We start from the raw sequence: 56523 nt of genomic DNA, 5'->3' as shown, positions 1-56523 counted from the left end.
AGAATGCCCGAGTAAGTCGACCCACGATACCTTCACCCCAAGTTGTCAATATGCAGATTGCTTTCCGGCGCCACCCATACAGAAGCAAGGCCGTGCTTGTCGACCTTGCCCTGCGTCACATTTGCGGCATTCCTTCGGCGAAACCCGCATAATCTGCCCGGTGCTACAGGATATAGCGCGACAGATCCGCATCGGCGGCGATCTCGCCGACATGCTCGGCGACATAGGCCCGGTCGATCATCACCTTCGAACCGCCCCGGTCGGGCGCGTTGAACGAGATGTCGTCCAGCACGCGTTCCATCACGGTCTGCAGACGTCGTGCGCCGATGTTCTCGACCGACGTGTTGAGCTTGACCGCAACATCGGCCAGCGCATCGATCGCGTCTTCGGTGAAATCGAGATCGAGTTCCTCGGTCGCCATCAGTGCCTTGTACTGGCGGATGAGGCTCGCCTCGGTCTCGGTCAGGATGCGGCGGAAGTCCTCCTTGGTGAGCGGCTTCAATTCGACGCGGATCGGCAGGCGTCCCTGCAGTTCCGGCAGCAGGTCCGAAGGCTTGGATACGTGGAAGGCGCCGGACGCGATGAAGAGGATATGGTCCGTCTTCACCGGTCCGTACTTGGTCGACACGGTGGTGCCTTCGACCAGCGGCAAGAGGTCGCGCTGCACGCCTTCGCGCGAAACGCCTGCCCCCATGCCGCCTTCACGCGCGGCGATCTTGTCGATCTCGTCGAGGAAGACGATGCCGTCGTTCTCGGCCGAGCGGACCGCCTCGCGCTGGATCACTTCATTGTCGATCAGCTTGTCGGACTCGTCACGGATCAGGTCGGCATAGGAGGCCTTGACCGTAGTACGCACCTTCTTGGTGCGGTTGCCCATGGCCTTGCCGAACATCTCCGACAGGTTGAGAATGCCGACATTCGCGCCCGGCATTCCGGGAACCTCGAAGCCGGGCATGCCGCTGCCGCTGTCGGCGATCTCGATGTCGATCTCCTTGTCGTCCATCTCGCCGGCCCGAAGCTTCTTGCGGAAGCTGTCGCGGGTGGCCGGGGACGCCGTCGAGCCGACCAGCGCGTCGAGGACGCGTTCCTCGGCGCCGGCATGGGCCTTGGCCTGAACTTCGGCGCGCTTCTTTTCACGTACCAGGCCGATGCCGACCTCGACGAGATCGCGGATGATCTGTTCCACGTCGCGGCCGACATAGCCGACTTCGGTGAACTTCGTCGCCTCGACCTTGATGAAGGGCGCGCCTGCAAGCTTGGCGAGGCGCCGCGAGATTTCCGTCTTGCCGACGCCGGTCGGGCCGATCATCAGGATGTTCTTCGGCATCACCTCGTCGCGCAGGTCCTCGTCGAGCTGCTGGCGGCGCCAGCGGTTGCGCAGCGCGATCGCCACGGCACGTTTCGCCTCGTGCTGTCCGATGATGAAGCGGTCGAGTTCGGATACGATCTCGCGGGGAGAAAAAGTCGTCATATCGCTTGTTCCAATGGTCGGAAGGAAAGAGGATCAGTTGTCGCTGTCGAGCGACTCGACCACGATATTGTCGTTGGTATAGACGCAGATCTCGGCGGCGATCGCCATGGCCCGGCGAGCGATCTCTTCTGCCGACTTTTCGCTGTCCATCAGGGCGCGGGCAGCCGCCAGGGCATAATTCCCACCGGAGCCGATCGCCATCGCGCCATGCTCGGGCTCGAGCACGTCGCCATTGCCGGTGATGGCAAGAGTGATGGTCTTGTCGGCGACCAGCATCATGGCCTCGAGGTTGCGCAGATACTTGTCGGTCCGCCAGTCCTTGGCGAGCTCGACGGCGGCGCGCATCAGCTGGCCTGGATATTGCTCGAGCTTCTTCTCCAGCCGCTCCAGCAACGTAAAGGCATCGGCGGTCGCGCCGGCGAAACCGGAGATCACGTCGCCCTTGCCGATCCGGCGCACCTTGCGGGCATTGCCCTTCATTACGGTCTGGCCGAGGCTCACCTGGCCGTCGCCCGCCATGATGACCTTTCCGCCCTTCCGCACAGTAATAATCGTTGTCATCTACGCACCTGTTGGCCCGTCTGCCGGGCGTTCGATTGGGAACGTGAAATCGTTCGGTTGATACCTATGTAAGTCGACCTCGCGCGAATGCAATCTTGTGACGCATCGCGGAAAAGCACGGCCTGCTTTTGCTGGATATTTAACCGACCGCCTGATAAGGAACCCCTGACCAAGGCATGGAGCGGACCCTGATGGGCGAAACAATGATCCGTCGCACGGGAAGCATTTCCCGCAAGACCAACGAAACTTCCGTTTCGGTTTCCGTCGATCTCGACGGCACCGGCGCGGCGAAGATTTCCACGGGCGTCGGCTTCTTCGACCATATGCTGGACCAGCTGTCGCGACATTCGCTCATCGACATGGAGATCGATGTGAAGGGCGACCTGCATATCGACGACCACCACACCGTCGAGGACACGGGCATCGCCATCGGCCAGGCCATCTCCAAGGCGCTCGGCGACCGGCGCGGCATCACCCGCTATGCGTCGATCGACCTTGCCATGGACGAGACGATGACCAAGGCGGCGATCGACGTGTCGGGCCGGCCCTTCCTGGTCTGGAATGTCGCCTTCACCGCGCCGAAGGTCGGCACGTTCGACACCGAGCTGGTGCGCGAGTTCTTCCAGGCACTGGCCCAAAATGCCGGGATCACCCTGCATATCCTCAACCACTACGGCGCCAACAACCACCATATCGCCGAGACCTGCTTCAAGGCCGTGGCTAGGGTCCTGCGGACAGCCGTCGAAATTGATCCGCGCCAGGCCAGCCGCGTTCCCTCGACCAAGGGCACCCTCGTCTGAGGCCTGCCCGTCCGAAAACGGTGGAAAGCAGCTTGATCATCGCTTTGCGGCGTGCCGGGGCCTTGGCTCCACGGCGTCGCGTTTAGGAAAAGGACGTTCGACGATGCGCGTGGCGATCATCGATTATGGATCCGGAAATCTCCGTTCGGCAACGAAAGCCTTCGAACGGGCGGCGCGCGAAAGCGGCGTCGACGCGGTCATCGAGCTGACCGACAAGGCCGACCGCGTGGCGACCGCCGACCGCATCGTGCTGCCGGGCGTCGGCGCCTATGCCGACTGCCGCCGGGGGCTCGACGCCGTTCCTGGCATGCACGAGGCGATCGTCGACGTCGTCGAGAAGAAGGGCCGACCCTTCTTCGGCATCTGCGTCGGCATGCAGCTGATGTCGAGCCGCGGGCTGGAAAAGACGATCACCCCAGGCTTCGGCTGGATCAAGGGCGACGTGGTAGAGATGACGCCGAGCGATCCGACCCTGAAGATCCCGCAGATCGGCTGGAACACACTCGACCTGCACCAGCCGCATCCACTGTTCGATGGAATAAAGACGGGGCCGGACGGCTTGCATGCTTATTTCGTCCACTCCTACCACCTCGCCGCGGAAAATCCGGATGACGTGATCGCCACCACCGACTATGGCGGGCCGATGACCGCCTTCGTCGGTCGGGCCAACATGGTTGGCGCGCAGTTCCATCCGGAAAAGAGCCAGACGCTCGGCCTCAGGCTGATCGCCAATTTCCTTTCCTGGCAACCGTAAGTCTCCTCCAGTATCGGACATTCCGCATGATCCTTTTTCCCGCCATCGACCTCAAGGACGGCCAGTGCGTGCGGCTCAAGCTGGGCGACATGGAACAGGCCACCGTCTACAACACCGATCCCGGCGCCCAGGCGAAGGCCTTCGAGGACCAGGGTTTCGAATGGCTGCACGTGGTGGACCTGAACGGCGCCTTTGCCGGGACGAGCGTCAACGGGGCAGCGGTCGACGCGATCCTGAAGGCGACCAAGAATCCGGTGCAGCTCGGCGGCGGCATCCGCAGCCTCGAGCACATCGAGAACTGGCTCGAGCGCGGGCTTTCGCGCGTCATCCTCGGCACTGTCGCCGTGCGCGATCCGGCGCTGGTGATCGAGGCCTGCAGGCGTTTCCCCGGCAAGATCGCCGTCGGCATCGATGCCAAGGGCGGCAAGGTGGCGGTCGAGGGCTGGGCTGAAGCCTCGGAGCTCGGCGTGATCGAGCTTGCGAAAAAATTCGAAGGGGCGGGTGTATCGGCGATCATCTATACCGATATTGATCGTGACGGCATCCTGACCGGTATCAATTGGGACTCGACGCTTTCGCTGGCCGATGCGGTCTCGATTCCGGTGATCGCCTCGGGCGGGCTTGCCTCGATGGAAGACATCCGCCGGATGCTCGAGCCGGATGCGGCCAAGCTCGAGGGCGCCATCACCGGCCGCGCGCTCTATGACGGCCGCATCGACCCGGTCGAAGCCCTGGCGCTGATCCGCGCCGCCCGCGCCTGAACGAGGATAGACCATGACGCTGAAAGCCCGTGTCATTCCCTGCCTGGACGTCAAGGACGGCCGTGTCGTCAAGGGCGTCAACTTCGTCGACCTGATCGACGCGGGCGATCCCGTCGAGGCGGCCAAAGCCTATGACGCCGCCGGTGCCGACGAACTCTGTTTCCTCGACATCACCGCAACGTCCGACAATCGCGACACGATCTTCGAGGTCGTCGCCCAGACGGCGGACCAGTGTTTCATGCCGCTCACCGTCGGCGGCGGCGTGCGCACGATCGCCGACATCCGCAAGCTCCTGCTGTGCGGCGCCGACAAGGTGGCGATCAATTCGGCGGCTGTGAACAATCCGGATTTCATTGCCGAGGCGGCCGACAAGTTCGGTGACCAGTGCATCGTCGTGTCGATCGACGCCAAGCAGCGGCGCAAGCAGGAAGCCGGCGGCGACAATGTCAGCGCCTGGGAGATCTACACCCATGGCGGCCGGACCCCGACCGGCATCGATGCGGTCGAGTTCGCCAAGAAAATGGTCGAACGCGGTGCCGGCGAATTGCTGGTCACATCCATGGATCGCGACGGCACGAAGAGCGGCTACGACCTGGAACTGACACGGACCATCGCCGATGCCGTTCGGGTTCCGGTGATCGCGTCTGGCGGCGTCGGCACCCTCGACGATCTCGTCGCCGGCATCAAGGACGGACACGCGACGGCCGTGCTCGCCGCCTCGATCTTCCACTTCGGCACCTATTCGATCGCCGAAGCCAAACACTACATGGCGCAGCACGGCATCGCCATGCGGCTCGATTGAACCGAGCGAAAGGCGTGACAATGAGCGAATTCTCTCTTCTCGACCTCGAACGGATCGTCGCCGACCGGGCCCAGGCCCGGCCTGACGAATCGTGGACGGCAAAGCTTGTCGCGGCCGGACAGTCGAAAGCGGCCAAGAAGCTTGGCGAAGAAGCCGTTGAAATGGTAATTGCCGCGATCAAGGACGACCGCGACAACCTCGTCTACGAGAGTGCCGACCTCCTCTATCACCTGATGGTCGTATTGAAAATCGCCGACATCCCACTTAAAGCCGTGCTCGACGAGCTTCAACGGCGCACGGCCCAGACGGGCTTGAGCGAGAAAGCCAGCCGGCAGGATCCATGACCATAGCGACGCGGGACGCCGAGACGCCAGAGATGCTCGACCACTTCCAGGAGAATGGCTATTCGCCCTATCTGTTCTTCACCTCGGAAGAGTGGTCCCATTTCCGCGCCGATACCCCGCTGACGCTGACCGCGGACGAACTGAAACGCCTGCGTTCGATCGACGACCCGATCGATCTCGACGAGGTCCGCCGCATCTATCTGTCTCTGTCGCGCCTGCTTTCCGCCCATGTCGAATCCTCGCAGCTGCTGTTCCAGCAGCGCAGCCGATTCCTCAGCACGGCGGGGGTTTCCAAGACGCCCTTCGTCATCGGCATTGCGGGTTCGGTCGCCGTCGGCAAATCGACCACGGCGCGTATCCTGAAAGAACTGCTCGCCCGCTGGCCATCGAGCCCGAAGGTTGATCTCGTGACCACCGACGGCTTTCTCTATCCGAACGCCCACCTGGTTCGTCACAACATCCTCAACCGCAAGGGTTTTCCCGAGAGCTACGACATCGGCGCGCTGCTGCGCTTCCTCTCCGCGATCAAGGCGGGCCTGCCCAACGTCAAGGCCCCGGGCTATTCGCACCTGACCTATGACGTCCTACCCAATGAGTATAAGGTCATCGACCGGCCCGACATCCTGATCTTCGAGGGCATCAACGTGCTGCAGTCGCGCGATCTGCCGGCCGATGGCAAGATCGTGCCGATCGTCTCGGACTTCTTCGACTTCTCGATCTATATCGATGCGGACGAGAAACTCATTCACCGCTGGTATGTCGATCGCTTCATGAAGCTCCGACAAACGGCCTTCCGCGACCCGAATTCCTACTTCCATCGCTATGCCACGATCAGCGAGGAAGAAGCGCTGGAGATTGCCGAAGGTCTGTGGAAGAACACCAATCTGAAGAACCTCAGGGAAAATATCCTGCCGACCCGCCCGCGTGCCGACCTCATCCTGCGCAAAGGCGACAACCATCTGGTCGAGCAGGTCGCGCTGAGAAAACTGTAGGCGATGCATAGCCGGCAGTTTGCTCAATAGCCCGCTATCTTTGCTGGATTCACTATCGAGATCAGGGATTGACCCGCCTCAGCGTCAGGTTGATGCGGCCGCCGTTCTTGAGCAGCGTCGAGGTCGACGGATAGATGCGATCGACGCCATGGAAGCAGAGCCGCCCGGCTCCACCGATCACGAAGACATCTCCGCTCCTGAGCTTCAGGGACATGGTCGGGTCCTTGCGATCGGTACCGCCGACACGAAAGAGGCAGGTATTGCCGAGAGAGACGGACAAGACCGGCGCCTCGAGATCCTTCTCGTCGCGATCCTGATGCAGGCCCATTCGGGCGCTGTCGTCGTAAAAATTGACCAAGCACGCCTCGGGCGGCTTGTCTGAGCCGGCAACCCGGTTCCAGATGTCGAGCAGTATGGGGGGTATGGCCGGCCATGGCTTGCCCGTGACCGGATGGGTCGGCTGGTAGCGGTAGCCACGTTCCTTGTCCGTGACCCAGCCGAGTGGACCGCAATTGGTCATACGGACCGACATTTCCTTGCCGGTACGGGGCATGGCAGGCACAAAGAGTGGCGCCTCGGCAACGATCTCGCGGATGCACGCGACCAGTTGCTCCTGGGCGGCGCGATCGAGGAAATCGGGGTGGTAGCTCAGCCCTTCGGGCAGACTGCGCTTTTCTTTCTCAGGCATGGACGAACGGCGGCCCTTCGACCGCCGCCTTCAATGAATATCATGCGGCCAATTCGGGGATACGCAGGACCTGGCCCGGATAGATCTTGTCGGGATCGGTCAGCATGGGCTTGTTCGCCTCGAAAATGACCGTGTGCTTGGCGCCCTTGCCCTTGCCATACTGGGCCTCTGCAATCTTCCACAGATTGTCGCCCTTTTTGACGGTGTAGAAAACAGGCGCCTTGGCCGCGACCGGTGCCGAAGACGGCGAATCGGCGATCTGCAGTTCATCGGCCTCGACCTTGGAAATGCCAAGGGTATTGCCAACCGCGATGACCGCTTTTTCGAAGGCGGACTGGTCCTTGACTGTTCCCTTCAGCACCACCTTGTCGTCGACGACGGCCACTTCCACCTTTTCGGTTCCCAGATTGTGGGAGGCGAGTTCCTTCTTCACAGCCTCGACATCCGGGGCTTCGTCCTCGTCACCGATGCCAAGCTTCTTGCCTGCATTCTTGATAAAATCGAAAAAACCCATGATTTCTCCCTCCGGTCGACGTTGCTCGCCACGAGAAACGGTCATTGAGAGACTAGGTTCCCTTCGTCGAATGGCAAGCTAATTTAGTCTCCGGCCGGCCTGCCGCGCATTTTCTTGACCTCGGAGCGGCCCGACTTTTCCTTCAGCCGGCGCTCGACCGAACCCTTGGTCGGTTTGGTTTTCTTGCGCGGCGGCGGGGGCGGCGCGGCGGCGGCGAGGATCAGCTCTTTCAGGCGCTCCCGGGCATCCTCGCGGTTGCGCTCCTGGCTGCGGAAACGATTCGCCTCGATCATCAGCACGCCTTCCTTCGAGGCGCGCCGTCCGGCAAGCTTGATCGCGTTCTCTTTCACTCTCTCCGACAGGGAGGGCGATCCGGAAATGTTGAAGAACAACTGAACCGCGGTCGAGACCTTGTTGACATTCTGTCCGCCCGGCCCTCCGGCCAGCACGAATTGCTCGGTCAGCTCCCAGCCGGCGAGGGTGATGCGGTTATTGATGAAAAGCGCTTCGCTGGCCATGCTCGGTCTCCGCCTGCTCTATTTCACATTCGAGCGCCGCAGAAAACAGGAAAACCCGGCGGGTGGTTCCGCCGGGTTCAATAAAGCCATGGCTGCCGGTTTATTCGGCCGCGATGTTGACGCTCGGGGCAGCGGCGCGGACCGTGTGGTCGACGTGATCCTCGAACTTGGCGAAGTTGGTGATGAACATCGCCACCAGCTTCTTCGCCTGCGCGTCATAGGCCTCGCCGTCCGACCAGGTCGAACGCGGATCGAGGATCTTGGCATCGACGCCGTCGACGGCGACCGGGACGGCAAAGCCGAAGCTCGGGTCGATGCGCGTCTCGGCCTTCTTCAACTCGCCGCTCAGTGCACCGGCCAGCAAGGCGCGCGTCGCCTTGATCGGCATGCGATGGCCGACGCCATAGGCCCCACCGGTCCAGCCGGTATTGACCAGCCAGCAATCGACATTGTGCTCGGCGATCAGGGCGCGCAGCAGATTGCCGTACTCGGCCGGATGACGCGGCATGAAGGGGGCGCCGAAGCAGGTCGAGAAGGTGGCTTCCGGCTCGGTCACGCCCTTTTCTGTGCCGGCCACCTTGGCGGTGTAACCGGACAGGAAGTGGTACATGGCCTGTTCCGGGGTCAGGCGGGCGATCGGCGGCAGAACACCGAAGGCGTCGGCGGTCAGCATGATGATCGTCTTCGGATGGCCGGCGCGGCCGGTGTCCGATGCGTTCGGGATGAAGTGCAGCGGATAGGCGCAACGGGTGTTTTCGGTGCGCGAGGCGTCGTTGAAGTCGGGCACGCCGGCTTCATCAAGCACGACGTTCTCGAGCACGGTGCCGAAGCGCTTGGTGGTCGCGTAGATTTCCGGCTCGGCTTCGGCCGAGAGGCGGATGGTCTTGGCGTAGCAACCGCCTTCGAAGTTGAAGATGCCGTGTTCGCCCCAACCATGCTCGTCGTCGCCGATCAGCGTGCGCTTCGGGTCGGCCGAAAGCGTGGTCTTGCCGGTACCGGAAAGGCCGAAGAAGACGGCCGCGTCACCCTTCGGGCCGACATTGGCCGAGCAGTGCATCGGCATGACCCCCTTCGGCGGCAGCATGTAGTTGAGCGCGGTGAAGACCGACTTCTTCATCTCGCCGGCATAGGACGTGCCGCCGATCAGAACGATGCCGTTGGTGAAGTCGCAGGCGATGACCGTTTCAGTGCGGCAGCCGTGGCGGGCCGGATCGGCGCGGAAGCTCGGCAGGTTGATGATGGTGAGCTTCGGCTGGAAGTCGTGAAGCGCCGAACGCTCCGGACGGATCAGCAGGTTACGGATGAACAGCGAATGCCAGGCAAGCTCGGTGACGACACGGGTCGGCAGTTCGTTCTCGGCATCGGCGCCACCGATCAGGTCCTGGACGAACAGGTCCCGGCCGGCCGCATGGGCCAGCATATCCTTGTGCAGGATGCCGAAATGCTCGGGCGACATGGGCTTGTTGTTGTCCCACCAGATTTCGCCGTCGGTATGAACGTCGCGGACAATGAACTTGTCCTTGGCCGAACGGCCGGTGTGCTGTCCGGTCACGGCGCACAGCGCACCATCGGCGGTCAGCACGGCTTCGTTGCGGCGAATCGCCTCTTCATAAAGGTCACGCTCACGGAAATTGTAGTAGACGCGGGCCGCATCCCCCAAACCGATCGCCGCGACCCCAACGAGGGGATTATTTACACCAAGCTCCTCCATGAGCGCGCATCCTTTACAATGGGAAGTGAGGTTGAATTTCCGGGAAACTAGTGTCCGAGATTTCAAAACGCAATAAGCAAATCTAAAAACATTCAATAATTTCAAATATTTAATCGATTTAAATAGAAATATGGATTTTTAAATCGGTTTGCACGGGTGGCTTTTGGTTGTCGTGGAGGAGCAAATGCAGCTCATTTGCGCGACGTGAGTGTCGCACCCCTTTATCTTTGCCACAATTTGTTCCACCTTTATCCCCATTAAGCGCATCCTAACGTCGCAAAACCCTGGGCTGGGACATTACCAGGAGCCGCGCTTCATGATGACGGAGACCAATACCATGCAGACGATCGCGCTCGTTGACGACGACCGCAATATTCTCACTTCCGTATCGATCGCGCTCGAAGCCGAGGGATACAAGGTCGAGACCTATACCGACGGTGCCTCGGCGCTCGATGGTTTGCTCGCACGTCCGCCCCAACTCGCGATCTTCGACATCAAGATGCCGCGCATGGACGGAATGGAGCTGTTGCGCCGGCTTCGCCAGAAATCCGACATACCCGTGATCTTCCTGACCTCCAAGGACGAGGAAATCGACGAGCTGTTCGGTCTGAAGATGGGCGCCGACGACTTCATCACCAAGCCGTTTTCCCAACGCCTGCTGGTCGAGCGGGTGAAGGCGATCCTGCGCCGCGCAGCAAGCCGGGAGAACCTGGCAGCCGGCGGCAACGCCAAGACCAGCGCCGAGCAGCAGGCCCGCACTCTGGAGCGCGGCCAGCTGGTCATGGACCAGGAACGCCACACCTGCACCTGGAAGGGTGATCCGGTGACGCTCACCGTCACCGAGTTTCTCATCCTGCAGTCTCTGGCGCAGCGGCCGGGCGTGGTGAAGAGCCGCGACGCCCTGATGGATGCCGCCTATGACGAGCAGGTCTATGTAGACGACCGCACCATCGATAGCCACATCAAGCGTCTGCGCAAGAAGTTCAAGATGGTCGATACCGACTTCGACATGATTGAAACGCTCTACGGAGTGGGCTACCGCTTCCGCGAAGCGGCGTAAGCGCCGAAGCCATCGAGAACGGGCCGGTCGGGCAAAAGGGTAGAGATTGGTCAAGCACGTTTCCGAAGGGGCGATCGACGAACTGGACAGCCTGACCGAACAGCGCCGTTTCCCGGTTCATCCCTTCACGCTCGTGCGCCGGATCTTCGGCCATGCGCTGTTCTCCAGCCTGACCCGACGCATCGTCTTCTTCAACCTCGCCGCCCTGATCGTGCTGGTCGGCGGCATCATGTATCTCAACCAGTTTCGCGAGGGCCTGATCGACGCGCGCGTCGAGAGCCTGCTGACCCAGGGCGAGATCATCGCCGGCGCGATTTCGGCATCCGCCTCGGTCGATACCAATTCGATCACCATCGATCCGCAGAAGCTCCTTGAACTGCAGGCCGGCCAGAGCATCACGCCGGTGCCGAACGACGAGGATCTCGAATTCCCGATCAATCCGGAACGGGTGGCGCCCGTGCTGCGCCGGCTGATCTCGCCGACCCGCACCCGTGCCCGGCTGTTCGACGCGGATGCCAATCTGCTGCTCGACTCGCGCCATCTCTATTCGCGCGGCCAGGTCCTGCGCTTCGACCTTCCGCCGGTCGAGAACGAAACGTCCAGCATCACCGACTGGATCGCCCGCATCTTCAACATGGCCCTGCAGCCTTCCAACCTGCCGGTCTACAAGGAAGCCCCTGGCGGCGACGGGTCGATCTATCCGGAAGTGATGAATGCGCTGACCGGCGTGCGCGGTGCCGTGGTGCGGGTGACCGACCAGAGCGAACTGATCGTCTCCGTCGCGGTTCCGGTGCAGCGTTTCCGTGCCGTGCTCGGCGTCCTGCTTCTCTCCACCCAGGCCGGCGACATCGACAAGATCGTTCATGCCGAACGGCTGGCCATCCTGCGCGTCTTCGGCGTGGCGGCCCTGGTCAACATTGTCGTTTCCCTGCTTCTGTCGTCCACCATCGCCAATCCGCTGCGGCGGCTGGCGGCGGCCGCCATCCGGGTCCGCCGTGGCGCCAAGGAGCGCGAGGAGATTCCGGATTTCTCCGCGCGCCAGGACGAGATCGGCAATCTCTCGGTGGCCTTGCGCGAAATGACCAATGCGCTCTACGACCGTATCGACGCGATCGAAAGCTTCGCCGCCGACGTCAGCCACGAGTTGAAGAACCCCCTCACCTCGCTGCGCAGCGCCGTCGAGACCTTGCCGCTCGCCAAGAACGACCAGTCACGGCAGCGGCTGATGGATGTGATCCAGCACGACGTGCGGCGGCTCGACCGGTTGATCAGCGACATTTCCGACGCCTCGCGCCTGGATGCGGAACTGGCGCGCAGCGACGCCCATCCGGTCGACCTTGAAGTGCTGCTGTCGAGTCTGGTCGATGTGTCACGGCAGATCCGCAGCACCAAGAAGCCCGTCGAACTCGACTACATCATCGACCAGAAACCGGGGGCGAAGGCGCGCTTCATCGTGCCCGGCCACGATCTGCGGCTCGGACAGATCATCACCAATCTGATCGAGAACGCCCGCTCCTTCGTGCCGGAGGTCGGCGGCAAGATCACGGTCAAGCTCTCGCGGACGCGCGGACGCTGCCTGATCGTGATCGAAGACAATGGACCCGGAATCCAGGCCGAAGACATCGACCGCATCTTCGAGCGTTTCTATACGGACCGCCCGGAAGGCGAGAGTTTCGGCCAGAATTCCGGGCTCGGCCTGTCCATCAGCCGGCAGATCGCCGAAGCGCATGGCGGCACCTTGAAGGCCGAGAACATCATCGAGCCGGCAAGCGGCCGCATTCTTGGCGCCCGCTTCATACTTTCGCTGCCGGTCGAGGCAGCGGCGTGAGCCCGCAGGGCGCCAATATCCATGCAACGGCGATCGTCGTCGGCACGACCGGACTTGTCTTTCTCGGCCCTTCCGGATCGGGGAAATCGCAGCTCGCCTTTGATTGCGTCGCCGAGGCCCGTCTGCATGGTCGCTTCGCGGCGCTGGTGGCGGATGACCAGGTCTTCATTTCCCGCTTCGGCACGCATGTCGTGGCGTCACGACCGGCCACGATCCGAGACATGATCGAACTGCGTCACGGCGGCATAGCGAGGGTCGCCAGCATTCCCAGGGCCGTGCTTCACTATGCCGTTCTTCCCGTTGCGCGGCAGAACGCGGAGCGATTGCCCCCCAGAAAGCCAGGGGTGACCCTTTGCGGCGATATATCCCTGCCGGCGCTTCATGTTCCGACCGACCTTCGCTTGCCCTTTTCCTTCATAGATGCCTTGATCTCATCCTGAATTACGCTCCGCCCGGTACAGGTGGATATAGTTTGGGCTTGAACTTCGGATTTTCATCGCCAAGATGGCGGCCCACCGATGGACGAAGTACCTGCGTTGCGTTATCTCCGCCATCTGTCTGCGCAGGCAAGGGGTAATAGAAGAATGATCGGACTTGTGCTTGTCACCCATGGCAAGCTGGCTGAGGAATTTCAGCATGCGGTAGAGCATGTCGTTGGCCCGCAGAAATTCATCGAAACGGTTTGCATCGGCCCGGATGACGACATGGATCAGCGACGCCAGGACATTCTGGACGCGGTGATGCGTTCCGACGACGGCCATGGCGTGATTATCTTGACCGACATGTTTGGCGGCACGCCCTCCAACCTCGCCATATCCGTGATGAACACCGGCCGGATCGAAGTCATCGCCGGCGTCAATCTGCCCATGCTTATCAAGCTCGCCGGGGTCCGCGGCGACAATAACATGGAGAAAGCCCTGGCGGACGCATCCGATGCCGGACGCAAGTATATCAATGTCGCCAGCCGCGTTCTCAGCGGCAAGTGATCGATTCGAAGGCCTTTCATGCCGCATTCCCGGGAACTCCTCATCATCAACAAGCGCGGTCTGCATGCCCGCGCGTCGGCGAAATTCGTCCAGGCTGTCAGCAGTTTCGACGCCACGGTCCACGTGACCAAGGATGGCACGACGGTCGGCGGCACTTCCATCATGGGGTTGATGATGCTGGCCGCGAGCCCTGGATGCTCCATCCTCGTGACCGCCACGGGCAACCAGGCCGCTGAGGTGCTTGATGCCCTGGAGGCGCTGGTGGCGGACAAGTTCGGCGAGGAAATATAGTCCTTACCCAACCATATAAAGACATAAAGACTTCTTTATGTCTCCTTGCCTTCCTCGGCGATCCCTGCTAAATCCAGATCAGAAACCCGTCTTTTGCAGAGGGGTCACGCATGGTGCTTGCCTTTCGTTCGATGCGGAACCGGGGCTGCGCCGTCATCCTAGCCGGGAGCGCTTCATGACCGCACACAACGACTATATCGTCGCAGACATTGGCCTTGCCGAGTTCGGCCGCAAGGAAATCGCCATTGCCGAGACGGAAATGCCAGGGCTCATGTCCTGCCGCTCGGAATTCGGGGCAAGCCAGCCTCTCAAGGGCGCCCGGATCACCGGTTCGCTGCACATGACGATCCAGACCGCCGTCCTGATCGAGACGCTGGTGGCGCTCGGTGCCGAGGTCCGCTGGGCATCGTGCAATATCTTCTCGACCCAGGACCATGCCGCTGCCGCCATTGCTGCCGCCGGCATCCCGGTCTATGCCGTCAAGGGCGAAACGCTCGAGGATTACTGGCAGTATACCGACCAGATCTTCCAGTGGCGTGACGGCGGCCTATCCAACATGATCCTCGACGACGGCGGGGACGCCACCATGTATATCCTGCTCGGCGCCCGTGCCGAAGCGGGCGAGGACGTCCTTTCCAATCCGGGATCGGAAGAAGAAGAAATCCTCTTCGCCCAGATCAAGAAGCGTCTTCAAGCGTCGCCGGGCTGGTTCACCAGGCAGCGTGATGCGATCAAGGGCGTGACCGAAGAAACCACGACCGGCGTTCATCGCCTCTATGAATTGAGCAAGAAGGGCCTTCTCCCCTTCCCCGCCATCAACGTCAACGATTCCGTCACCAAGTCGAAGTTCGACAACAAGTACGGCTGCAAGGAATCGCTTGTCGACGGCATTCGCCGCGGCACGGACGTGATGATGGCCGGCAAGGTCGCCGTCGTCTGCGGCTATGGCGACGTCGGAAAGGGCTCGGCCGCTTCGCTGCGCGGCGCCGGTGCCCGCGTCAAGGTGACGGAAGTCGATCCGATCTGCGCGCTGCAGGCCGCCATGGACGGCTTCGAGGTCGTGACGCTGGAAGACGTCGTCGCCTCGGCCGACATCTTCATCACCACGACCGGCAACAAGGACGTTATCCGCATCGAGCACATGCGCGAGATGAAGGACATGGCGATCGTCGGCAATATCGGCCACTTCGACAACGAGATCCAGGTCGCGGCGCTTCGCAATCTGAAGTGGACCAATGTCAAGCCGCAGGTGGACATGATCGAGTTCCCGAAGGGCAATCGCATGATCCTTTTGTCCGAGGGGCGGCTGCTCAACCTCGGCAATGCCACCGGTCATCCTTCCTTCGTCATGTCGGCCTCGTTCACCAACCAGGTTCTGGCACAGATCGAGCTCTATACGAAGCAGGGCCAGTACCAGAATCAGGTCTATGTCCTGCCCAAGCATCTCGACGAGAAGGTCGCGCGCCTGCATCTCGAAAAGCTCGGCGTGAAGCTCACCGAGCTGTCGGAAGAACAGGCCGCCTATATCGGCGTAACGCCAGCCGGTCCGTTCAAGGCTGACCACTACCGCTATTGATATTCTTCTGGATATCTACCAAATCTAGTGGTCGCAGCCTTGACAAAGGCTGCGACTTCTTTTTTGGGACCGACCCTTCCCGCAGATTCCCTTAGGCAGTATTGTTTTAGGACTTGATTCGTGGCGCTCCCGGCAGGTGCGTCGACGAAGTGGGATGTCTTGTCGACGATGCGGCACATAGGACGGAGACAGACCGAGGATGTCGGTAAAAAAGAGCGGCCCGATCCATCGGGACAAGGCAGGGGTTATCGATACCCGTGCTTCTGATCCGGGCAAGGATACCCGTGCGAAAAGCACCTTCGTCGGTGAGAGGCTTCGGTCGCGTTCCGAACGCGGTCTCATGCGGCGGTTGTGGACGGCCTGCATGGGCGGAACGATCCTGACGGCGCTTTTCGCACCTACGCTGGCACAGACCAAGTCCAGCCTTCCTCCGGCGGAGAAACTGTTCACATCGGTCGAGATGGTCGGCTATGCGCTCGTGCTGGGTATTCTGTCGGCGGCGATGCTTTCTGCGGGCTGGCTGATAAGGCAGCGCGGTCGGCTCGAGGCCGAAGGCGCCGAGATGCGCTCGGCACTTTCCGACGCCAACCAGCGCATTTCCCGCTACCAGGCCCTGATCGCCGACAAGAACCGTCGGATCGTGATCTGGGACGGACAGAACGGCAAGCCCGAATTTCTCGGCCAACTGCCGGCCGAAACCGGTGCGCCGCAGACCGACAGCGAATTCCTGGCCTTCGGGCGCTGGCTGAAGCCGGCCTCGGCGAGCGAACTGGAAAAGGCGATCGAGGCCCTGCGCCACAGCGCCGAGAGTTTTGACGTGATCGCCGAGACGCATCGAGGCGAAGTCATCGAGGTCCAGGGCCGCCTCTCCGGCGGCCGGGCCTTCGCCCGTTTCGTCGCTCTCAACAATCTGCGGGCCGAACTCGCGGAACTGAAGATCGAGCGCAATCGCCTCAGGAACTCCATTGCGACCTTCGAATCCTTGCTGGACGCGATCGAGCAGCCCGTCTGGCGGCGGGATGCCGAAGGCCATCTGACCTGGGTGAACCACGCCTACAGCGAAGCGGTCGAGGCGGGATCCCCCGATCAGGCCGTTCGCGAGGGCCGCGAGATTCTCAACACGCTTACGCGAGAAAAGATCAAGGCCGCGGCGACGCCCGAATCGCCATTCCATGACGTCGTATCGACCGCGGTCCGCGGCAAGCGGACCTTCTTCGATGTCGTCGACATCCGCGAACCGTCCGGCTCGTGCGGAATGGCCGTCGATGTCAGTGGCGAGGAAGCGCTGCGCGAGGAACTGGCGCGCACCTTGAAGAGCCATGCCGAGACGCTCGAGCACCTCGAAGCGCCCGTTGCCATCTTCGACCGCGATCGGCGCCTGCAATTCTTCAATCAGCCGTTCCAGAAGCTCTGGGACCTCGAGCCGCTATTCCTCGAATCGCGGCCCGATCACGGCGAACTGCTGGATCGGCTGCGTTCGGCGCGCAAACTGCCGGAACAACTGAGCTGGAAGGCGTGGAAGGAGAATACGCTCTCTGTCTACCGCTCGCTCGAGACCCAGACCGACCTGTGGCACCTGCCCAACGGCCAGACGCTGCGCATCATCGCCTCGGCCCATCCGCAAGGTGGCGCAACCTGGGTATTCGAGAACGTCACGGCGCAGTTCGAACTTGAAAGCCGCTACAACACGCTGCTCCGGGTTCGTGGCGAGACTATCGACCACCTGTCCGAAGGTGTGGCTGTATTCGGTCCCGATGGACGAATCGAGCTGTCCAACCCGGCCTTCCGTGCGCTTTGGGGAATCACCGAGGCGGATTCGAAACAGGGCACCCATATCAAGGCGATCGAGGCCGCCTGCGCGCCTTCCTATGACGGCGCGGACGGCTGGAAGGCCTTCGCCAAGATGATTACCAGCTTCGAGGACGAGAGGCCGTCGAGCCAGGGCACGCTGGAACTCTATTCCCGCCTGGTTCTCGACTACGCGGTGACGCCGCTGCCGAACGCCCAGACGATGCTGACCTTCGTCAACAAGACCGACAGCGTTCTCGCCGAACGGGCGCTCAAGGAAAAGAACGAGGCGCTGCGCAAGGCCGACGAGCTGAAGAACGACTTCGTCCAGCACGTCTCCTACGAACTGCGCTCGCCGCTGACCAACATCATCGGCTTTACCGACCTGTTGAAGACGCCGGCGATCGGTCCTCTCAACGAGCGCCAGTCGGAATATATCGACCACATCTCCACCTCCTCGTCGGTGTTGTTGACGATCGTCAACGATATTCTCGACCTGGCGACGGTCGATGCCGGCATCATGCGGCTCGACTATGCCGATATCGATCTCACCGACCTGCTTGACGACGTCTCGATGCAGATGACCGATCGGCTGCAGGAGAGCAATGTCTCGCTCGAGATCGCCGCTGCCGCCCATCTCGGCCATATCGTCGCCGACCAGCAGCGGCTGAAGCAGATCCTCATCAAGATCCTCACCAATGCGGTGAATTTCGCACCGGAAGGCTCGACCATCGAGCTGAAGTGCTGGCGCGAGGATTCAGATTTCGTCTTCACGGTTCACGACAACGGCTGCGGCATGTCGAAGGACATGCTGGCAACCGTGTTCAACCGCTTCTCGACCAACGGCAAGAGCGGAAAGCGCAGCGGCGCCGGTCTCGGCCTTTCCATCGTCGAGAGCTTCGTCAACCTGCACAACGGCACCGTTTCGATCGACAGCGAGCCGGGTCGGGGCACGACCGTCTCCTGCCGCATTCCCTCCGCGATTGTCGAACCGCAAGCCATCGCCGCCGCCGAATGACCGACACGCCATCGAGCCTCTCCCTGACCCTTGCGACCGAGGCGGATACCATTCGTCTCGGCGAGGAGCTGGCTCTGGTGGTGAAGCCAGGCGACTGCGTGGCGCTTTGGGGTGATCTCGGCGCCGGCAAGTCGACGCTGTCACGAGCCCTGCTGCGGGCGATGGCCGACGACGACTATCTCGAAGTGCCGAGCCCGACCTTCACGCTGGTTCAGAACTACGACCTGCGTATCTCCGTGGCGCATTTCGATTTGTACCGTCTCGCCGATCCCGCCGAGCTCGAGGAAATCGGCTTTGCCGATGCGCTCGACACCGGCGTCTGCCTCGTCGAATGGCCCGACAAGGCCGGCACCAGCCTGCCGGCAAAGCGCATCGACATAACATTCGGCTTCGATGTCGGCGGCGGGCGCCAGGTGACGATCACCGCGCCCGCGTCGAAGATCGCCCGGATCGAACGCGTGCTTTCGATCCGTCGCTTCCTTGACGCGCATGGCTACACCGGCGCCCGTCGCCGGCATCTGACCGGCGATGCCTCGACCCGCGCCTATGAATACATCTATCCGGCGGACGGCGGCACCCGGCGCATCCTGATGGACGCGCCTCGCCAGCCCGACGGCCCGCCGATCCGCGACGGAAAACCCTATTCGCAGATCGTCCATCTCGCCGAAGACGTCTATCCCTTCGTCGCCATCGACCAGGCGTTGCGTGAACGCGGATTTGCCGCGCCTGAGATCTTTGAGCGGGATTGCGAGGCCGGGTTACTGGTGATCGAGGATTTCGGCCCGGATACCGTTCTCGACGGAGACGGCAAGCCGATCCCCGAGCGCTATCGCGCCAGCGTCGCCTGCCTGGCCGCCCTCCATGCCACCCGCTTCGAGCGGGACATTCAGATCGAAGCCGGTCTCGTGCACCACGTTCCCGACTATGATCGGACCGCCATGAAAATGGAGGCCGAACTGCTGATCGACTGGCACCTGCCGTGGAAGCGGGACGGTGCCCCGGCAACGCAGGCGGAACGAGCCGAGTATCTGGCGATCTGGGACGACCTGATCGACCAGCTTGCCACCGCCGAAAAGACACTGGTCTTACGCGATTTCCACTCGCCGAACATCATCTGGCGAGGCGAGCAAGAGGGTATCCAGCGGATCGGCCTGATCGACTTCCAGGACGCGATGATCGGTCCCTCGGCCTATGACCTGGTGTCGATCGTCCAGGACGCCCGCGTCACCGTCGAACGCGACCTTGTCGACCAGTTGATGGCCGACTATCTGGCGCTTCGCCGCAGCGAGCCCGGATTCAACGAGGCGGACTTCCGCAGGGCCTGGGCCATCATGTCGGCGCAGCGCGCCTGCAAGCTCAACGGGCTCTGGGTTCGCCTGATGAAGCGCGACCACAAGCCCCGCTACATGAAGCACATGGACCGGACGCTTTGGCATCTTTCGGTCGCCTTCGAACATGAGGCGCTTGCCCCCTTGCGCGACTGGTGCGCAAGGGTTGGAATCGGCGAAACCGAATCACGTCCGCAGGCACGATGAAGATCACCAACGCGATGGTACTCGCAGCCGGGCTCGGCACCCGGATGCGGCCGATTACCAATAGCATGCCGAAGCCGCTGGTTGCGATCGCCGGCAGGCCGATGATCGACTATGTGCTCGATACGCTGGTTGCCGCCGGCGTCGAGAGGGTCGTGGTCAATGTGCACCATTTCGCCGAGCAGATGGAATCCCATCTCGCCGGTTATCGCGGGCTGGAGATCCTCATTTCCGACGAGCGTGCGGCGCTGATGAATTCCGGCGGCGGACTGGTCAAGGGGTTGAAGCTGCTGGATCGCTCGCCAGCTTTCGTGATGAATGCCGATTTGTTCTGGATCGGTGAGAAGCCCGGCGGCAGAACCAATCTCGAGCATCTTGCCGATGTCTTCGATCCGGCCCGCATGGACATGGTCCTGCTTTGCGTGCCGCTCGAGCGGACCACCGGGCACAACGGCAAGAAGGACTTCTCGCTTGGTGCAGATGGAAGGCTCAAGCGTTATGCGGACGGCGATCCCAATCCAGTCGTCTATGCCGGCGCGATCGCACTTCTGCCGGAACTGTTCGACGACGCCCCCCAGGATGCCTTCAACCTCAACATCTATTTCGACCGGGCCATCGCCCGCGGACGGCTCTACGGCGTCGAGATGGCCGGCCAATGGCTGACCGTCGGTACGCCGGAGGCGATCGGCGAGGCGGAAGAGACCATCCGGCGTTTCGGGAATGCCAGCGGCGAGGGAGCCTGATGATGGCGGGGACGCATCGACCGCGTGTCCTGACGATACCGGCGGGGCTACCCTTCCTCAAGCTGCTGGCCGAGCGACTGCTCGACGGCACGCTCGCACCGGACTGGCGCTATGACCCCGCCGATCCGCTTTCGCTCGCCAAGGTGACGATCCTCGTTCCCACGCGCCGCGCGGCACGTGTGCTGCGCGCCGAATTCGTCGAACTGCTCGGCGGACGCTCGGCCATCCTCCCCGTCATCCGGCCGCTCGGAGAAACGGATGAAGACAGCGGCTATTTCGAAGCCGACCAACCCGCGCTCATCGATCTTGCACCGCCGGTCAGCAGTACCGTGATGCTGCTGGAACTGGCGCGCCTGATCCTTGCCTGGCGAAACCAGTTGCCGGCCATCGTCCGCAGCATTCATGCCGATACCCCTCTCGTCGCGCCGGCAAGCCCCGCCGATGCCGTCTGGCTGGCGCGCGCGCTCGCCGAACTGATCGATGCGGTCGAGACCGAAGGCTGCGACTGGGCCGATCTCGTCAAGCTCGACGTGCGCGACTTCGCCTCCTGGTGGCAGTTGACCGTCGAGTTCCTGAAGATCGCAACCGCCTTCTGGCCGGCCCGCCTGGAAGAACTGATGCGCTCGTCGCCGGCCCGCCATCGCGATGCCGGCTTGAGGGCGGAAGCCCAGCGTATCGGCCGGCTCGACCCGGGTCATCCGGTGATCGTCGCCGGTTCGACCGGCTCGATACCGGCCGCCGCCGAACTGATCGCCGCCATTGCCGCACGTCCCGATGGCGTGATCGTCCTGCCTGGCCTCGACACCAGCATGCCGCCAGAGGATTGGTTGAAGGTCGGGCTCGAGCCGGACGCTGGAAGGCCAGCCGACCCGGCCAGCCGCGGCCATCCGCAATACGGCCTCCACCGACTGCTTCGCCAGTTGCAACTGGACCGGCTGGAGGTCGAGCCGCTGGGAGCGGCGGATCCCATGCTGGCCGATCGCGCCGAAATCCTGTCACGCGCGCTGGCGCCGGCTGGCGCCACCGATGGCTGGCAGGCCTGGCGCAGCGCCTTCGGCGAGACACGGATTCACCAGGCCTTCTCCGAGGTGGCGCTGATCGAGGCCGCCAACGAGCGCGAGGAGGCCATGGCGATCGCCGTGGCACTTCGTCTTGGCCTTGAGCATCCGGGGGCAGACGGCGGCGAAAGCCGGGTGGCGCTGATCACGCCGGACCGCGCGCTGGCCCGCCGGGTCACGGCCGAGCTTGCCCGGTTCGGTATCCTCGCCGACGATTCCGCCGGCACGCCGTTCAGCGCAACGCAGCAGGGCATCTTGACGCAACTGCTTCTGGAGGCAACGCTGCGGCCCGGCGATCCGGTGCCGCTCGTCTCGGTTCTCAAACATCCCCTCGCCCGCTTCGGCATGGACCCCACGCTCTACCGCGAGGCGGCCGATGCCCTGGAAATGATCGCCCTTCGCGGCGGCATCGAGCCGGTTGACCTCGCCACGCTCGCCGCGCTGTTCGACAAGAGGCTGGCAGAGCATCGGGGCGACCGCCACGCGCCGCAGTGGCGCCTTTCCTTGGCCCCGGCGTCCATCGAGGCGGCCCGCGACCTCGCCGAGCGGATCGCCAGGGCCGTAGAGCCGCTGGTGGGCGTTCTTGTCCGCGTCGCCGATGGCCGAACTCTGACCGACAAGTTGCCGCTTGGCGAATGGGCGGAGCGGACCGGCCGCGTTCTCGAAGCCGTCTGCGGCGACGAACGCGGCGACCTCTCGGCCCTCTGGTCCGACGAGGCCGGTGAAACACTGGCGAGCCAGCTTGGCGAGATCATCGCAACCGACGGTGAGATCATTGCCGACGGCCCCCAGTGGATCGACATCTTCGGCGCCCTGACGGCGAGTTCAGCCGTGAAGCCGCGCGCCATGCGTCATCCGCGCGTCTTCGTCTTCGGCACGCTCGAGGCGCGTCTTCAAAGCGTCGACATGCTGGTGATTGGCGGGCTCAACGAGGGCTCCTGGCCGGGACAGACTACCAACAACCCTTTCCTGTCGCGCATGATGAAGACCGAGATCGGGCTGGAACCGCCCGAGCGGCGGATCGGCCAGCTCGCGCATGATTTCGAGATGGCAAGCGGCACGCGTCGCCTGGTCTATTCGCGCGCCCTTCGCCAGGGCTCGGCCCCGACGGTCGCCTCGCGTTGGTTGCAAAGGCTACTGGCCCTCTCCGGCAGCGATCTGGAACGGCAATTGAAAACGCGGGGCGACCTCTACCGGCACTATGCAGCGCTTCTCGACCGGGCCGCACCACAGGCGCCGGCGCAACGCCCCGCCCCGAAGCCGCCGGCCGAACTGCAGCCGACACAATTCTCCTTCAGCGAGGTCGGGCGGTTCCGCCGCGATCCCTACGCACTCTATGCGCGGCGCATCCTCAAGCTCGACCCTGTCGATGGATTCAACCAGGATCCGGGCGCGGCGGAGCGCGGCACGCTTTATCACAAGATCGTCGAGCGTTTTGTCAGCGAAGGCCACGATCCGGCAAGCGCGCAAGCGCCTGCCGCGATGCAGCGGATCGTCGACGAGTTGTTTGACGCCGAACGCTTGCCGATCCATATCGACATCGTCTGGCGACAGCGTTTCGCCAGCGTCGGGCGCGCCTTCATCGAATGGGAACGCGACCGTCGGCCCGAGATCCGCAAGACCTTCACCGAGGTGCGCGGCCGGATCGAGCTTGCCAACGGCATTACCCTGTCCGGTGTCGCGGACCGGATCGACGTCAAGGGCGCGCATCACGCCGATATCATCGACTACAAGACAGGCCTTAGCCCCACTCCCCCGCAGGCCCGCAGTCTGCTCGATCCGCAACTGGCACTGGAAGCCGCGGCACTCCAGGCCGGCGCCTTCCGCGACGCGGGCCGGTTGACGCCGGACAATCTTCTCTATGTCCGCCTCAAACCCGCAGACAGCCTGATCGTCGATTCCGTCAACAACGAGCTTTCGGGTCGCGGCGACAACAAGAAGTCGGCGGTTGAGCTCGCCGGGCAATCCGTCGAGGAACTTGCGCGATTCGTCGAGGCGCTGCGAAGCGGCGAACGCGGCTATGTCTCGCGCCTGATCCCGGCGCAGCAGAACGACTTCGGCGGAGAATACGACCATCTGGCACGCGTGGCGGAATGGTCGACGGCCGATACCGAGGAGCCGGGCAATGACGAATGACGAGGCAGCACTGCCATCCGGCGATGATCCGGCCGTCTGGCTCGACTGGACCAGCCTGCAGCAGGCCGTGGCCTCCGACCCGGCGAGATCGGCCTGGGTTTCGGCCAATGCCGGTTCGGGAAAAACGCATGTTCTGACCCAGCGGGTCATCCGCCTGCTGCTTGCCGGCGCAAGGCCGTCCTCGATCCTCTGCCTGACCTATACCAAGGCCGCCGCTTCGGAAATGTCGAACCGCGTCTTCTCCCGACTGGCAGAATGGGCGACGCTGTCGGACGAAGAACTGGCCAGCCGGCTTTACGCGATCGAGCAGCGGCAACCGGACCGCCTCAAGCTGGCCGAGGCCCGGCGACTGTTTGCCCGCGCGCTGGAAACCCCCGGCGGCCTGAAGATCCAGACCATCCACGCCTTCTGCGAGGCGCTGCTGCATCAGTTCCCGCTGGAAGCCAATGTCGCCGGCCATTTCACCGTTCTCGACGACCGGGCCGCCCATGCGGTTCTGGCGGAAGCCCGCCGCTCGCTATTGACCGCCACATCGTCGGAGGATGATGCCGTGCTGGCGGAGGCCTTTTCCCAGGTCTTGAGCATCGCCGACGAGAGCGGGCTTGAGACGCTGCTGGGCGATCTCGTCGCCAACCGCCATGCCGTGCGCGCCTTCGTCAAGGCAGCGGAGACGGCCGGCGGGGTGGATGTGCTGCTGCGCCGGGGACTGGATATTGCCGAAGGCACCAGCGAGGACAGCCTGCTTGCGCAGGCCTGGCCCCTGCCTTCGCTCAATGGACCGACGCTGACCGCTTATATCCTGTTGGCGCGGGAAAAGGGAAATCCGACGGTCAGTGAGGTTACGGATCTCCTGGAGAGCGCCGCGCACGAGCCCAACCCGCGCAAGCGGCTCGGCATCGTCGAGGCGGCGTTCTTCACCAAGGGAGGAAAGCCGAAGGCGGACAGGTCGCTGATCGCAGCGGCAATGACGAAGGCGAACCCGCAGCTTCACGAAGCGATCGTCGCAGCGCGCGAGCATCTGGCCACCTTCCAGGATCGCCTGCGCATTTTTCGCATGTACCAGGCGACCATGGCCGCCTTGACGCTGGCAGGGCGCCTGGACGAGGACTACGAGGAGCTGAAGAAGAAGCGCAGCCAGCTCGACTTCGAGGACCTGATCGTTCGCACGGCCGAGCTTCTGCTGCGCAGCGATGTCGGTCCCTGGGTCCACTACAAGCTGGACCAAGGCATTGATCATATCCTCGTCGACGAAGCCCAGGATACCAGCCCCGTTCAATGGTCGGTCATCCGTTCGTTGCGGGAGGATTTCTTCTCCGGCGAAAGCGCCCGCAGCCTGACACGCACCTTCTTTGCCGTCGGCGACGAAAAGCAGTCGATCTATTCCTTCCAGGGCGCCAGGCCCGAACGCTTTTCCGAGGAGGCGAAGTCGACCGCCCGCGCCGTGGCTGCCGGAAGCCAGGTGTTCAGCCCTGTGCGCCTGCCGCTTTCCTTCCGCTCGACCTTGACCGTGCTGTCGGCCGTCGACCAGGTCTTCTCGGTTGCCGGCAACGCCCGAGGACTGAGCGCCGGTGGCGACAGCGTGGTCCATATGTCGAGCCGGATCGGCCATCCCGGTGCAGTCGACTTGTGGAGCATGATCGCGGCGGAAAAGTCCGATACGTCCGAGGACTGGACGGCGCCCTTCGACGCGACGCCGGAAAGCGCGCCATCGGCGATCCTGGCGCGGCGCATCGCCTTTACGATCGAGCAGTTGCTCGGCAAGGAAACCATCATCGAGAAGGGCAAGCGGCGCCCGATCCGGGCCGGCGACATCCTCGTCCTGGTTCGGAAGCGCGACAATTTCGTCAATGCCCTCACCCGCGCGCTGAAGCGGCGCGACAATATCCCGGTTGCCGGTGCCGACCGGCTGAAGCTGACCTCGCATATCGCCGTGCAGGATCTGCTGGCACTCGGCCGTTTCGTTCTCCTACCGGCGGACGATCTTTCGCTTGCCGCCCTTTTGAAGAGCCCGCTGTTCAACCATGGCGAGGAGGATCTGTTCGACCTCGCCGCCCATCGACCGGCGGATTGTGGTCTCTGGGCGCATATGCGCAATACTGCAGCCGATGCACCGGGCCTCTGGAATGAGACCGTCAGGCGACTTGAAGCCTTCCTGGCCCTGTCGCGATCCCTGCCCGTGCATGATTTTTATGCTCGCGTACTGGGCGTTCATGGCGGCAGGCGGGACTATCTTGCCCGCCTGGGCTCGGAAGTGAGCGATATTCTCGACGAATTCCTGAGCTTTGCCCTGGCCTTCGAGACCGCCGGCCTGCCCGGCTTGCAGGCCTTCGTCTCGACGCTGGAAACGGAAGCGCCGGAGGTCAAGCGCGAGCAGGACAAGGACCGCGACGAGGTCCGGATCATGACCGTCCACGCCTCGAAGGGGCTCGAAGCGCCGATCGTCTTTCTCATCGATGGCGGCGGAAAGCCCTTCAATCAGAATCATCTCGCAAAGTTCCGCCTGATCGAGGGCGGACATGGCCCCTCACCGCTTCCGGTCTGGGTACCAAACAAGACGCTCTCCAATACCCTGATCGATGCCGATGTCGAACGACGCCGGCAGATGGCGGAAGAGGAATATCGCCGACTTCTCTACGTCGCCATGACACGGGCCGCCGACCGGCTGATCGTCTGCGGTTATCGCGGCGTGAACGACCCGGGCGAGGTCTGGCACCAGATGATCGCCGATGCTCTGCGCGACAAGACGGATTTCTGTCGGCCGGTTGAATATTCCAGTCCGGACGGAGCCTGGGACGGATTGGCCTGGCGCCTGCCCGACGCCGCGCGGGAATTCGAAAGCGAAACGGAGGCGCTTGCCGATCGGCCGGAGGAGGTCTTGCCCGACGAATTGCTCCGTCCGCTTGCGGCCAGCCCGGGCCTGCCACGCCCGCTCAGCCCTTCCGGCGCGGGCGCCCTGGTCATCGACGAAGTCGATGATGCGCTCGTGACATCGCCGTTGTTCAGCGGGCGTGAGCCCGCCGGCATTGCCCTGCAGAAGGGTCGCCTCGTACACCGCATGCTGCAAATGCTGCCGCAACTTCCTGCGTCCGAGCGCGAGGCCGCTGCGCGGCGCTATGCGGCGCGGGCGGCCCGTTTCTGGCCGGCGCGGGAACGCGACGCGCTGGTGCAAACAATCATGGCGGTGCTGGAAAATCCCGATCTTCGTTCGGTCTTCTCCGATGATGGGCAAGCCGAGGTCTCGGTCATGGGCAGCTTCGTGCTGAACGGCGAGGAGCGCGCCGTGTCCGGGCGGATCGACCGCATGGCTGTCGTGGCCGGGCGGGTGGTCCTGGTGGACTACAAGACCAACCGCTCACCCCCTCGCAGTCCCGCCGAGGCTCCGCTCTCCCATCGCGCGCAGCTCGCCATCTATCGCGAAATCCTGCGTCCGCTCTATCCCGTGCATGGCTTCGACTGCCTTCTGGTCTACACCGAAACCGGGACCGTGATCACCCTGGACGATGACACGCTGTCGCAGTCCCTTGCCGCGCTCAAGCCATCGTGAGATACCGCATATTGAAATTTTGCGGCGAGACATCACATATCTGGTTACAAATCGATACCGGCAAAGGAGCAGCCCATGGCTACGGTAAAAGTCGACAATTCCAATTTTCAGGCTGAAGTTCTCGATTCGGCGGAACCCGTCGTCGTGGATTTCTGGGCCGAATGGTGCGGCCCGTGCAAGATGATCGGTCCGAGCCTGGAGGAAATCTCCAACGAACTTGCCGGCAAGGTGAAGATCGTAAAGGTCAACATCGACGAAAATCCGGAAATCGCCGCCAAGTTCGGCGTGCGCTCGATCCCGACCCTTGCCATGTTCAAGGGTGGCGAAGTGGCCGACATCAAGGTCGGCGCAGCGCCGAAGACCGCCCTGTCGAGCTGGATTTCCAGCGCCGCCTGATCTGCGGGCTCATCGTCATACAGAAAAGCCGGGCTTGCCCCGGCTTTTTTCATTTGGGCGGCGTACCATTGTCGGCCAGCACATTGCCGACGAGATAGAGCGAGCCGCCGATCAGGATGCGCGGCGGCGGGGCGGCGGGATCGACCCGCTCGCCGATCTCGCGAAGCGCATCGGCAACCGAAGCCATCGGCGCAGCCACAAGACCCGCATCAAAGGCCGCATGGGCCAGAGCGACGGGATCGAGCGCCGCATCCGTCCCACGGATCGGCACGGTGAAGACGTCCTGGGCTATGTCGGCGAAGGCACGGAAATAGCCGACCGGATCCTTGGTGTTGATCATGCCGGTGATCAAGTAGAGCGGTCGCGACTGGCGCTCCTCGAAACCGGCCATCGCTTCGGCAATCACCTCGCCGGCACCGGGATTGTGGCCGCCGTCGACCCAGATTTCAGCCCCAGCAGGCGCTTCGGCCACCAATCGGCCCTCGGTCAGCCGCTGCAGTCGACCCGGCCATTCGACGGAGGTCATCGCCATTTCCGCCATGGCCGGCGACACCTCGAAGCCGGCGGCCTTCACGGCACGGATGGCTGCGGCGGCATTGCCATACTGGTGTCGACCCGGAAGGCGCGGCAAGGGAAGGTCCATCAGGCCGAATTCGTCCTGGTAGACAAGTCGGCCAAACTCCTCGTGCGCGCCATAGTCCTGACCGAAGACCGCCAGTGGGCAGCCCAGCCGCTCGGCCGTGGTCACGAGTACATCGCGCGCCGACTCATATTCCTGCTGTCCGATCACGACGGGAAGCCCGCGCTTCATGATCCCCGCCTTTTCGGCGGCGATTAGCTCGACCCGGTCGCCGAGATAGGGCTGGTGGTCGAGCGAGATCGGCATGATGACCGAGACGGCCGGCGCGGTGATGACATTGGTCGCGTCGAAACGCCCACCGAGGCCGACCTCGATGATGGCAACGTCGGCCGGTTGCTCGGAGAAGAGCAGGAAGGTCACCGCCGTGAGGATCTCGAACACGGTGATCTGCTCGCCGCCATTGGCAGCCGCGACCCGTTTCAGCGCATCGGCAAAAAGCTCATCATCGACGAACTGGCCTGGCCCGCCCTTGACGCCGATCCGATAGCGCTCATGCCAGCGCACCAGATGTGGCGAGGTGTGGACGTGCACGGAAAGGCCCTTGGCTTCGAGAAGCGCCCGGCAGAAGGCCGTGACCGAACCCTTGCCGTTGGTTCCGGCCACATGGATGACCGGCGGCAACCTGTCTTGCGGATTGCCGAGCAGTTCCAGCAGCCGGCGAATACGCGTGAGGGAGAGATCGAAGCCCTTGGGGTGCAGGCCCAGAAGCTCGTCGATTATCTGTTCTGCCTTGCTGAAGGCGGGCTCGGCCATGTTTGAAAATTCCGCTGCTTCGCCTCGATCGGCAGAAGGATTCCGGCTCAGGCCGAAACCTTCTGCGGTTCGGCCTTTGCAGCCGGCACGAGTTCGCCGACCGCCGCCGGACGCTTCAGCATGATCTTCAGCACCCGCGCCAAGAGCGACGGGATCTCGTGACGCTTGGCCACCATGTCGATCATGCCGTGTTCCAGCAGGTATTCGGAGGTCTGGAAGCCTTCCGGCAGCTTTTCGCGGATCGTCTGCTCGATCACCCGCTTGCCGGCGAAGCAGATTTCCGCACCCGGCTCGGCGATGTGCAGGTCACCCAGCATGGCGTAGGATGCCGTCACGCCACCGGTGGTCGGATTTGTCAGCACGACGATGTAGGGGAGACCGGCCTCCTTCAGCATGTCGACCGCGACCGTGGTGCGCGGCAGCTGCATCAGCGACAGGATGCCTTCCTGCATGCGTGCGCCGCCCGAGGCGGGGAACATCACCAGCGGGCACTTCTCGGCGAGCGCACGCTCAAACGCCTTGACGATCGCCTCGCCCGCAGCGATGCCGAGCGAGCCGCCCATGAAGTTGAACTCATGCACCACGGCGACGAGCTTCACGCCCTCGACCGTGCCGACACCGGCCAGGATCGTGTCTTCCTGGTCGGTCTTCACCCGGCTGTCCTTCAGACGATCGGCATATTTCTTCGAATCACGGAACTTCAGCGGATCCTGCGCCACCTTCGGCTGCGTCAGGGCCTCGAAATGACCGTCATCGAAGAGATCGACCAAACGGGCCTTGGCCGGCATCTTCATGTGATAGCCGGAGGCCGGGATCACCCACTTGTTCTCTTCGAGATCCTTGTGGAAGACCATCTCGCCGGTTTCGGGGCACTTGATCCAAAGATTGTCGGGAACCTCGCGGCGGCCCAGCATGGAATTGATCCGCGGCCGCACGTAATTGGTAATCCAGTTCACTTGACTAACTCCTGACTGTCCCAGGCCATATGGGAAGACTATTCGGCGGCGGCAAGGCGGGCGGCATGAACGCCGGCCGACAAACCGCGCACGAAGGTGGCAACCGACTGCACCGTATCGGCGGAGGCACGGCCATCCTTGTCGAGCGAGGTTGCCACCTGATTGACGATTGCAGTACCGACGACGACGCCGTCGGCATTGGCGCCGATCAGGCGGGCGTGCTCGGCGGTCTTGACGCCGAAGCCGACGCAGACCGGCAGATCGGTCTGGCTCTTGATGCGGCCGACGGCACCGGCGATCTTAGACGGATCGGGCAGCGCCGAACCGGTGATGCCGGTCATCGATACGTAGTAGACGAAACCCGACGTGTTGGTCAGCACCTTGGGAAGGCGCTTGTCGTCGGTCGTCGGCGTCGTCAGACGGATGAAGTTGATATCCCGCTTGCGGGCCGGGATGCACAGCTCATTATCCATTTCGGCGGGCAGGTCGACGATGATCAGGCCGTCGATACCGGCTTCCAGCGCGTCATCGAGAAAACGTTCCACGCCGTAGACGTAGACCGGGTTGTAGTAGCCCATGATGACGATCGGGGTCGTGTCGTCGCCCTTGCGGAATTCGCGGGCCATCTGCAGCGTCTTCTTCATCGTCTGGCCGCCCTTCAGGGCGCGCTGGCCGGCCAGCTGAATGGCCGGACCATCGGCCATCGGATCGGAAAACGGTGCGCCGAGTTCGATGACATCGGCGCCGGCGCCAGGAAGCGCCTTCATGATTTCCAGCGAGGTCTCATAGTCCGGATCGCCGCCCATGAAATAGGTGACGAGCGCCGGCCGGCCCGCGGCTTTCAGTTCAGCGAATTTCTTGTCCATACGAGCGGTCATGTCAGAGCCCCATTCCGAGAATCTTGCCGACGGTGAAGATGTCCTTGTCGCCGCGGCCGCACAGATTCATGACAATGATCTGGTCCTTGTCCATCTTCGGCGCGCGCTTGATGACTTCGGCCAGCGCATGGCTCGGCTCGAGCGCGGGAATGATGCCCTCGGTGCGGGTCAGCATCTGGAAGGCGGCCAGCGCCTCGGTATCCATGATCGGCACATATTCGACGCGGCCCTGGTCCTTCAACCAGGAATGCTCCGGACCGATACCTGGATAGTCGAGGCCGGCCGAGATCGAATGGCCTTCCTTGATCTGCCCGTCCTCGTCCTGCAGCAGATAGGTGCGGTTGCCGTGCAGAACGCCGGGCGAGCCGGCCGTGAGCGAGGCGCAATGCTCTTCGCCGTCAAGGCCCTTGCCGCCGGCCTCGACGCCGACGATCTTGACTGACGTATCGTCGAGGAAGGGATGGAACAAGCCGATGGCGTTGGACCCGCCGCCCACGGCAGCCACCAGCATGTCCGGCAGCCGGCCCTCGGCCGCCATCATCTGTTCGCGGGTTTCGCGTCCGATCACGGACTGGAAGTCACGGACCATTTCCGGATAGGGATGCGGACCGGCGGCGGTGCCGATCATGTAATAGGTGTCATCGACATTGGTCACCCAGTCGCGCAGCGCCTCGTTCATGGCGTCCTTCAGCGTGCCGTGGCCGGCCGTCACCGGCTTGACCTCCGCACCCAGCAACTTCATGCGAAAGACGTTCGGCGCCTGGCGCTCGACGTCGGTCGCACCCATGTAGACGACGCAGGGAATGCCGAAACGCGCGGCAACGGTCGCCGAGGCAACGCCATGCTGTCCGGCGCCGGTTTCGGCGATGATGCGGGTCTTGCCCATGCGCTTGGCGAGCAGGATCTGGCCGAGGCAGTTGTTGATCTTGTGGCTGCCGGTGTGGTTCAGCTCGTCCCGCTTGAAGTAGATCTTCGCGCCGCCCAGTTCCTCCGTCAGACGCTCGGCGAAATAGAGCGGGCTCGGACGACCGGTATAATGCGTGTTGAGGTGCGCGAGTTCGGCCTGGAAGGCCTCATCCGTCTTTGCCTTTTCCCACTCGGCCTGCAGATCGAGGATGAGCGGCATCAGGGTCTCGGCGACGAAGCGCCCACCGAAAATGCCGAACAGGCCGTCCTCGTCAGGTCCTTCTCGGAAGGAATTGGGTCTCGGTGTCTCGTTCACTGTGCGCTCCCTGAAACCGGCTCGCGAACCGAAGCCCGTTCGACTGCCGCGAAAAACTCGTCCATCTTGTCCAGATCCTTGACGCCCGGTGCACTCTCCACGCCGGACGACACATCAATGCCGCGCGCCCCGGTTTCCCGCAGCGCATCGGCAATATTGTCCCTGTTGAGGCCTCCGGAGAGCATGTATTCGACGTTCGGGTCAAGCGTCCGCAAGACCCGCCAGTCGAAGGAAACCCCGTTTCCGCCCGGTAGATCGGACCCCACCGGCGGCTTGGCGTCGAACAGGAAACGATCCGCTATGCCGATATAGGGCTCTATGCGCTTCAGGTCATCGGGTTCGCGGATGGAAAATGCCTTCATCACCGGCAATCCAGTGACGGCCTTGACGGTCAGCACCCGCTCGGGGCTCTCCGCGCCATGAAACTGCAGAATATCCGGCCGCACGAGCGCGATGATCTCGTCGAGGTCGTCATTGTCGGCATCGACAGTGACGGCGACGATCTTGGCGCGTCCCCTCACCCGGTCGGCCAGCACGCCGGCGAGGTCGGGCTCGATGTTGCGCGGGCTCTTGCCGAAGAAAATGAAGCCAACATGCGTCGCACCCCGTTCGACGGCACGATCGACCGCCTCCGGCGTCTTCAATCCGCAGATCTTGATATCGGGTCTCATGGCAGCGGAAGTCGCACGAAAATGCAAAAGAGTCGAGCCAATTTGCGACGGTGTCGGTTCGCCCCGACGACTTCAATCGAAGTCGATGGCGTGCAGCCGGGTGCCGTGACGCTTCAGCCAGGCTTTCGCGGTGTCCATATGCGGGCAGAGATCGCGGCAGAGCGCCCAGAATGCCGGCCCATGGTTCATTTCCCTCAAGTGGGCGACTTCATGCGCCGCGAGATAGTCGATCACCGGCGGCGGGGCCATGACGATGCGCCAGGAGAAACTCAGTCTGCCGTCCCAGGAACAGGAGCCCCAACGGCTGCGGGTGTCTTTCATGGTGAGGGACTTGAAAGGCTTGCCGACCGCCCTTGAATGGCCGTTGACCAGCGCCTCCAGATCGCACCGCGCTTCCTTCTTGAGAAAGTCGCCGATGCGCCGACCGAGATGCTCCTCCATGCCGCTGACACTCAGCACCGGGCCGATCTCGGAATCGATCGCCTCGGTCAGACCGCGCAACCGCCCGGAATGGATGATGCGGTGGGGCACGCCCCGCAGCAGGATTTCGCCGCCGTCCGTAAGGCGGGTATCGGATGAAAACTTCGCCAGCTTGACTTCCAGCCAGCCGCGATGGCGCTCGAGGAAGTCGGCGATCTCGCGTTCCCGCAGGCCCGGCGGAACAGTCATCTTCAGGCCCCGTCCGCCCGGCTCAATGCGCAGCGTGATGCGCGTGGCGCGGGGATTGCTGCGGATCACCAGCGGCATCTCGCGACCGCTCACGTCGAGCAGTCGGCTCGAGGTGGCCGGTGCCTTTGCCCGGACAGGCTTCTGAAGGAAGGAAAACATGGGTTTCGTCTTAGCCGATTCGCCGTTATCGCGCATGAAAAAGCCGGCACACCATGGTGCCGGCCGATTGTTCTCTTGCGGTCAGGTCAGACGCCGGAGGCGCCGGAGGCCGCGCCATCGCCGTTGCGACGTTCGGCGGAGCGCTCCCGCATGAAGCGGTCGAATTCTTCCTGATCCTTGGCGCGGCGCAATTCGCGCACATAGCGGTCGAAGTCGGCACGCATCTCGTCGAGCTTGCGACGCTCTTCTTCGAGGCGGTCGAGTTCGACCTTGCGCCAATCGTCAAAGGCCGAATTGCCGGTCGAGAAATGCGCGCTACGGAAACCGCCGCTGCGGCACTTGCTGAACAGGCCATCGGCCGTCTGGTTGGCGTTCTGCTTGAACGAGCGGAAACGGTCGCCAAAGACAATATAGGCCAGCATGGCCAGGCCGAGCGGCCAGAACACCATGAAGCCGAGCACCATCAAGGCAACGGTCGCCGGCGTCCAATCCGGTCGAAGCAATGCTGACTGGTTCATCATCGATTACCCTCGCTTTCGTCGGGGGCGATATGCCGCCGATGGAAACGATGTGGGAAACGCCCCCCATGGGTTCAAGGAGAGCGTTTTTGCAATCGGCTAATATACTGAAAGCCCCACGGAAAAGGTGGATATTCAGGCGGACTTGCCGCCCTTGATCACGCGTCGTACCGGGCTTTGCTTTGCGCCACGCGACTGCTGAGTGGCAAAGGCGATGATGCGGGGGGCGATCTCCTTGCGGAATCGCGAACCGTTGAAGACCCCGTAGTGACCGACATCCGGCTGCAGATAATGCATGCGCTTGTCGTCGGGAATGTTGGGGCAGATGGTCTGGGCCGCGCGGGTCTGGCCGACGCCGGAAATGTCGTCGTTCTCGCCCTCCACCGTCAGCAATGCGACATTGCGGATCGCCTTGGTATCGACCAGCTTGCCGCGATGCAGCATCTCGCCCTTCGGCAGCGCGTGCTTGATGAACACGGTATCGACGGTCTGCAGGTAGAACTCGGCCGTGAGGTCCATCACGGCCAGATACTCGTCATAGAAGTCACGATGCTTCTCGGCCGAATCCCCGTCATTCTTGACGAGGTGCATGTAGAAGTCCTTGTGGGCGATCATGTGCCGATCGAGGTTCATCGACATGAAGCCGGACAATTGCAGGAAACCGGGATAGACCGCCCGCATGAAGCCCGGCTGCGGCCAGGGGACGTTCATGATGACATTGTCCTTGAACCATTCCAGCGGCTTGTTTTGGGCCAGTTCGTTGACCGCAGTGGGATTGCTGCGGGTATCGATCGGACCGCCCATCAGCGTCATCGACGACGGGTAAAGCGGGTCGTCCTTGGCCTCCATGACGGCCACCGCGGCGAGAACCGGTACGGACGGCTGGCAGACCGCAACGACATGGGTGTCGGCGCCGAGGTGGTGGATCATCTCGATCACGTAATCGATATAGTCGTCGAGATCGAAGCCGCCGTCGGTGACAGGCACCATGCGGGCGTCGATCCAGTCGGTGATGTAGACGTCCGCCCCTTGCATGAGCGCTTCGACGGTGCCGCGCAGAAGCGTCGCATAGTGACCGGACATCGGCGCGACGATCAGGATGCGCGGACCAGGTTCAGCACCGGCCGGCAGGTCCCGGCGGAAATGGATCAGGTTGCAGAACGGTTTCTGCCAGACGATCTCTTCGCTCACGGTTACCGTCTGGCCGTTCACCGTGGTCGTGGGCAGGCCGAATTCCGGTTTTCCATAGCGCCGCGTCACGCGCTCGAAGACTTCGAAGCCTGCGGCGAGGGTTCGCCCGACGACGGTATGAGACAGCGGATTAAACGGGTGGCGGTAGGCGAGCCGCATGGCGTCGGCCGTGGCCCGGAACGGAGCCATTGCCGCATGGTTCATTTCATAGAGCTGGTAGAACATGAAATCTCGCCGCCTTTTGGTTTCCGCTGTGACGCGGTGTGTCATCGATCTGTAAAACTAGCAGAGTTTGGTTAATTAGGAACTGCTTTGTTCGGTGTCCTTCTCCTGCTTTCTGGGGAAGGAAGCGGAGGTTATTGTGCCAATAATCGCACCCGGAAGTTAAAGTTCCAACGGCGAAACTGGTCAATGATCGGATAAGGTTGTGCCGCTTGGCCGGTCCGCGGCCCTTGCAGGTGGAGGATTGGGCTATACTTATCGGTCGATCGCGTTTGCGGTCTCCAGCCCCTGCCCTCTTGCCTCCCTCCGGAGTGGATCTGCCCCATGACAATCAGCAACAGCCGCACGTCCGAGTTCGATATCGAACCCTTATTCCTCGACCGCTGGTCGCCGCGCGCCTTTACCGGCGAAGCGATGGATGAGAAACACCTGCTGACGATGCTCGAGGCGGCGCGTTGGGCACCCTCCGCCAGCAACTACCAACCATGGCGTTTCGTCTATGCGCTGAACACTTCTGCGGATTGGGAGCCATTCGTCGGTTTGCTGAACGAATCGAACCAGGTCTGGGCAAGATCCGCCTCGGCACTGGTCTTCCTGTTTTCCGACACCTTGAGCCGGAGGAATGACGGTTCAGAGCCGAGGCCCCTGCGCAGCCACAGCTTCGACACGGGCGCCGCCTGGGCCATGCTGTCGCTGCAGGCGGTGCACTTGGGCTACCTCGCCCATGCCATGGGCGGCGTAGACTTCGAGCGGGCGATCGGAGTGCTCGGTGCGCCGGCCGACTTCCGGGCCGAAGCCGCCGTCGCCATCGGCAGGCACGCCGATCCGGACACCTTGCCGGAAAACCTGAAGGGGCGCGAAGTGCCGAACGGCCGAAAAAGACTGGCCGATATCGCCTTTGCCGGCCGCTTTCCGCGCGGGTAATCACCGCGCGTTAACCAAGTGTTTCACGTGAATCACTCTTTAGCCGGATTCACGTGAAAATTTTGCTAGATGTCGAGGTTGGCGACGCTCAGGGCGTTTTCCTGAATGAACTCGCGGCGAGGCTCGACCTCGTCTCCCATCAGACGCGAGAACAATCCGTCGGCGTCGGTCGCGTCGTTGACCCTGACCTGCAACAGAGAGCGGACATTCGGATCGAGCGTCGTTTCCCACAACTGCTCGGCATTCATTTCGCCGAGACCCTTGTATCGCTGCATCGTCAGTCCCTTGCGACCGACCGCAAAGATCGATGCGAGAAGCGCGCGCGGTCCCGAAATCTCGGTCTTGCCGTCCTTGCGCTGGAGGAGGGGCGGGATGCCGTAGATCTCCTGGAGACGCGTCGCGAGCTGGTCGATATGGCGGGCATCGGCTGAACCGATCAGGGCATTGTCGAGATTTGCGGTTTCCTTGACGCCTCGCACCATGCGTTCGAAGCGCAGTCCGCCCTCTTCCGTAACATGGCCCGTCCAGCCGCGTTCGGTCTCCTCAGCGATGAGATCCAGCCGCTTAGCGACATCGGCAGCGGTCGCTTCGGCCCGTTCGCGGTTGTCGGTGAGTTCCGGATTGAGCGCGCCGGAAATCGCGGCCTGCTCGATGACGTTGCGATTATAGCGCGAATGCAGGTTCTCGATCAGCGAGCGAAGGCGCAGCGCGTCCTGGATGACTTCGCGCAAATCGTGGCCGGCACGGACTTCGCCATTGCCGAGGTTGAGCGTGGTATCCTCCAGGCCCATCGAGATCAGATAGTCCTCGAGCGCCTTCTCGTCCTTGAGATACTGCACCGACTTTCCACGCGCAACCTTATAAAGCGGCGGCTGGGCGATGTAGATATGGCCACGTTCGATCAGCTCCGGCATTTGCCGGAAGAAGAAAGTCAGCAGCAGGGTGCGGATGTGGGCGCCGTCGACGTCTGCGTCCGTCATGATGATGATCTTGTGGTAGCGCAGCTTGTCGGCGTTGAATTCGTCCTTGCCGATCGAGGTGCCGAGCGCGGTGATCAGCGTTCCGATTTCCTGGCTCGACAGCATGCGGTCGAAGCGGGCGCGCTCGACGTTGAGGATCTTGCCGCGCAGCGGTAGGATGGCCTGGGTTTCGCGCGAACGTCCCTGCTTTGCCGAACCGCCTGCCGAGTCGCCCTCGACGAGGAAGAGTTCGGACTTGGACGGGTCGCGCTCGGAGCAGTCGGCGAGCTTGCCGGGCAGCGAGGCGATATCGAGAACGCCCTTGCGCCGCGTCAGTTCGCGGGCGCGTCGGGCCGCTTCGCGCGCGGCTGCAGCCTCGACCACCTTGCCGACGAGGATCTTGGCATCCGACGGATGCTCCTCCAGCCAGGTGCTGAGCGCCTCGTTCACCAGGCTTTCGACGACGGGGCGAACTTCGGAGGAGACGAGCTTGTCCTTGGTCTGGGACGAAAACTTCGGATCCGGAACCTTGACCGAGAGAACGGCCGTCAGACCTTCGCGGCAATCGTCACCGGTGAGGCTGACCTTTTCCTTCTTGGTGATGCCGGAACTGTCGGCATAGGAGGTGATCTGGCGCGTCAGGGCCGCGCGGAAGCCGGCCATGTGGGTGCCGCCGTCACGCTGCGGAATGTTGTTGGTGAAGCACAGCATGTTTTCGTGATAACTGTCGTTCCACCACATGGCGACTTCGACGGTGATGCCGTCCTTCTCGCCGCGGATCGACACCGGTTTTTCCACCAGCGGCTTCTTTGCCCGGTCGAGATAGACGACGAAGGCTTCCAGGCCACCGTCATAGACCATCTCTTCCTGGCGAATGTCGGAATGACGCTTGTCGGTCAGAAGGATGCGAACGCCGGAATTGAGGAAGGCGAGTTCGCGCAGCCGGTGTTCGAGCGTGCCATAGTCGAATTCGATGTTGGTGAAGGTTTCCGGGCTCGGGAGGAAGGTGACTTCGGTGCCTGAACGGCCCTCATACTCGCCGGTCACCGCGAGCGGCGCGTCGGGCACACCATGGGTGAAGCTCATCTCGCAGATCTTGCCGGCGCGGCGGATCTTCAGCTTGAGCTTGACGGAAAGCGCATTGACCACCGAAACGCCGACGCCGTGCAGACCGCCAGAGACCTTGTAGGAGTTCTGGTCGAACTTGCCGCCGGCATGGAGCTGGGTCATGATGACCTCGGCTGCGGAAACGCCCTCGCCGGTGTGAATATCCGTCGGAATGCCTCGGCCGTTATCGGTCACCGTGACCGTTCCATCGGCATTCAGCGTAACCGTGACAATGTCGGCATGGCCGGCCAAAGCCTCGTCGATTGCGTTGTCGACGACTTCGTAGACCATGTGATGGAGTCCGGACCCGTCATCGGTGTCACCGATATACATGCCGGGGCGCTTGCGGACAGCATCCAGCCCCTTCAGCACCTTGATCGAATCAGCGCCATATTCGGCCGGCGCTTCATTCTCGGTGATCGGTGTGTCGGTCATTCGGTAATCTTTCCAGTCATAGGTCCAAAAGGGCCGATCCTCGAATCAGCAGCTTCAAGCGCATGGACTATAGGAGGTTTGAGGCAAGTTCCAAAGGCGGGACAGGGAAATCCCGTGGATAGGCGGCGTTTGTCACACCGTCAGGCGGACTTTTCCGCTCCTTCGAGGAGAATTCTCAAATCTCTTACCACATCCGGCGAAAGGACGCGAATCTTCCGCGACAATTCGTTGGCCAATGCGGTGTATTCCGCGGGCATTCCGCAGGTGTCTATCACCACGCGCGGGTCCGACGCGTCGGCGATCATGAAGAGCTCCTCCGCTTCGTCCCAGATGATATTGAAGTAACCGGCGACGCGCTGCAGGAAATCGAAGTTCGGACGGCCCCGCCGGCCGTGTTCCAGGGCGGAAAGATAGGCCGGGGAAACGCCGATGGCGGCGGCCATCTGTTTCTGTGAAACGCCTTTCCTTTCCCGAAGACGACGCATGGCCTCGCCGAACGGGGTCATCGCCGCTCTCCCGCGCCGCGCGACAGGCGAACGTAAAGCGCGCCCTCGCCTCCGTGCTGGCGGGCGGCCGGTTCATAGGATGAAATGAGGAAGCGGAATTCCGCCTTGGAAAACCACAGCGGGACCGCGCGTTTGAGGGCGCCATCACTGCCGAGCGAACTGCCCTTGCCGGTGATGACCAGCACATGGCGCAAGCCGCGCTCGTGCGCCCGGATCAGGAAATCGAGAAGGATGCCGTGGGCCTCGCTCTGGATCAGACCGTGCAGGTCGATGCGAGCTTCGAGCGCGAGGTGGCCGCGCGACAGCTTACGCTTGACCGGTTTCTCCAGCGGATGATGAATCCCGCCAGGCTTCTTTTGCGGCTCGACATAGGTCCCTGTGTCCACGACCGTTCCGACCGACCGTGTCGGGCCAGGTTGCGCGACAGGTTCGGCCAGTTCCTCCTCGAAGGCGAGAAGGTCCTCGAGGCGATCAGGCATCGGACGCGTCGAGCGTGCCACCTTGCCCCACAGGATGCGGTCTTCCGTGCTCAGTTTGCCTCTGCTCGCCACTAGCCGAACCTCGATGCCGCCTGCTTCGGGACCAGTATATAGAAATCGGCTGCATTGCGCACCGCGCCCGCCAGTTCGCCGGCCTCGTCGCCGGAGCCGGTGAAAATGTCGCCGCGGGCCGGGCCGACGATCGCCGAACCGGTCTCCAGCGCCAGCATCAGCCGGGCGAAGGGCCGCCCTTGGTCAAGCCTTGTCAGGCTCGGCGAATGGATGAAGAAGGGATAACCGAAGCTGTGGATCAGCCGATCGACGGCGAGCGAGCGCCCGGGGATCAACGGCACCTTAGCCGCGGCGATCGGCCCGAGCATCGTATCTTCGACCTCCGCTTCGCGAAAGAAAATGTAGGATCGGTTCTGCCAGAGCAGCTCATCCACCTCATCGGGATGGGCAGCCAGCCAGGCGCGGATCGTTTGCATGGAGATTTCGGCCATAGGGATTTCGCCACGGTCGACCAGCAGCCGGCCGATCGCCGAGAAGGGATGGCCGGCCTTCGCAGCAAAGGTGATACGCTTCAACGAGCCGTCGGCGAAGCGCAGGCGCGCGGCGCCCTGGACATGGGCAAAGAAGACATCGACCTTCGACTTCGCCCAGGCAATCTCCAAACCCCTGCCCTCCAGGAAACCCTGGTCGATCGCGCGTCGATCGGGATAGGCGGTGATTCCGCTCGCCGTCTTGCGGCCAAAGGCATAGCTCTTGTCGAGATCCGCGGGACGGTTGGTATCGTCCAGATCGATCAGATCATCCGGCCGGCGATAGAAGGGATAGCGATAGGTTTCGTCGGGTTCGGCCGAGACTTCGACATCCGGCTCGTAGAAAGCGGTGACGAACCCGCGCGCTCCATCCTTGAGCTCGACGCGGAGAGGACGGCACTCGGCTTCGAAAAATGCACGGGCATCGGCTGCTGTGGCCGGATGAAGGCTTTCCGCGGCGTTCAGCAGAGGCATGAGGTCTTCGGACGACAAGCCGCTTTCGCCGGTACGATAAGGTTTGACATTGAGAATGTGTTCGCGGCAGGCATGAAGTGCCGCAAACAGGGCGGTCGGATCGTCCTCGGTCCAGCCGGGCAAAGCATCAAAGCCGACCGGCCGGAAAACGAAATCCATGCTATCCGGCCTCACGCATCGGCTTCGGTTGCAACCAGCTTCCAGTTCGGATCGCGCGAACGGATATCGCGGGCGAAGGTCCACAGGTCGTTGACTTCGGTCACCTGTTCCGCGTCACCGTCGATCAGCGTTCCGGCCTTGTCATAGGTTGCCGTGATCAGCTGGCAAATGATGCGGACGGTGATCTGCTCCTCATTGTCGCGCACCGCGGCCTGGGTGATCTCCGCCTTCTCGATGCCGACGAAGGTCGACTTCACAACCTCACCGCGGGATTCGCGATCGGCGATCACCGCCTCGAAACCCTCGAAGACGTCCCGCGACAGGAGGTTCTTCAAGGTCTTGCGATCACCGTCGGCAAAGGCCATCACGATCATCTCGTAGGCCATGCGGGCGCCGTTGAGAAACTCCTTCGGATTGAAGTTGGGATCGTGCTGGGTGAGCTCACGCAGCGACGTGTTAAGCGCGGTACCGGGCTTGGCAAAGGCATCGATGGCGGCAAAGCGCTCGTCGCCGCCGGCCTCGTCGCGCTTCGGCAACGTCACCACCTTGCCATCATCGCTTCCCGGCCCCTTCGCCAGATCACGGGGGCTATAGGGATCGAAAGGGGGCTTTTCATTGCCTGTCCGACGACCCAGCACGCTGCGCAGCTGCAAGAAGATCAGAACAGCGGCAACCAGAAAAAAGAGAGTGACGAAATCGTTGGAGCCCATGGCAATCGGTCGGCCTTGTTTAAATTCTCGGTCGTGTCACCCATATAGTCTGCGAATGCGGATCATTCAAATAGCCAATCGGCTTTCTTTGAAATGCCGATACGTCCCCTTCCTGGCTTTATCCGCCAGTTGCGAATTCGAACCGGAGCAACTTCATGCGCATGCCGTTGGCGATCCTACTTCTTCTGCCGCTCGCGGAGATTGCCGCCTTCGTCATTGTCGGCAAATATGTCGGTGTCCTGGCGACCGTCGGCTTGACGGTGCTTTCGGGCATTGTCGGGCTTGCCTTGCTGCGGGTCCAGGGTGCCGGGATATTGCGGCGCCTGCAGACGGAGAGCCAAGACGGACGGAACCCGGCGCGCGAGATCGTGCACGGCGCGATGATCGTCATCGCTGCCTTCCTGCTGATCATCCCCGGCTTCTTGACCGACATCGTCGGTATCCTGCTTTTCTTGCCTTTCGTACGTGATTTTGCCTGGTCGCTGGTGAGGCCGCATGTGACGGTGATGCGTGAAAGCCGCTTCACCTATCGGTCCTCGGCCAACGGAGAGGCTTCACCGCGATCGACAGTGATCGACCTGGACGAGAGGGACTACCGCCACGATCCGAACCGGTCTTCGCCCTGGTCTGTCGATGATGAGCAGAAGGACTGAGACACGCTCCCAGCCCGGCTGCTCGAGGGTTGTAAGGCCGGTGGTGAAATGTTAGATGGCGTCACCAAATCCAGCCGCGAGGAACGCCCTATGGCCAACGACGATCAGGGAACTGCAAGCCCTTCCCTCAATATTCTTGCCCAGTACATCAAGGATCTTTCCTTTGAAAATCCCGGCGCGCCGCGTTCGCTGCAAGCGCGCGACAAGGCCCCGGCGATCAACATCAACGTCAACGTCAACGCCAATCCTCTGTCGGATTCCGATTTCGACGTCGTGCTCGCGCTCAACGCCGAAGCCAAGGACGGCGACAAGGTTCTGTTCGCGGCCGAGCTCGTCTATGGCGGCGTATTCCGCGTCACCGGCTTCCCCCAGGAACACATGCTGCCGGTCCTCTTCATCGAGTGCCCGCGCCTGCTCTTCCCGTTCGCCCGCCAGATCATCGCCGACGCGACCCGCAATGGCGGCTTCCCGCCGCTGCTGATCGATCCGATCGATTTCGCCCAGATGTTCGCCCAGCGCGTCGCCGAAGAACAGACCCGGGCCAAGGTTCAGGCCGTACCGAACTGATCCTCAAGGATCAGGCAGGAAGTCCAGAAGGCCCGGCTTGTCCGGGCCTTTTTGCTGGCCGCTAGGTCAGTTGTATTTGGCCCAGATCGCCTTTTCTCCGAGGCGGGCGACCAGCGCCACGTGGCCCTCCCGCTCACTGGCGGAAATACGCGGCGGCAGGGCGCGCGGTCGCTCATAGCTGACATCGATCACCTCGATCTCCTCTCCGCCTCGGGCGCGACCCTCTTCCACCGGCATCAAACCGAAGGCCGCCTGCCGGCCGCCGAGCATCTCGATATAGACTTCGGCCAGCAGTTCGGAGTCGAGCAGCGCGCCGTGCTTGGTGCGGTGCGAATTGTCGATGCCGTAGCGCCGGCAGAGCGCATCGAGCGAGTTCGGTCCCATCGGGTGCTTGCGGCGCGCAAGCGCCAGCGTATCGACGACCAGTTCGCTCGGCACCGGCGGCCGGCGCAGCCGCTCGAATTCGGCATTGATGAAGCTCATGTCGAAGGTAGCGTTGTGGGCCACCCACCGTGCGCCGTCGAAAAACTCAAGCATCTCGTCGACGATCTGATCGAAGGTCGGCTTGTCCTTGAGGAACTCGTCGGTGATGCCGTGCACGGCAAGCGCGTCGGGATGCACCCGTCGGTCGCCCGGGTTGATGTAGACATGGAAACTGCGGCCGGTCGGGAAATGGTTCAGCAGTTCGATCCCGCCAATTTCGATCACCCGGTCGTTCTTGAATTCGAGGCCCGTGGTTTCCGTGTCAAAGACGATCTCACGCATCCGATTTTCTTCCCTTCCCAGCCCGTATCTCCGCCACGACTTCCACGACCTGCTGGCGTGCCGCCTCTATCCCGTGACCTGTATCGATGACGAAATCCGCGCGCCGTCGCTTCTCAGCATCAGGGAGCTGCCGCGACAAGATCATTTCGAATTTCTCCGGCGTCATTCCCGGCCTTTCGAGCACGCGCCGACGCTGAATGTCCGCGTCACAGCTGACGACAATGACCACATCGACCCGATCCGCGCCGGCGGTTTCAAACAGCAGCGGTATATCCAGCACCACCATGTCCGCACCGGCCGCCCGCTGCTCGGCCAAAAAGCGTTCTTCCCTCTTGCGCACCAGCGGATGGACAATCGCTTCGAGTTCTTTAAACTTAGCCGGATTCTTTGCCAGATTCTCAGCCAGGACACGTCGATCGACCAGGCCTGTCCTGACAGCGTCGGGAAAAAGCCGGCCGATCGGCTCCACGGCCTCGCCGCGATATAGCTCGTGGACCACGGTGTCCGCATCGTTCACGGCTATACCCTGCTCGGCAAACAGGCCTGCCGTCGTCGACTTACCCATGCCGATCGATCCTGTGAGGCCGACAACGATCATGGATGCTCCTTCAGATCAGCGATGATCAGCTCACGAAGCGACTGGTCGACGACCGGCCGCTGGCCGAACCACTTTTCAAAACCGGGCACGGCCTGGTGCAACAGCATGCCCAGACCGTCAACGGTCGCCAGACCCACCCACTCGGCCTGGGCGAGAAACTCGGTTTTCAGCGGCACATAGACGATATCCGTCACGACAGCGTTCGGCGCCAAGGTGCGAAAGGGCAGTGTCGGCGCCGGAGACCCCGCCATACCCAGTGATGTCGTATTGACGAAGAACTCGGCTCCTTGCATGACCTCGGCGCAAGCTTCCATCCCGTGTCCATGCACCCGCGGACCGAAGCGGTGCGCAAGTTCCAAAGCCCGGTCTAGCGAGCGATTGACCACATGGATTTCCTGGAAGCCGCGTTCCCGGAGCGCCTGGATGATAGCCCGGCTAGCACCGCCGGCACCCAGGACGATCGCCCGTTTGGCGTCGCGATCCCATCCCGGACGGCGGTCGTCGAGATTGGCAAGGAAGCCGAGACCGTCCGTATTGGTCGCCTTAAGCCGGCCGTCCTCGAGCCAGAGGGTGTTGGCAGCTCCGAGTTCATCGGTCAGCGCATCCGTTGCATCGGCGAGCCGAAAGGCCGACTCCTTGTGCGGGATGGTGACGTTGCCGCCGCAGAGACCAAGCGCGCCGCTCTTCAGATTGGCGACAAAGCCTGCAAAGTCCTCCGGTGCTACCTCGATCTTTTCGTAACTACCGGCGATGCCGAGTGTCTTCAACCAATGACCGTGGATCAGCGGAGAGCGCGAGTGCTTGATCGGGAAACCTACGACGAAGGCGTGATGGTTAACTGTTTCACGTGAATCAGCCATCAAGCTCTCCCAGGGCGCGCAGCTGCTCCAGCAACGGAAGCAGCGGCAGGCCGAGAATGGTGAAGTAATCGCCGGTGATCGAATTGAATAGCTGGATTCCGATCCCCTCCAGCTGGTAGCAGCCGACACTTTCCATCACCTTCTCTCCGCAGCGCTCCAGATAGCTTTCGAGAAACGCGTCAGAAAACGTGCGCATGCTGAGGTCTGCTGTCGACAGGTGACGCCACAGTTCCCTGCCCTCGCGCGCAAGCACGATACCGCTGTTCAAGCGGTGCTCCCGGCCGCGCAGGGCGCAAAGGGTCGATCTCGCTTCGGCGCGGTCCGCAGGCTTATGGAAGACCCGCTCTCCAAGCGACATGGTCTGGTCGCAGCCGATGACCAGGGCGGCTGGAAAACGACGGCTGACCTCCAGTGCCTTTGCCGCCGCAAGCTCAATTGCCAAGTCGCCAGGCCCGAGGGCCCTGGGGACAAGCTCCTGCTCTATGGCACGTTCGTCGACATTGGCCGCAACCGCTTTAAAAACCAGTCCGGCATTTTCCATCAGCTTTCGGCGTGACGGGCTCGCGGAGGCGAGAACCAGTGTATCGGTCATGGCACAGCATTCCTGAAAGACTATCCGCTGGAATCGGCTTAACGCAGCTTCAATCGAAGGGCAACGATGGCGGCTGCGGTCTCCTCGATCGAGCGCCGGGTCACGTCGATGATCGGCCAATTGTTGCGAGCGCAGAGCATGCGCGCATATTTCAGTTCCTCGGCGATGGTCGCGCGATCGATGTAATCGCTGCGGTCATAGCCTGGCGTCGCGCCGAGTTCCCGGTTTTCCCGCACTTGGGAAATGCGGTCGGAGGTTGCGATCAATCCCACGATCAGCGGCCTCTTGGCGCGCATCAGGCTGTCGGGAAGCGGCACTCCAACGACGATCGGGATATTCGCCGTCTTGATGCCGCGGTTCGCCAGATAGATGCTCGTCGGCGTTTTCGAGGTGCGGCTGATGCCGATGATGACGACATCGGCAGCGTCGTAATCCTCGGCGGATTGGCCGTCATCGTGGTCCATGGTGAAGTTGAGCGCTTCGATCCGGGCGAAATATTCAGCATTCAGGACATGTTGCGCGCCCACCCGTCCACGCGAAGGTGCTCCGAGATAGGTCTGGAACTTCTCGATCACCGGCGCGAGCACGTTGACGCTCGGCACGCCCATTTCCCGGCAGGTGGTCTCCAAGAGATTGCAAAGGTCCGGATCGACGATCGTATAGAGGACAATCCCCGGCTCCTCGTCGATGGCCTGAAGAACCGGCAGAAGCTGCCGCTTGGAGCGGATCAGGGGATAAACATGCTCAATGGCGTTGGACGCCTTGAATTGCGCCGCCGCGGCACGGCCAGCCGATATGAGAGTCTCTCCCGTGGAGTCAGAAATCAGATGGAGATGAAAGAAGTTTTTCCGGTTCTCCACGTTCTTCTCGATCGCCTGTTGATAAGTCGTGACAAACAGAGGTAGCGGTGCCGGGCATGACGGGGCAAGGGGAAAAGTGCCGACTTGTCCACACCCCTTGCCCGCCGGGAAGGTTTCGGAGGCATCTGTGGATTGTGGTAAGAAGCCGCATCTGCCCCCGACTTGTTCAACCTTTATCCACAGGATGCCGTTTTGGCCCGGCCTGAAAAAGCCTTTGTATTTTATCAGTTTATCGGCTTTTGCCCAACTGCTCAGCCAAACCGCTGAGATTCTTCCTTATCTCTTGGGAGGTGAGGCAAAGCTGGGGTTTGTCTGTGGAACAGCTTTAATCCTTGATAGCCACAGACTCTTAGAAATAGAAGAAGATTCAATTATCTTTTCTTTTTTAAGAGGGCAGGTGCCTTGAGCGGTAGCGAACGCAAGATTCTCGAAGTTCTGAATGGCAGGACAGTGACCCCACCGCCGATCTGGTTGATGCGGCAGGCGGGACGCTACCTTCCGGAATATCGCAAGACCCGCGCAGAGGCCGGGAGCTTTCTCGATCTCTGCTACACGCCCGACTTTGCCGTCGAGGTAACGCTCCAGCCTATTCGTCGCTATGGCTTCGATGCGGCGATCCTGTTTTCGGACATTCTCGTCATTCCCGATGCCCTGAAGCGCAATGTGCGTTTCACGGAAGGACACGGGCCGCAGATGGACCCGATCGATGCGGACGGCATTCGCAATCTGGCGGCCGATGGTTTCATGGCGCATCTGGAACCGGTGATCGAAACGGTGCGGCGGCTGCGTCGGGAACTGCCAGGGGAGACGACGTTGCTCGGCTTCTGTGGCGCGCCCTGGACGGTGGCCACCTATATGATTGCCGGACACGGTACACCCGACCAGGCCCCCGCCCGCCTGTTCGCCTATCGTGATCCGGAAGCGTTCGACCATCTTCTCGATTTGCTGGCCGATATGTCTGCCACCTATCTGGTCGCCCAGATCGATGCCGGCGCGGATGCTGTCCAGATCTTCGATTCCTGGGCCGGTGTGCTGGGGGAGGAAGAGTTCGACAGATATTGCACGCGGCCGATGGCGCGGATCATTGCTTCGGTTAAGGCACAGAGACCCGGCGCTCGGGTCATCGCCTTCGCCAAGGGGGCCGGCCTGTTGTTGAAAGATTATCGGCAGAAGACCGGTGCTGATGCCATCGGGCTCGATTGGACGGTGCCGTTGAGTTTTGCAGCGGAACTGCAAAAGGACGGACCGGTGCAGGGCAATCTCGATCCGATGCGCGTCGTCGCGGGAGGTCGGGCGCTCGAGGAAGGGATTGATCGAATCCTGGACAAGCTCGGGCATGGTCCGCTGATCTTCAATCTCGGCCACGGCATTACGCCCCAGGCGGATCCGGAAAACGTGACGGCCCTTGTCCGGCGCGTGCGCGGCATGAAGGATTAGGGTCATGGAACGGCAGACGGATGCGGCACCCGGACGGAGGGCGGCCAAAAAGGCGGCAACAGCGCTGGTGTTCTTCGGGGCGATCGCTCTTGCGATCGTGGTGTTCGGCGACGATGCGGCCTATCCCTGGATCAAGGCGCTGCATGTGATTGCCATCATCTCGTGGATGGCCGGCATGCTCTACATGCCGCGTCTGTTCATCTACCACGGTGATTGCAAGCCGGATTCGGACCAGGCCCGCACCTTCAGCATCATGGAGGAACGCCTGATGAAGGTGATCATGAATCCCGCCATGGTTGTTTCGTGGGTACTTGGCCTCTACATCGCCTGGAGTGTCTACCAGTTCCAGGGCGGCTGGCTGCATGCCAAGCTGGCGGCGGTGTTTGTTCTTTCCGGCGTGCACGGATACTTTGCCAAATCGGTGAAGGCGTTCGGCCGCGGCGACTATGTCGGCAATGCCCGTTTCTGGCGGCTGATGAATGAAGTTCCGACGCTGCTGATGATTGCCATCGTCATTCTCGTCGTCGTCAAGCCGTTCTGAGACGCTCCGTCCTCGGCTTCGGCATTATTTTCGGCCAATTTTGCTTTTCGCTTGCGGGCAAATGGCTGAATCGCTATTTTCCCGCAATCTCATCTTCTCGGCTTGCGTAACATTCTGTCATTTGCGGCCCTCGCGATCGTACCGAATTCAACCGGCTCGCCATCCCCTTAAAAAATAATCAGAAGAACGTGGTCCATCTTCATGGCTGAAATGAAGCTACAAGAACTCAAGAGCAAGTCGCCTACCGATCTCCTGACCTTTGCCGAATCGCTGGAAGTCGAGAACGCCAGCACGATGCGCAAACAGGAATTGATGTTCGCGATTCTCAAGATGCTGGCTGCCCAGGATGTGGAGATCATCGGCGAAGGCGTCGTCGAGGTCCTTCAGGATGGCTTCGGTTTCCTTCGCTCGGCCAATGCCAACTACCTGCCGGGTCCGGACGACATCTACATCTCGCCCTCGCAGATCCGCCGCTTCTCCCTGAAGACGGGCGATACCGTCGAGGGGCCGATCCGCGGGCCGAAGGAGGGTGAGCGCTATTTCGCCCTGTTGAAGGTCAACACCATCAATTTCGAGGATCCGGAAAAGATCCGCCACAAGGTTCATTTCGACAATCTGACGCCGCTCTACCCGAACGAGCGCTTCAAGATGGAACTTGACGTTCCGACGTCAAAGGATCTGTCTGCCCGAGTCATCGACCTGGTCGCGCCGCTCGGCAAGGGCCAGCGCGGACTGATCGTCGCTCCGCCCCGTACCGGTAAGACCGTTCTCCTGCAGAACATCGCCCATTCCATCACGGCCAATCATCCGGAATGCTACCTCATCGTCCTGCTGATCGACGAGCGCCCGGAAGAAGTGACCGACATGCAGCGCTCGGTGCGCGGCGAGGTGGTTTCCTCGACCTTCGACGAGCCTGCCGTTCGCCACGTGCAGGTCGCCGAAATGGTGATCGAGAAGGCAAAGCGCCTGGTCGAACACGGCCGCGACGTGGTTATCTTGCTCGACTCGATCACGCGTCTCGGTCGCGCCTACAACACGGTCGTGCCGTCGTCCGGCAAGGTCCTCACCGGCGGTGTCGACGCCAACGCCCTGCAGCGGCCCAAGCGCTTCTTCGGCGCGGCCCGTAACATCGAGGAAGGCGGTTCGCTGACGATCATTGCGACGGCGCTGATCGATACCGGCAGCCGCATGGACGAAGTCATCTTCGAAGAGTTCAAGGGCACCGGCAACTCGGAAATCGTGCTCGACCGCAAGGTCGCCGACAAGCGCATCTTCCCGGCGATGGATATTCTGAAATCCGGTACCCGCAAGGAAGACCTGCTCGTGCCGCGTCAGGATCTGCAGAAGATCTTTGTCCTGCGTCGCATCCTGGCTCCCATGGGCACGACCGATGCGATCGAGTTCCTCATCGACAAACTCAAGCAGACCAAGAACAATGGCGACTTCTTCGACTCGATGAACACCTGAGCCGGCGTTCCGTCGGGCCATTGATGAGTATTCGGCGAGCGGCGGTTCACACTGCCGCTCGATTCGCTTCCGTATCGAACTCCGCGATGGGATATGAGGACGATCTTCATGCGCATGACTGTCCGGGAAACAATCTTTGCTTTGTCGTCCGGCGCCCTGCCCTCGGGTGTGGCAATCGTGCGCATCAGCGGAGCAATGGTCGGCGCGATATGCCAGGAACTGGCGGGGAGACTGCCCGAGCCTCGGCGGGCCGCCCTTCGTTCGATTCGTTCCCGCAACGGTTTAATGCTCGATCAGGCGCTGGTGCTGTGGTTTCCGGCCCCGCATTCGTTTACCGGCGAGGATTGCCTCGAGCTTCATCTTCACGGTGGACGTGCACTGATCCGTATCGTGCTGGAGGAACTGGGTTCCTTTGACAATTGCCGGATGGCCGAGGCCGGGGAATTTTCCCGACGCGCCTTCGAGCATGGGAAACTGGATCTCGTCGAGATAGAAGGGCTCTCGGACCTTCTGGCGGCCGATACGGAGATGCAAAGGCGTCTTGCCGTCGAACAAAGCAGCGGCGGCTTGTCTGCGGTGTATGAGACATGGCGGGCGAAGCTCGTCGAGGCCCGTGCGATGATCGAGGCGGAGCTGGATTTTTCCGACGAAGGAGATATTCCAGGATCGGTATCGGAACGCGTATGGGCCGATATGCACGACTTTGCCGGACAACTAGAGCGCGCACTGGCGAACCTCAAGACCGGAGAGATTATCCGCGACGGTTTCAAGGTGGTGATCGCGGGGCGCCCGAACGCGGGAAAATCCAGCCTTCTCAATGCGTTGGCCGGGCGCGATGTGGCTATCGTCACGGAATATGAAGGGACCACGCGCGATATCCTGCATATTGAGCTCGATATAGGCGGGTTTGCGGTTCACTTCTACGACACCGCCGGCCTTCGCGAGACTGCCGAGCCGGTAGAGCGTGAGGGAATCCGTCGGGCCTTGGCCAAGATGGAGGAAGCGGATCTGGTTCTCTCGTTGAGCGATGGTTCGGAACTCGTTGATTTCGTCGAGGTGCCCGCCGGATTGCCGGTGATCCGGGTGCTCACCAAATGTGATCTTATGATCGATTCGGATATGAAACCGACCGGAGATATTCTGGTGTCCAGCGCTTCGGGGGTGGGGATTGACGACCTGAAGCGGAAGGTCCTTTCCCATGTCGAGGCGAGGGTGGGGGCGTTTTCCCTTGCGATTCCGAGTCGCCTGAGGCATGGACAGCAGCTTAACGAGGCGCTTCAGGAGGTCCGTCGGGCGATTGCCGATACCCATCTGGGCCTTGAGATGCGCGCCGAGCATCTTCGGCGGGCGTCAGACGCCCTGGCGCGGATAACCGGTCGCATCGATGTGGAAATGTTGCTCGGGAAGATCTTTTCCGAATTCTGCGTCGGCAAGTGATTCACGTGAAACAGGACCAATGCGCTGGGCGCGTTGGAAGTCTTGATTAACGGTTGAGGACTGAGATGACAGACAAGAGCTTTGATGTGCTCGTCATTGGTGGCGGCCATGCCGGGACGGAGGCGGCCGCTGCTGCTGCCCGCATGGGCGCGAATGTTGCCTTGCTGACGCATCGCGCGGATACCATCGGTGCCATGTCGTGCAATCCGGCGATCGGCGGCCTTGGCAAGGGCCATCTGGTGCGGGAGATCGATGCGCTGGATGGCGTCATGGGTCGGTGCGCGGATCGTGGCGGCATCCAGTTCCGCATGCTGAACCGGCGCAAGGGCCCCGCGGTCTGGGGTCCTCGCACGCAAGCCGACCGCAAGCTCTATCGTCTAGCCGTTCAGGCCGCCCTGGCGGAGTTGGACAACCTCCAGATCATCGAGGGCGACGTCGCATCCTTTTCGGTCGACAAGGCTGGTGCCGTGTGTGCGGTGACCCTGGCTGGTGGACGGGAATTTGGCTGTCGCGCTGCGGTTCTGACCAGCGGCACCTTCTTGCGTGGCCTTATTCACATCGGTGATCGGAAGATTCCGGCTGGCCGCATCGGGGAGGCTCCGTCCCTGGGTCTCAGTGCCGGACTCGCCGCGGCGGAACTGAAGATGGGGCGACTGAAGACCGGTACGCCGGCTCGCCTGGACGGCAAGACAATCCACTGGGGTAACCTTGAGCGGCAAGAAGCCGATTCGGACCCGATACCATTTTCCTTCATGACCGATCGGATTGATACTCCGCAGATAAGCTGCGGTATAACCCGAACAACGGAAGAAACGCACAAGATCATCCGTGACAATATTCACCTTTCCGCCATGTATTCTGGTCAGATTGAAGGTATTGGACCGCGTTATTGTCCTTCTATCGAGGATAAGATCATGCGATTTGGCGACAGAGATGGTCACCAGATCTTCCTCGAGCCCGAGGGATTGGATGACGATACTGTATATCCCAACGGAATTTCCACCTCTCTTCCCGAAGAGGTGCAGAAGGCGTATATTCGGTCCATCCCCGGACTGGAGGATGTGCAGATTCTGCAATTCGGCTACGCGATCGAGTATGATTATGTCGATCCTCGAGAGCTCCAGCCCACGCTCGAAGTGAAGAAAATTCAGGGGCTCTTCCTCGCCGGCCAGATCAATGGCACCACCGGCTATGAAGAGGCGGCAGCCCAGGGCTTGGTTGCGGGGATCAATGCCGCTCGGCTCGCTGGTGGCGACGACGGAGTCGTGTTCAGCAGAACACAGTCGTATATCGGCGTGATGATCGATGATTTGACGAGTGCGGGGGTGACCGAGCCCTACCGCATGTTTACGTCGCGGGCCGAATATAGGCTTTCCCTGCGTGCCGACAATGCGGATATGCGACTGACTCCCTTCGGCATAGAGCTTGGTTGCGTGGGAAGTCCACGAGCCTCGCGATTCAGCAGTTATGCGTCGCAGCGTATATCGACATATGCGGAGCTCGAAGAGCTGACTGTTACGCCGGTCGAGGCGCTGAGCGCGGGCATTTCGGTAAACCAGGATGGGAAACGCCGGACCGGGCGTGAGCTACTCTCCTATCCGGACCTCGGCTGGTCCGATGTGTGCCGCATATGGCCGCATCTCCGCAATGTCCCGGACACGGTCGCAGCTGGCGTTTCGATCGATGCTCTCTATTCGAATTACATCCTTCGACAAACCGCTGATATTTCTGACGTGATGAGTGAAGAAGACCGTCGCATTCCAGCTGAGTTTGACTATTCGGAATTGCCCGGACTGTCGAACGAGCTTAAGCAGAAATTGACCGCCGCCCGCCCGTGGTCGGTCGCTCAGGCGAAGAAGATCAATGGCATGACGCCGGCCGCCGTTTCGCTGTTGATCGCCTGCCTGAGGAAAGCCGAGCCAATGCGCAGGACGGGATGATGAAGAAGAACGATTTCATGGAGGTTGTCGGTGTAAACGTTTCACGTGAAACGCTCGAACGCTTCGATCGTTTTGCGAGTCTCTTCCAGAAATGGGCGCGAACAATCAATCTCGTCGCACCGTCCACCAAGGATAATCTCTGGGAACGACACATCGCCGACAGCGCTCAGATCTTCAAAATTGCTCCGGGACCGAAACATTGGATCGACCTCGGAAGCGGCGGCGGTTTCCCCGGCGTCATCACCGCAATACTGCTGGCGGAACGAGGTGCTGGTTGGGTCGACATGGTGGAGAGCAACCATAAGAAGGCCAGTTTCCTTCGCATGGCGATCACCGAGACTGGTGCTCGGGGTGCCGTTCACGCCATCCGGATCGAGGATGCGCAAACGAAACTGCCGGAATGCGATGCCATTTCCGCCAGAGCGCTGGCCGAACTCGAGCATTTGCTCGATCTTGCGGAACCATGGGCGGTGCGCAATCCTCTGCTCCGCTGCTACTTCCACAAAGGTCGGGATTACCAGCAGGAAATCGAGAAAGCCCGTGGTCGGTGGGGCTTCGATCTGATAGTACACCAGAGTGCCATCGAGCCTGACTCCGTCATCCTGGAGCTGGCGAAAATTCGGCGCCTTAGTCAACCAGCGGCAGGTGCGGAATGACTCTCGAGAAAAATCGGATCATCACCATTGCGAACCAGAAGGGTGGCGTCGGCAAGACGACGACCGCGATCAATCTGGCCACGGCGCTCGCGGCGATCGGCGAGCGCGTTCTGATCGTCGACCTTGACCCGCAGGGCAATGCCAGCACGGGTTTGGGCATTGATCGTCGGGATCGCAAGCTGTCCTCCTATGATGTCTTGGTCGGGACCCATTCGGTCATTGAAGCGGCACTGGATACGGCCGTGCCCAACCTGGCTATCGTCCCCTCGACGCTTGATTTGCTCGGTTTCGAAATGGAGATCGCCCAACAGCCGGATCGTGTCTTCCGGCTCAAGAAGGCGCTCAATACCGAAGAGGCGCGCCGCTACAGCTATGTACTGGTCGATTGCCCGCCCTCCTTCAATCTCCTGACGATGAATGCCATGGCGGCGGCCCATTCAGTTCTGGTGCCATTGCAATGCGAATTCTTTGCCTTGGAGGGGCTCAGCCAACTGCTCGAAACGATCAACCAGGTGCGTCAGACGGTCAATCCGTCCATCGATATCCAGGGGATTGTGCTGACCATGTTCGATGTTCGCAACAATCTGGCTCAACAGGTCGTCAGCGACGTGCGGATGCATCTGGGAGAAAAGGTCTATACGACGCTGATCCCCCGCAATGTCCGTGTTTCCGAGGCGCCGTCCTATGGCAAGCCGGCCATCCTCTACGATCTGAAATGTGCCGGCAGCCAGGCCTATCTGCAGCTGGCCTCGGAGGTTATTCAGCGCGAAAGACAACGCAAGGCAGCGTAGCGGCCGGCGTTGGTTGTTATGGAGTATAATATATGAGTGACGATCTTTCCAAGCGGCGCCTCGGCAGGGGACTGGCCGCCCTGATCGGCGAGATGGACCAGCCGCTGCCGGTCGGTGACAGCCGTCCGAGCGTCAATCCTGACCGTTCGGTGCCCATCGAATTCGTCGCTCGCAACCCGAAGAACCCCCGTCGTTATTTCGATGAGGCGGAGTTGCAGGACCTTGCCGGCTCCATTCGCCAACACGGCATCGTCCAGCCGGTCGTGGTGCGGACACGCGACAAGGATCGGTTTGAAATCATAGCCGGCGAACGACGCTGGCGTGCGGCGCAACTCGCCGGGCTGGTCGAGATCCCCGTGATCGTTCGCGATGTGGACGATCGCACCGCGCTCGAATTGGCGATCGTGGAAAATGTCCAGCGTGCCGACCTCAACCCGCTCGAAGAGGCGCTCGGCTACGAACAGCTGATCGCCGAGCATGGTTACACCCAGAACGATCTCGGAGAAATCATCGGCAAGAGCCGCAGCCACGTCGCCAATAGCCTTCGCCTGCTGAAGCTGCCCGAACCGGTGCGCGATATGCTGGCGGAGGGTAGCCTATCGGCAGGCCATGCCCGGGCGCTTGTTTCGACGCCGGATCCCGTGACCCTGGCCAGAACCATTGCCGCGAAGGGCCTTTCTGTGCGAGATGCGGAAAAGCTCGCCCAGACTCATATCAAGGCGCAGAATGCCCCTCCTGCTGAGCCCCGCGAGCCGAAGGATTCGGATACCGTGGCGCTCGAGCGCAGCTTGACGGATCGCCTGGGGCTGGCGGTCGCCATCAATCACAAGGGCAGCGGCGGTCAGATCAAGATCACCTATCAGAGCCTGGAGCAGCTGGAAGAGATCTGCCGCCTTCTCGAGGGGCGGGGCTAACGCAGTCAGGCGCGACGGTTGCGTCGCGCCGATTGCAGCGTGGAGGACAGCAGCGTCTGCATGGCCAGATTGTCCTCCAGGGCCGCTTTCTGGCGGCTCTGCAAGATGGTCGACTGGATGCGGCTTGCCTCGCGGCCCAGATCCTTCGACGTCCAGTTGCGCAGTGCGCGCTCGATGATCGGCTTGCGGCGGAAGTGAATGCCGCGTCCATGCGATTGCATGACCTGGCCGGCCTGTTGCTGGCGTTCCTCCATTTCGATCCGCATCAGTTCCAGCTGCTGGAATTGCCGCATGCACGATTGCAGCACCAGGAAGACGGGCGTCTTGGACGTGACGATCTTCTGTATGGCGTGAAGGAAGGCATCCGGTTCGCCGGACAGAACGGCGTCGACCACTTCA

General features: G+C 61.9%; 55 protein-coding genes (1 of these 55 cut by a window edge). 30 read left to right on the top strand and 25 right to left on the bottom strand.

Annotated features, from left to right (window positions below; genetic code table 11):
• Nucleotides 1-163 precede the first annotated feature (163 nt).
• On the bottom strand, nucleotides 164-1471 hold the full coding sequence (hslU, locus tag RHIZ70P_RS15930; RefSeq protein WP_115671460.1) for an ATP-dependent protease ATPase subunit HslU: 1308 nt from the start codon (nucleotides 1469-1471) through the stop codon (nucleotides 164-166).
• A 33-nt stretch (nucleotides 1472-1504) separates the two neighbouring features.
• A complete protein-coding gene (gene hslV, locus RHIZ70P_RS15925; RefSeq protein ID WP_115671459.1) occupies nucleotides 1505-2032 on the bottom strand; it encodes an ATP-dependent protease subunit HslV in 528 nt (175 codons plus the stop codon).
• Between the two features lie 191 nt (nucleotides 2033-2223).
• Between hslV and hisB the strand changes: the two genes are divergently transcribed.
• The 6 genes from hisB to coaA all read left to right on the top strand — a co-directional run bounded on the left by hisB (nucleotide 2224) and on the right by coaA (nucleotide 6485).
• Complete coding sequence (hisB, locus tag RHIZ70P_RS15920) at nucleotides 2224-2832, top strand: imidazoleglycerol-phosphate dehydratase HisB (protein WP_115671481.1); 609 nt, start codon at nucleotides 2224-2226, stop codon at nucleotides 2830-2832.
• A 103-nt stretch (nucleotides 2833-2935) separates the two neighbouring features.
• On the top strand, nucleotides 2936-3586 hold the full coding sequence (gene hisH / locus RHIZ70P_RS15915; protein ID WP_115671458.1) for an imidazole glycerol phosphate synthase subunit HisH: 651 nt from the start codon (nucleotides 2936-2938) through the stop codon (nucleotides 3584-3586).
• A 26-nt stretch (nucleotides 3587-3612) separates the two neighbouring features.
• A complete protein-coding gene (hisA, locus tag RHIZ70P_RS15910) occupies nucleotides 3613-4347 on the top strand; it encodes a 1-(5-phosphoribosyl)-5-[(5-phosphoribosylamino)methylideneamino]imidazole-4-carboxamide isomerase (RefSeq protein WP_115671457.1) in 735 nt (244 codons plus the stop codon).
• A 13-nt stretch (nucleotides 4348-4360) separates the two neighbouring features.
• On the top strand, nucleotides 4361-5149 hold the full coding sequence (gene hisF, locus RHIZ70P_RS15905) for an imidazole glycerol phosphate synthase subunit HisF (RefSeq protein WP_115671456.1): 789 nt from the start codon (nucleotides 4361-4363) through the stop codon (nucleotides 5147-5149).
• A gap of 20 nt (nucleotides 5150-5169) precedes the next feature.
• Entirely contained in the window at nucleotides 5170-5493 is a 324-nt protein-coding gene (locus RHIZ70P_RS15900) for a phosphoribosyl-ATP diphosphatase (RefSeq protein ID WP_115671455.1), read from the top strand.
• Nucleotides 5490-6485, top strand: coding sequence for a type I pantothenate kinase (gene coaA, locus RHIZ70P_RS15895; protein ID WP_115671454.1), 996 nt, complete (start codon nucleotides 5490-5492; stop codon nucleotides 6483-6485). Before RHIZ70P_RS15900 ends, coaA begins: the two co-directional genes overlap by 4 nt.
• A gap of 61 nt (nucleotides 6486-6546) precedes the next feature.
• Here coaA and RHIZ70P_RS15890 read toward each other — a convergent pair whose 3' ends face one another.
• The 4 genes from RHIZ70P_RS15890 to RHIZ70P_RS15875 all read right to left on the bottom strand — a co-directional run bounded on the left by RHIZ70P_RS15890 (nucleotide 6547) and on the right by RHIZ70P_RS15875 (nucleotide 9916).
• On the bottom strand, nucleotides 6547-7173 hold the full coding sequence (locus tag RHIZ70P_RS15890) for an alpha-ketoglutarate-dependent dioxygenase AlkB family protein (RefSeq protein ID WP_115671453.1): 627 nt from the start codon (nucleotides 7171-7173) through the stop codon (nucleotides 6547-6549).
• 40 nt (nucleotides 7174-7213) lie between these two features.
• Nucleotides 7214-7687 (bottom strand): peptidoglycan-binding protein LysM, encoded by a 474-nt coding sequence (lysM, locus tag RHIZ70P_RS15885; RefSeq protein WP_115671452.1) that lies wholly within the window; start codon nucleotides 7685-7687, stop codon nucleotides 7214-7216.
• Nucleotides 7688-7770: 83 nt separating this feature from the next.
• Entirely contained in the window at nucleotides 7771-8205 is a 435-nt protein-coding gene (gene arfB / locus RHIZ70P_RS15880; RefSeq protein ID WP_115671451.1) for an alternative ribosome rescue aminoacyl-tRNA hydrolase ArfB, read from the bottom strand.
• Between the two features lie 100 nt (nucleotides 8206-8305).
• The gene (locus RHIZ70P_RS15875; RefSeq protein ID WP_115671450.1) at nucleotides 8306-9916 is read right to left on the bottom strand and encodes a phosphoenolpyruvate carboxykinase; all 1611 of its coding nucleotides are present in this window, start codon (nucleotides 9914-9916) and stop codon (nucleotides 8306-8308) included.
• A 337-nt stretch (nucleotides 9917-10253) separates the two neighbouring features.
• Here RHIZ70P_RS15875 and RHIZ70P_RS15870 point away from each other — a divergent pair, with 337 nt between their 5' ends.
• The 12 genes from RHIZ70P_RS15870 to trxA all read left to right on the top strand — a co-directional run bounded on the left by RHIZ70P_RS15870 (nucleotide 10254) and on the right by trxA (nucleotide 27872).
• The gene (locus RHIZ70P_RS15870) at nucleotides 10254-10976 is read left to right on the top strand and encodes a response regulator transcription factor (protein WP_195949971.1); all 723 of its coding nucleotides are present in this window, start codon (nucleotides 10254-10256) and stop codon (nucleotides 10974-10976) included.
• Between the two features lie 46 nt (nucleotides 10977-11022).
• Nucleotides 11023-12804 carry a sensor histidine kinase gene (locus RHIZ70P_RS15865; RefSeq protein ID WP_115671449.1) on the top strand — a complete coding sequence of 594 codons (1782 nt, stop codon included), beginning with the start codon at nucleotides 11023-11025 and terminating at the stop codon, nucleotides 12802-12804.
• Nucleotides 12801-13244 carry an HPr kinase/phosphorylase gene (locus tag RHIZ70P_RS15860; protein ID WP_115671448.1) on the top strand — a complete coding sequence of 148 codons (444 nt, stop codon included), beginning with the start codon at nucleotides 12801-12803 and terminating at the stop codon, nucleotides 13242-13244. The genes RHIZ70P_RS15865 and RHIZ70P_RS15860 overlap by 4 nt, the downstream gene beginning before the upstream one ends.
• A 144-nt stretch (nucleotides 13245-13388) precedes the next feature.
• Nucleotides 13389-13790, top strand: coding sequence for a PTS sugar transporter subunit IIA (locus RHIZ70P_RS15855; protein WP_115671447.1), 402 nt, complete (start codon nucleotides 13389-13391; stop codon nucleotides 13788-13790).
• Between the two features lie 18 nt (nucleotides 13791-13808).
• On the top strand, nucleotides 13809-14081 hold the full coding sequence (locus RHIZ70P_RS15850) for an HPr family phosphocarrier protein (RefSeq protein WP_115671446.1): 273 nt from the start codon (nucleotides 13809-13811) through the stop codon (nucleotides 14079-14081).
• Between the two features lie 175 nt (nucleotides 14082-14256).
• Nucleotides 14257-15657 carry an adenosylhomocysteinase gene (gene ahcY / locus RHIZ70P_RS15845; RefSeq protein WP_115671445.1) on the top strand — a complete coding sequence of 467 codons (1401 nt, stop codon included), beginning with the start codon at nucleotides 14257-14259 and terminating at the stop codon, nucleotides 15655-15657.
• A 364-nt stretch (nucleotides 15658-16021) separates the two neighbouring features.
• Complete coding sequence (locus RHIZ70P_RS15840) at nucleotides 16022-18463, top strand: ATP-binding protein (RefSeq protein ID WP_419178305.1); 2442 nt, start codon at nucleotides 16022-16024, stop codon at nucleotides 18461-18463.
• Nucleotides 18460-19998 (top strand): tRNA (adenosine(37)-N6)-threonylcarbamoyltransferase complex ATPase subunit type 1 TsaE, encoded by a 1539-nt coding sequence (tsaE, locus tag RHIZ70P_RS15835; RefSeq protein ID WP_115671444.1) that lies wholly within the window; start codon nucleotides 18460-18462, stop codon nucleotides 19996-19998. Before RHIZ70P_RS15840 ends, tsaE begins: the two co-directional genes overlap by 4 nt.
• Complete coding sequence (locus tag RHIZ70P_RS15830; RefSeq protein ID WP_115671443.1) at nucleotides 19995-20738, top strand: nucleotidyltransferase family protein; 744 nt, start codon at nucleotides 19995-19997, stop codon at nucleotides 20736-20738. Before tsaE ends, RHIZ70P_RS15830 begins: the two co-directional genes overlap by 4 nt.
• A gap of 2 nt (nucleotides 20739-20740) precedes the next feature.
• Nucleotides 20741-23932: a double-strand break repair protein AddB gene (addB, locus tag RHIZ70P_RS15825; protein ID WP_115671442.1), complete on the top strand. Its 3192-nt coding sequence runs from the start codon at nucleotides 20741-20743 to the stop codon at nucleotides 23930-23932.
• A complete protein-coding gene (gene addA, locus RHIZ70P_RS15820; RefSeq protein ID WP_115671441.1) occupies nucleotides 23922-27476 on the top strand; it encodes a double-strand break repair helicase AddA in 3555 nt (1184 codons plus the stop codon). The genes addB and addA overlap by 11 nt, the downstream gene beginning before the upstream one ends.
• A gap of 75 nt (nucleotides 27477-27551) precedes the next feature.
• Nucleotides 27552-27872: a thioredoxin gene (gene trxA / locus RHIZ70P_RS15815; RefSeq protein ID WP_115671440.1), complete on the top strand. Its 321-nt coding sequence runs from the start codon at nucleotides 27552-27554 to the stop codon at nucleotides 27870-27872.
• 49 nt (nucleotides 27873-27921) lie between these two features.
• On the opposite strand, the gene RHIZ70P_RS15810 is transcribed toward trxA, so the two are convergent.
• The 8 genes from RHIZ70P_RS15810 to RHIZ70P_RS15775 form a co-directional block, all read right to left on the bottom strand.
• Nucleotides 27922-29265, bottom strand: a complete 1344-nt coding sequence (locus tag RHIZ70P_RS15810; RefSeq protein ID WP_115671439.1) for a bifunctional folylpolyglutamate synthase/dihydrofolate synthase — start codon at nucleotides 29263-29265, stop codon at nucleotides 27922-27924.
• Between the two features lie 47 nt (nucleotides 29266-29312).
• Nucleotides 29313-30221: an acetyl-CoA carboxylase, carboxyltransferase subunit beta gene (accD, locus tag RHIZ70P_RS15805; RefSeq protein WP_115671438.1), complete on the bottom strand. Its 909-nt coding sequence runs from the start codon at nucleotides 30219-30221 to the stop codon at nucleotides 29313-29315.
• Between the two features lie 38 nt (nucleotides 30222-30259).
• Nucleotides 30260-31099 (bottom strand): tryptophan synthase subunit alpha, encoded by an 840-nt coding sequence (gene trpA / locus RHIZ70P_RS15800; protein ID WP_115671437.1) that lies wholly within the window; start codon nucleotides 31097-31099, stop codon nucleotides 30260-30262.
• 1 nt (nucleotide 31100) lies between these two features.
• The gene (gene trpB / locus RHIZ70P_RS15795) at nucleotides 31101-32321 is read right to left on the bottom strand and encodes a tryptophan synthase subunit beta (protein WP_115671436.1); all 1221 of its coding nucleotides are present in this window, start codon (nucleotides 32319-32321) and stop codon (nucleotides 31101-31103) included.
• Nucleotides 32318-32992, bottom strand: coding sequence for a phosphoribosylanthranilate isomerase (locus RHIZ70P_RS15790; protein WP_115671435.1), 675 nt, complete (start codon nucleotides 32990-32992; stop codon nucleotides 32318-32320). Before RHIZ70P_RS15790 ends, trpB begins: the two co-directional genes overlap by 4 nt.
• 72 nt (nucleotides 32993-33064) lie before the next feature.
• Nucleotides 33065-33820, bottom strand: a complete 756-nt coding sequence (locus RHIZ70P_RS15785) for a M48 family metallopeptidase (protein ID WP_115671434.1) — start codon at nucleotides 33818-33820, stop codon at nucleotides 33065-33067.
• Between the two features lie 86 nt (nucleotides 33821-33906).
• Complete coding sequence (locus RHIZ70P_RS15780; protein WP_115671478.1) at nucleotides 33907-34338, bottom strand: DUF2852 domain-containing protein; 432 nt, start codon at nucleotides 34336-34338, stop codon at nucleotides 33907-33909.
• Nucleotides 34339-34473: 135 nt separating this feature from the next.
• Nucleotides 34474-35754 carry a polyhydroxyalkanoate depolymerase gene (locus tag RHIZ70P_RS15775; RefSeq protein ID WP_115671433.1) on the bottom strand — a complete coding sequence of 427 codons (1281 nt, stop codon included), beginning with the start codon at nucleotides 35752-35754 and terminating at the stop codon, nucleotides 34474-34476.
• A 321-nt stretch (nucleotides 35755-36075) separates the two neighbouring features.
• Between RHIZ70P_RS15775 and RHIZ70P_RS15770 the strand changes: the two genes are divergently transcribed.
• Nucleotides 36076-36675: a nitroreductase family protein gene (locus RHIZ70P_RS15770; protein ID WP_115671432.1), complete on the top strand. Its 600-nt coding sequence runs from the start codon at nucleotides 36076-36078 to the stop codon at nucleotides 36673-36675.
• A 65-nt stretch (nucleotides 36676-36740) separates the two neighbouring features.
• Here the strand turns inward: RHIZ70P_RS15770 and gyrB are convergent, their stop codons facing one another.
• From gyrB to RHIZ70P_RS15745, 5 genes are all read right to left on the bottom strand, one after another.
• Entirely contained in the window at nucleotides 36741-39176 is a 2436-nt protein-coding gene (gyrB, locus tag RHIZ70P_RS15765) for a DNA topoisomerase (ATP-hydrolyzing) subunit B (RefSeq protein WP_115671431.1), read from the bottom strand.
• 140 nt (nucleotides 39177-39316) lie between these two features.
• A complete protein-coding gene (locus RHIZ70P_RS15760; RefSeq protein ID WP_115671430.1) occupies nucleotides 39317-39682 on the bottom strand; it encodes a helix-turn-helix domain-containing protein in 366 nt (121 codons plus the stop codon).
• Complete coding sequence (locus RHIZ70P_RS15755; protein WP_181904042.1) at nucleotides 39679-40233, bottom strand: Smr/MutS family protein; 555 nt, start codon at nucleotides 40231-40233, stop codon at nucleotides 39679-39681. The genes RHIZ70P_RS15760 and RHIZ70P_RS15755 overlap by 4 nt, the downstream gene beginning before the upstream one ends.
• On the bottom strand, nucleotides 40233-41336 hold the full coding sequence (locus RHIZ70P_RS15750) for a murein transglycosylase A (RefSeq protein ID WP_419178304.1): 1104 nt from the start codon (nucleotides 41334-41336) through the stop codon (nucleotides 40233-40235). Before RHIZ70P_RS15750 ends, RHIZ70P_RS15755 begins: the two co-directional genes overlap by 1 nt.
• An 11-nt stretch (nucleotides 41337-41347) precedes the next feature.
• Nucleotides 41348-42046: a Tim44/TimA family putative adaptor protein gene (locus RHIZ70P_RS15745; protein ID WP_115671428.1), complete on the bottom strand. Its 699-nt coding sequence runs from the start codon at nucleotides 42044-42046 to the stop codon at nucleotides 41348-41350.
• Between the two features lie 155 nt (nucleotides 42047-42201).
• On the opposite strand from RHIZ70P_RS15745, the gene RHIZ70P_RS15740 reads away from it, so the two are divergent.
• Entirely contained in the window at nucleotides 42202-42699 is a 498-nt protein-coding gene (locus RHIZ70P_RS15740) for an FxsA family protein (protein WP_115671427.1), read from the top strand.
• 90 nt (nucleotides 42700-42789) lie between these two features.
• On the top strand, nucleotides 42790-43266 hold the full coding sequence (gene secB, locus RHIZ70P_RS15735; RefSeq protein WP_115671426.1) for a protein-export chaperone SecB: 477 nt from the start codon (nucleotides 42790-42792) through the stop codon (nucleotides 43264-43266).
• 66 nt (nucleotides 43267-43332) lie between these two features.
• On the opposite strand, the gene dnaQ is transcribed toward secB, so the two are convergent.
• Genes dnaQ through RHIZ70P_RS15710 form a run of 5 tightly spaced genes read right to left on the bottom strand, consistent with a single transcriptional unit; the run spans nucleotide 43333 to nucleotide 46941 of the window.
• Complete coding sequence (dnaQ, locus tag RHIZ70P_RS15730; RefSeq protein WP_115671425.1) at nucleotides 43333-44031, bottom strand: DNA polymerase III subunit epsilon; 699 nt, start codon at nucleotides 44029-44031, stop codon at nucleotides 43333-43335.
• Complete coding sequence (gene coaE, locus RHIZ70P_RS15725; RefSeq protein WP_115671424.1) at nucleotides 44024-44629, bottom strand: dephospho-CoA kinase; 606 nt, start codon at nucleotides 44627-44629, stop codon at nucleotides 44024-44026. Before coaE ends, dnaQ begins: the two co-directional genes overlap by 8 nt.
• Nucleotides 44626-45489, bottom strand: a complete 864-nt coding sequence (locus tag RHIZ70P_RS15720) for a shikimate dehydrogenase (RefSeq protein ID WP_115671423.1) — start codon at nucleotides 45487-45489, stop codon at nucleotides 44626-44628. Before RHIZ70P_RS15720 ends, coaE begins: the two co-directional genes overlap by 4 nt.
• Nucleotides 45482-46081: a Maf-like protein gene (locus RHIZ70P_RS15715; RefSeq protein ID WP_115671422.1), complete on the bottom strand. Its 600-nt coding sequence runs from the start codon at nucleotides 46079-46081 to the stop codon at nucleotides 45482-45484. The genes RHIZ70P_RS15720 and RHIZ70P_RS15715 overlap by 8 nt, the downstream gene beginning before the upstream one ends.
• Nucleotides 46082-46119: 38 nt before the next feature.
• Complete coding sequence (locus RHIZ70P_RS15710; protein WP_115671421.1) at nucleotides 46120-46941, bottom strand: pyruvate, water dikinase regulatory protein; 822 nt, start codon at nucleotides 46939-46941, stop codon at nucleotides 46120-46122.
• Nucleotides 46942-47068: 127 nt separating this feature from the next.
• Between RHIZ70P_RS15710 and RHIZ70P_RS22810 the strand changes: the two genes are divergently transcribed.
• The 9 genes from RHIZ70P_RS22810 to RHIZ70P_RS15670 all read left to right on the top strand — a co-directional run bounded on the left by RHIZ70P_RS22810 (nucleotide 47069) and on the right by RHIZ70P_RS15670 (nucleotide 56124).
• Nucleotides 47069-47347, top strand: a complete 279-nt coding sequence (locus RHIZ70P_RS22810) for a hypothetical protein (RefSeq protein ID WP_147294009.1) — start codon at nucleotides 47069-47071, stop codon at nucleotides 47345-47347.
• Complete coding sequence (gene hemE / locus RHIZ70P_RS15705) at nucleotides 47344-48378, top strand: uroporphyrinogen decarboxylase (RefSeq protein WP_115671420.1); 1035 nt, start codon at nucleotides 47344-47346, stop codon at nucleotides 48376-48378. The genes RHIZ70P_RS22810 and hemE overlap by 4 nt, the downstream gene beginning before the upstream one ends.
• A gap of 4 nt (nucleotides 48379-48382) precedes the next feature.
• Nucleotides 48383-48919 (top strand): protoporphyrinogen oxidase HemJ, encoded by a 537-nt coding sequence (gene hemJ, locus RHIZ70P_RS15700; protein ID WP_115671419.1) that lies wholly within the window; start codon nucleotides 48383-48385, stop codon nucleotides 48917-48919.
• A 201-nt stretch (nucleotides 48920-49120) separates the two neighbouring features.
• Complete coding sequence (rho, locus tag RHIZ70P_RS15695; protein ID WP_115671418.1) at nucleotides 49121-50386, top strand: transcription termination factor Rho; 1266 nt, start codon at nucleotides 49121-49123, stop codon at nucleotides 50384-50386.
• Nucleotides 50387-50500: 114 nt separating this feature from the next.
• A complete protein-coding gene (mnmE, locus tag RHIZ70P_RS15690; RefSeq protein ID WP_115671476.1) occupies nucleotides 50501-51823 on the top strand; it encodes a tRNA uridine-5-carboxymethylaminomethyl(34) synthesis GTPase MnmE in 1323 nt (440 codons plus the stop codon).
• Between the two features lie 65 nt (nucleotides 51824-51888).
• Nucleotides 51889-53763 (top strand): tRNA uridine-5-carboxymethylaminomethyl(34) synthesis enzyme MnmG, encoded by a 1875-nt coding sequence (gene mnmG, locus RHIZ70P_RS15685; protein WP_115671417.1) that lies wholly within the window; start codon nucleotides 51889-51891, stop codon nucleotides 53761-53763.
• A 17-nt stretch (nucleotides 53764-53780) separates the two neighbouring features.
• Nucleotides 53781-54419: a 16S rRNA (guanine(527)-N(7))-methyltransferase RsmG gene (rsmG, locus tag RHIZ70P_RS15680; protein ID WP_115671475.1), complete on the top strand. Its 639-nt coding sequence runs from the start codon at nucleotides 53781-53783 to the stop codon at nucleotides 54417-54419.
• Nucleotides 54416-55210 (top strand): ParA family protein, encoded by a 795-nt coding sequence (locus RHIZ70P_RS15675; RefSeq protein WP_115671416.1) that lies wholly within the window; start codon nucleotides 54416-54418, stop codon nucleotides 55208-55210. Before rsmG ends, RHIZ70P_RS15675 begins: the two co-directional genes overlap by 4 nt.
• A 32-nt stretch (nucleotides 55211-55242) precedes the next feature.
• Nucleotides 55243-56124, top strand: coding sequence for a ParB/RepB/Spo0J family partition protein (locus RHIZ70P_RS15670; protein WP_115671415.1), 882 nt, complete (start codon nucleotides 55243-55245; stop codon nucleotides 56122-56124).
• A gap of 5 nt (nucleotides 56125-56129) precedes the next feature.
• On the opposite strand, the gene holA is transcribed toward RHIZ70P_RS15670, so the two are convergent.
• Nucleotides 56130-56523 carry the 3' portion of a DNA polymerase III subunit delta gene (holA, locus tag RHIZ70P_RS15665; RefSeq protein WP_115671414.1) on the bottom strand. Its footprint extends 653 nt past the window's final position, so only the last 394 of its 1047 coding nucleotides appear in the window; its start codon lies off the right edge, out of view; it ends in the stop codon at nucleotides 56130-56132.

Source organism: Paenirhizobium selenitireducens ATCC BAA-1503, assembly GCF_900492185.1.
GTDB classification, from domain to species: domain Bacteria; phylum Pseudomonadota; class Alphaproteobacteria; order Rhizobiales; family Rhizobiaceae; genus Allorhizobium; species Allorhizobium selenitireducens_A.
Note: the sequence above shows the minus strand (reverse complement) of the source record. Positions and strands in the feature narration are given on the sequence as shown.

Bases quoted from the DNA above. Each gene is read 5' to 3' on its own strand.
- hslU (WP_115671460.1), bottom strand. From the start codon at position 1,471: ATGACGACTTTTTCTCCCCGCGAGATCGTATCCGAACTCGACCGCTTC.
- hslV (WP_115671459.1), bottom strand. From the start codon at position 2,032: ATGACAACGATTATTACTGTGCGGAAGGGCGGAAAGGTCATCATGGCG.
- hisB (WP_115671481.1), top strand. From the start codon at position 2,224: ATGGGCGAAACAATGATCCGTCGCACGGGAAGCATTTCCCGCAAGACC.
- hisH (WP_115671458.1), top strand. From the start codon at position 2,936: ATGCGCGTGGCGATCATCGATTATGGATCCGGAAATCTCCGTTCGGCA.
- hisA (WP_115671457.1), top strand. From the start codon at position 3,613: ATGATCCTTTTTCCCGCCATCGACCTCAAGGACGGCCAGTGCGTGCGG.
- hisF (WP_115671456.1), top strand. From the start codon at position 4,361: ATGACGCTGAAAGCCCGTGTCATTCCCTGCCTGGACGTCAAGGACGGC.
- RHIZ70P_RS15900 (WP_115671455.1), top strand. From the start codon at position 5,170: ATGAGCGAATTCTCTCTTCTCGACCTCGAACGGATCGTCGCCGACCGG.
- coaA (WP_115671454.1), top strand. From the start codon at position 5,490: ATGACCATAGCGACGCGGGACGCCGAGACGCCAGAGATGCTCGACCAC.
- RHIZ70P_RS15890 (WP_115671453.1), bottom strand. From the start codon at position 7,173: ATGCCTGAGAAAGAAAAGCGCAGTCTGCCCGAAGGGCTGAGCTACCAC.
- lysM (WP_115671452.1), bottom strand. From the start codon at position 7,687: ATGGGTTTTTTCGATTTTATCAAGAATGCAGGCAAGAAGCTTGGCATC.
- arfB (WP_115671451.1), bottom strand. From the start codon at position 8,205: ATGGCCAGCGAAGCGCTTTTCATCAATAACCGCATCACCCTCGCCGGC.
- RHIZ70P_RS15875 (WP_115671450.1), bottom strand. From the start codon at position 9,916: ATGGAGGAGCTTGGTGTAAATAATCCCCTCGTTGGGGTCGCGGCGATC.
- RHIZ70P_RS15870 (WP_195949971.1), top strand. From the start codon at position 10,254: ATGCAGACGATCGCGCTCGTTGACGACGACCGCAATATTCTCACTTCC.
- RHIZ70P_RS15855 (WP_115671447.1), top strand. From the start codon at position 13,389: ATGATCGGACTTGTGCTTGTCACCCATGGCAAGCTGGCTGAGGAATTT.
- RHIZ70P_RS15850 (WP_115671446.1), top strand. From the start codon at position 13,809: ATGCCGCATTCCCGGGAACTCCTCATCATCAACAAGCGCGGTCTGCAT.
- ahcY (WP_115671445.1), top strand. From the start codon at position 14,257: ATGACCGCACACAACGACTATATCGTCGCAGACATTGGCCTTGCCGAG.
- RHIZ70P_RS15840 (WP_419178305.1), top strand. From the start codon at position 16,022: ATGGGCGGAACGATCCTGACGGCGCTTTTCGCACCTACGCTGGCACAG.
- tsaE (WP_115671444.1), top strand. From the start codon at position 18,460: ATGACCGACACGCCATCGAGCCTCTCCCTGACCCTTGCGACCGAGGCG.
- RHIZ70P_RS15830 (WP_115671443.1), top strand. From the start codon at position 19,995: ATGAAGATCACCAACGCGATGGTACTCGCAGCCGGGCTCGGCACCCGG.
- addB (WP_115671442.1), top strand. From the start codon at position 20,741: ATGGCGGGGACGCATCGACCGCGTGTCCTGACGATACCGGCGGGGCTA.
- addA (WP_115671441.1), top strand. From the start codon at position 23,922: ATGACGAATGACGAGGCAGCACTGCCATCCGGCGATGATCCGGCCGTC.
- trxA (WP_115671440.1), top strand. From the start codon at position 27,552: ATGGCTACGGTAAAAGTCGACAATTCCAATTTTCAGGCTGAAGTTCTC.
- RHIZ70P_RS15810 (WP_115671439.1), bottom strand. From the start codon at position 29,265: ATGGCCGAGCCCGCCTTCAGCAAGGCAGAACAGATAATCGACGAGCTT.
- trpA (WP_115671437.1), bottom strand. From the start codon at position 31,099: ATGACCGCTCGTATGGACAAGAAATTCGCTGAACTGAAAGCCGCGGGC.
- RHIZ70P_RS15790 (WP_115671435.1), bottom strand. From the start codon at position 32,992: ATGAGACCCGATATCAAGATCTGCGGATTGAAGACGCCGGAGGCGGTC.
- RHIZ70P_RS15785 (WP_115671434.1), bottom strand. From the start codon at position 33,820: ATGTTTTCCTTCCTTCAGAAGCCTGTCCGGGCAAAGGCACCGGCCACC.
- RHIZ70P_RS15780 (WP_115671478.1), bottom strand. From the start codon at position 34,338: ATGAACCAGTCAGCATTGCTTCGACCGGATTGGACGCCGGCGACCGTT.
- RHIZ70P_RS15775 (WP_115671433.1), bottom strand. From the start codon at position 35,754: ATGTTCTACCAGCTCTATGAAATGAACCATGCGGCAATGGCTCCGTTC.
- RHIZ70P_RS15770 (WP_115671432.1), top strand. From the start codon at position 36,076: ATGACAATCAGCAACAGCCGCACGTCCGAGTTCGATATCGAACCCTTA.
- gyrB (WP_115671431.1), bottom strand. From the start codon at position 39,176: ATGACCGACACACCGATCACCGAGAATGAAGCGCCGGCCGAATATGGC.
- RHIZ70P_RS15760 (WP_115671430.1), bottom strand. From the start codon at position 39,682: ATGACCCCGTTCGGCGAGGCCATGCGTCGTCTTCGGGAAAGGAAAGGC.
- RHIZ70P_RS15750 (WP_419178304.1), bottom strand. From the start codon at position 41,336: ATGGATTTCGTTTTCCGGCCGGTCGGCTTTGATGCTTTGCCCGGCTGG.
- RHIZ70P_RS15745 (WP_115671428.1), bottom strand. From the start codon at position 42,046: ATGGGCTCCAACGATTTCGTCACTCTCTTTTTTCTGGTTGCCGCTGTT.
- RHIZ70P_RS15740 (WP_115671427.1), top strand. From the start codon at position 42,202: ATGCGCATGCCGTTGGCGATCCTACTTCTTCTGCCGCTCGCGGAGATT.
- secB (WP_115671426.1), top strand. From the start codon at position 42,790: ATGGCCAACGACGATCAGGGAACTGCAAGCCCTTCCCTCAATATTCTT.
- dnaQ (WP_115671425.1), bottom strand. From the start codon at position 44,031: ATGCGTGAGATCGTCTTTGACACGGAAACCACGGGCCTCGAATTCAAG.
- coaE (WP_115671424.1), bottom strand. From the start codon at position 44,629: ATGATCGTTGTCGGCCTCACAGGATCGATCGGCATGGGTAAGTCGACG.
- RHIZ70P_RS15720 (WP_115671423.1), bottom strand. From the start codon at position 45,489: ATGGCTGATTCACGTGAAACAGTTAACCATCACGCCTTCGTCGTAGGT.
- RHIZ70P_RS15715 (WP_115671422.1), bottom strand. From the start codon at position 46,081: ATGACCGATACACTGGTTCTCGCCTCCGCGAGCCCGTCACGCCGAAAG.
- hemJ (WP_115671419.1), top strand. From the start codon at position 48,383: ATGGAACGGCAGACGGATGCGGCACCCGGACGGAGGGCGGCCAAAAAG.
- rho (WP_115671418.1), top strand. From the start codon at position 49,121: ATGGCTGAAATGAAGCTACAAGAACTCAAGAGCAAGTCGCCTACCGAT.
- mnmE (WP_115671476.1), top strand. From the start codon at position 50,501: ATGACTGTCCGGGAAACAATCTTTGCTTTGTCGTCCGGCGCCCTGCCC.
- mnmG (WP_115671417.1), top strand. From the start codon at position 51,889: ATGACAGACAAGAGCTTTGATGTGCTCGTCATTGGTGGCGGCCATGCC.
- rsmG (WP_115671475.1), top strand. From the start codon at position 53,781: ATGGAGGTTGTCGGTGTAAACGTTTCACGTGAAACGCTCGAACGCTTC.
- RHIZ70P_RS15675 (WP_115671416.1), top strand. From the start codon at position 54,416: ATGACTCTCGAGAAAAATCGGATCATCACCATTGCGAACCAGAAGGGT.
- RHIZ70P_RS15670 (WP_115671415.1), top strand. From the start codon at position 55,243: ATGAGTGACGATCTTTCCAAGCGGCGCCTCGGCAGGGGACTGGCCGCC.